Below are 57,671 nucleotides of genomic sequence, written 5' to 3'. Positions count from 1 at the left end.
GAGTCGCTTGGAGTGAAATTTGTGAAGGCACGCCACATTCACATGTTACAGCCCATAACCATCAAAAACTACTACGATGTACAGAATTCGCTAACCATTTTGTACGATGGAGAAGTTTCTTTTGGAACCGAAGAGCCACAAAAGGTTGACATCGGGGATATGCTTTTTATTCCCGGTGGAAAGCACGCTACCGTCACCTACGGAAATACGGGTTTGGCAAAGGTAGTTTCCAATGAAGAGTTCATGACTAACCGCGATAACTACATTCAGGCAGGTCATGACCCGCTCACGATTGGTAAATTACCCAATTCCTTTGGACTGATTTCGTTTGAGGCAAAGGTGTTTGACACCGTTAACTTCTTTACTTCGCTCGACGTACCGCCATTTTTGATCAAGCGTGACGATCAGATTGCGATCACGATCAATCAGATTCTGGCAGAAGATATGACCGACACGCCGGGCAAAGGGCGAATCATCAAGATCAAGACAGAAGAAGTTGTGATTGAGATTATCCGCTATATTCTTAAAAATAAGCTTTTTGTAGAGCAGCTCGTTACCAATAGCACCTATTTCAAAGATCCACGCCTGATCGACATTTTTGCCTACATCAAAGATAATTTGGGCGGAGATTTGTCGAACAAGGTCCTGGCCAACGTCGCCAACGTTTCCGAAGATTATGTAGGTCAATATTTCAAAATGCTAACCGGTATCAATCCTCAGGATTATATAGAATACCAACGTATGGAGAAAGCCGTTGACTTGCTGCGTACTTCCAAGAAAAGCATCCGGGCCATTGGATCAGACGTAGGCTACAAGGATACCGCCTACTTTTGCCGTCGCTTCAAGATGATGTTCGGAATTCCAGCCGGCAAAATGCGCCGCCGCGAGTCGCTGATGAATGTATAATCTGATTGATTTTGTGAAAATATAGTATTATAATACATGCAGAAAGCCGCCCAAATGGGCGGCTTTCTGCATGTATTGGTGTTTTCAAGCCCTCTTCTCCGATCCCTTACTTCACCACCATAATCTTCGTAGATTCGACGTCTCCGCCCTGGGACCCGGTTTCCTTTTGGAGGATCAGCAGGTACATTCCCGCCACATCCTCAGGCAACCGCACCGCTTCGCGCTGAATGCCCGTGCCGATCAACGGTTTGCGCCAAACCTCACGACCTGCCAGGTCCGTTACTGTCAACGTAGCAGGACGGCCCGGCGGAGCGTAAAACTGTACGTCAAATTGCCCTCCGCTGGGATTGGGAAACGCTGTCAGCCGCTGAGACGATTCCGCATCTTCGGCAGCCGGAGCAACTTCGGCCATTTCTTCTGCGCTCATTCGGGCTGTGGGGCAGGCCGTACTGATAAACTGCCATTTGTTAGAACCAAACGAGTAGCCCGGATCGTCCACTAGTTGGATATCCGTGACGGCATCGTTGGGGTCACCGTTGCCCCAGTTGTTTGGGCTTCCTATGAGGTAGGTGGAGTTTTTACGGACGATCGCTTCCAGACCGCCCGTCAGCGGAACACGCGTCCACAGCTTGTGGTCTTCGGTGCCGCTGGGCTGAAGCGTGATCAGGTTACCCACCGCATTACCCCCGTTTTGCACGGCAAGCACCGCGTTACCCACTGCCGAGGCAATGCGTACCTGGCCACCTACGCTTTGTACAATCCATTTCTGGTTGGTTGCACCACTGCCGGGCTTTACCTTCACCACTCCATTGACGTTGGTTAACTTGCGGTCGTAGGCCGGAGACGGTAGCTGAATTACAAAGCAGGCCGGAGGGGGTGATGCCACCACCCACCACTCGTGCGGTGCGGTTGCCCATGTTGTCATAGGTGTACGCCTGACCTCGCACAAACGAAATGCAAAGCATGAGCATTAGAAAAGTAGAAAGTGCTCTCATAAGACGGGTGGTTTACTTGACGCAATCTTTTTCGTTACTCGCCAGCTTGACATCCAGTTTGCCAAAGTCTTTATTCTTTGCAGCCATGCTTGGATAGAAACAGGTTTTCCTGGCCTTGAGGTCTTTCGTACCAGGCTCACAGAGAATGCTGCAAGCTTCACCCTCGATGATTTTCAACTCCTTGGTTGGGCCTTTGGAAATCACTCCTACGCTATATTTAAACTTGCCACGGTACACGGTGCCGTCGGGTCGTTGGCCGTTCCAGGCGAGGTTCTTGATTTGGTCGTAAAGAAACTCGTTGCGGTTGTACAGCACCGTATCTCCTTCGGCACTCGTAATGGAAAAACCAATGGTGCCGTGAATGTCAGCGCTTACGAAAGGGTAGAATTCATCGTTTATCCCATCTTCATTGGGTGTAAAGGCGTTGGGAATATAAATCGAGCCTGTTTTGAATTCAAAGGTTACAGGTTTGACCCCGCAACAAGAGGCATATTCCTTAGGTAGGGCGGCATTGGGATCTTCTTTGTCCTGAGTCGGGCAGCCTTGCAGCGTAAAGGCAAGGGCAATGAGGGAAAGGTATTTTTTCATAAGGATCTAAATTGATTTTCTAAACTGATTTGAAGGGTTGATATGATTGAATTGGAACTATCGTTTGAGGTATTTTTTGTGCGTGAATAGCTTGGCAAACTGAGACCTAAGCACATGAGCGTCTGTTGGAGACTGCTCCACGGGAATAGTACGGGAGAAGTACACGACTGCATTCTTTTGGGAATCAAAAATCAGTGCATAGAGTGTGGTGCTTGACTTAATCGGTACGGGCACAAACATGCCCAAGGTCAGGATTCCGATGCCTACTCCCTTGGCAACCTGCCCTCCGTAGTTACCCTTGCGACGGCCAAAACCCGACGTGGCTGTTGCAAGGGCAAAGCGTTGGTTGTTCGTTTGCATTTCTGACCGCACGGTAGGGGTAAGGCCACGCCCTCAATAGTCTTGTTTCGCATCACCTGCGAAAAGGTATTGTTGAGCTCAACGTGGATTTTCTGCTGCACCACAAAATCGGGGCTTTCCATGCGCCTGACTGTCTTGAAGGTCCGGCTGTGACCAATAATAGAATCTAACAGGTACTGCGCCACCCCCGATAGTGAATCATTTGGAAGGGCCCGATTGCCTTTTTGAACCACGCTGATGTAGGCCTGAGGCTCAAAATAACCAATGCCTTTCATATTGGAGGGATTGAACGATTGGCTGATGTAGGCCGTAGGGTTGCAGGAGGATAGTAAAGCCGCAGCTACTATCAGCACCAAATTTTTAATCATGAAGCAACGATTTTTTGGGGGTTTACGGTTTAAAAGAAATCAGTTGACATCCTTACTTTTTTTCAAAAAAAAGTAAGGATACGAAGTTTTGTGAAGTTCTCGACGCTGGAAATTAAAATTGAGTACGGATGGATTGTTGAGTTTCTTATTGAAACTTAGATTCAAGCTTGAATTGTAACTTGGTACTTTATATTCTTGGATTCAAGTTTGAAGTGCAACTTGGTATTTAAGAGCACATTGAATGGGAGATAAATACCCAAGAGTTTTTCTAGGTCTGTTGTTTAATTGATTTTCAATCCATTTTATGTCACTTTTTTTGACGATACTAATTGGGCAGGACTTCGGAATATACTGCCTAATCATGCCATTTGTATTTTCATTAAGCCCTCGCTCCCAACTATGGCAGGGCCTTGCAAAATAGATGTCAGCCTTTAATTCAGCACCAATTTTCTGATGTTTTGAGAACTCTTTCCCATTATCAAAAGTAATTGTTTTTACAGGTAAATCACATTTATTTGCTCTGTAAATCAGCACCTTAGCCAATTCATCAGCATTTTTGGATTCTAACTTTTCGACAATAGTATATTTTGTTACTCGCTCGACTAAGGTCAACAATACACCTTCATGATTAGCCCCAATTATTGTATCCCCTTCCCAGTGACCAATTTCGGTATTTTGCTCAACCACTGCTGGTCGATCCGGGCCGCCGCTGCGGTTCGATTCCAATCCGGTTTGGAATTGATCCTCTTTTCCCTACACTTCCTCTTTTGCTGTATCTTTTCCTATGACGAATCCTTAAAAAAGACATAATGCTCTCATTATCAGTGGATTGATTGGCATATATATAGCGATAAATTGTCTCATGGCTTATTTGCTTTGAACCCGCTCTCCGTGCCAGTACACCGCTTATTTGTTCAGGAGAATAACGTTCTCTTAGGCAACCCAGGACTTGCTCTTTAAGCTCTGACTTCATCTTATAGGGATCTCGCTTACAACGTTCTGAGCATGTTTTATGAGCTTCAAAAGCCACGTAATCTCCTGACAATGAGCGGCTTCCTTTAAGTTCTCTGTTTATTGTACTTTTGTGTACTTTTATTGAATCGGCAATTTCACTTTGTTTCTTTTTTTGTTGAACGAGAATCTGAATGTGGTATGGCACCGGCTACCCGGCTTTGCTCCAGAGTCAACTGAGTGTATAGTTCCATATTGTTTTATGTTTAGACACCACAAAACTATGGGTATTATTCGCAAAAGTTGGCTCTTTTTTAGTCGCAAAAATTAGTAACTATTGGTGAGTTGCACTTGAAATATGAATCTGCGATTTTAAATATCCTGTATGAGAAATTTTTTATACATAGGATGTCTATCTCATGTCGTAGCTAGTAGTGATAATTTTTCGTCCTGACCTGACGGCCACACACTAATAAAGAAATCATAAAAACGCAGAAAGCCGCCCATTCGGGCGGCTTTCTGCATATAAATAGCAAGAGAAATAAGCCTTACATAGCGGCTTCAAACAAACCGGGGGCAAGACCAAACAGGATTGTCAGGAGCGTGGCCGCAATCAGCACAATTTTGTAAAAGGGGGCAATCCGAATGGTAGCCGTATCGCCTTCTTTCATGTAAGCGGCCATAATTACCCGGAAGTAGTAGTAAATCCCGACAGCCGACATCAACACCGCCACGATGATCATCCACACGAGCTCACGCTCTACAGCGCTGCTGAACACGAAGAATTTCCCCCAAAAACCAGCCGTCAAAGGAATTCCTGCCAACGAAAGCATCGATACCGTCAGTACAAACGCCAGTAGCGGGTTGTTTTTCGCCAGGCCGTTAAAGGCCTCATAAGATTCATTGGGCCGGCCTTCGAGCGATTTTTCACGCGCCACCGGAATCAATACTCCAAAAGCGCAAATGGTCGCAAAGGAATAGGCCATGGAATAAAACAGAATGGCATTTTCCGTTTGTTTGGTCATCGACGTAAGGGCAATCAGCAGATAACCGGCATGCGAAATACTCGAATACGCAAGCATCCGTTTGAAGCTATCCTGATAAACAGCGATGATATTTCCGACCAACAGCGTCAGCACTGTAAGTATAGAAAGGGTTGGCCACCAAAAATCGTAGATGCCGCTAAATGAATGCGACAAAAGCCGAAACAGAGCTGCAAAACCCGCTGTTTTTACGATAGTTGCCATGAATGCTGTAAAAATAGACGGAGCACCGTCATACACATCCGGTGTCCAGAAATGGAAGGGCGCCGCCGACACTTTGAAAAGCATACCAATCAGCACGAGCAGCAAGCCCGCATACAATAGGTACGAGGGGCTGCGCTGATTCAGGGTTACGAATGATTCGATACCATTCAGGCTAAATGAGCCTGAGGCGCCGTACAAAAGCGCAATGCCAAAGAGCATGATACCCGTAGCAAAAGCGCCCATCAGGAAGTATTTTAGCGCAGCTTCATTGGAACGCAGATTCCGTTTGTCACTACCGGTAAGTACATACATGGCAACAGACAGAATCTCGACCCCCAGGAATAGCATAATCAGGTTTTCAAACCCAATCATCATAAATGCACCAACGAGCGAAAATAGCATGAGGGCAAAATACTCGGCAGGCTGCGCTTCTTCATTGTCCTGAAAACCCTGCGTCATGGCAACAATCATGAACGCCGAAAACAGCACGATTGCATTAAACGTCAGCGTCAATTTATTGACCGCAAACATCCCCTTGAAATAGAGCAGCTCGCCATCGTTCCACTCAAAAAAATTACCGATCATTGCCACCACCAGAAAAAGCAGGGTGGCCGGCAACAGTATACTTTTGGACTTGAGAAAACCCAGGTAGAGAACTACAATTCCAAGTACAGACAATAATACAATAGGGTACATATAAATATTGGTAAAATCAATTTAGCTATTAATGAACCTCAAAATCTGATGAACAGCAGGCTCGGTCATTTTCAGGAACGTAGACGGATAAATTCCGATCCAGAAAACCATAATGGCCAACGGAATCAGGACAGCTCTTTCGGATACTGTAAGATCTTTGAAGGACTCAGAAGCCGCCGAGGGAGCCCCAAACATGGCCTTCTGAAACATGCGCAGCAGATATACTGCACCCAAAATGATGGTAAGACCAGCTACGGCACCCAGCCAGTTGTTATATTCAAAGACTCCGGCCAAAAGCAAAAACTCGCCTACAAAGCCATTGGTCAACGGCAGGGCAACACTGCCCAACAGCAAAATCATGAAGTAAACCGTGAGGTGAGGCGTCTTCTGCGTGATTCCGCCCAGGTGATCCAGGTACCGGCTTTTGGTTCGGCTATAAATAATTTCTACGATAAAGAACATCCCGACCACGTTTATGCCGTGAGCCAGCATCTGAATCAGCGCTCCCTGCAAGCCGTTCAGCGTGGTTGAGAATACGCCGGCAGCCATTAGGCCCACGTGCGCAAAAGATGAATAGGCAATGAGCCGCTTCATGTCTCGCTGCTGAATGGCAATAATTGACCCATACACGATTCCAATGACCGAAAGTACAATAGCCACTTCGCCCCATTGCGCCAGTCCCAGCGGCACGATAGGCAACAGTAGGCGAATGAGTCCGTACACACCCATTTTCAACATAATCCCCGAAAGCAGCATCGTAGCCGGTGTGGGCGATTCGGTATAGGTATCGGGCTGCCAGGTATGAAAGGGGAATAGCGGCATTTTGATAGCGAAGGCAATGAACAAACCCCAGAAAACCCAGCTTTGGGTTTTGGCGTCAAGAATCAAATCGTACAGTGCCGTAATTTCTGATGTATGCTCGCCGGGCGTCTGAAAGTAGAGATATACCAACGCTACCAGCATGAAAAGGCTGCCAAAAATAGTATAGACAAAAAACTTGAACGTTACTTTCAAACGATTTTCACCACCCCACACTGCCGCCAGAAAGTAAACGGGAATTAGCGCAGCTTCAAAGAACAGGTAAAAGAGAAACACATCGGTAGCGGTAAAAACTCCAACCAAAGCTGCCTCCATAAACAGGATAAGGGCATAAAAAGCGGAGGAGTTTTTATAGTCGTACCCAAAAGTAGAAAGTATAATGAGCGGTGTAAGAAAAGTCGTTAGCAAGACCAGCAACAGACTGATTCCGTCGATTCCGGCACTAAAAGAAATACCGGCGGAGGCAATCCAGGTATACTTAAATCCGAACTGTGTCCCGGCAGCGGGGTCAAACTGCGTCCAGGCGACCACGGCTGTAACCAACTCAGCCAGTGCTCCCAGCAGCGCCAGTTGCCTCACGGTACGTCCGCCCACACTCAGGGCCAGCAGGCCAGTCACGATTGGGATCAGAACAAGAAGAATAGTAAGCATGAATATAATTTTGAATGGGTAAATGAGCAATTATTAGCTTGATTTACAGGAGTTATTTATAAAATTCAATCCTGCAAATCGCTTCTAAAAAGATATTATTTAATCAGCAGGTTCCAGAATAAAATCACCATAATTCCTACCACCATGGCAAAAATATAGTAACCCGTAGATCCCGTCTGCGTTTGTCGACCCAGGTTGGCAAGTGCCTTGACGAGCCTTCCGGTACCGTCTACAAAGAGGTCTATGAAAAATTCGCCAAAACTTGCCAGCAGGTTTGAAAGCGTACGCATGGGTTTCACAAATACGGCATCGTATAGTTCGTCTACATAGTATTTATGATAAACTGCCCGCTGCACTCCCTGACGGGTTTCAGATTCGGGAGCCGGTACAGACGCCTTGCTGATGTACATCACATACGCAGCAATGCCCGAAAGCAACGCTACAAGTACCGAAACACCCATGAGCATGTACTCTTCTGAATGTGAAAGCGAGATAGGCATAAACGCTTCCGGATTAGCCTGCCGTGAATTATCAAAGAGCGGGCTCATAAATTCGGCCAGCTGATGACTTCCCCCCAATGCTTCGGGGATGCCGATGACACCTCCCAGTGCGGAGAAAACGGCCAAAACCATCAACGGAATCGTCATAGAAGCAGGCGACTCGTGCAAATGATGCTCCTGCTCGTGGGTACCCCGAAAGGTGCCAAAGAAAGTCAGGAACAAAAGCCGGAACATGTAAAAAGAGGTCATAGCCGAACCCACCAATCCCACGGCCCATAGCAGCTTGTTATGCTCAAAAGCATGCGCCAGGATTTCGTCTTTGGAGAAAAATCCTGAAAAAGGCGGCAGCCCGGAAATGGCCCAGGTAGCAATAAAAAAGGTAATGAACGTAATCGGAAGTTTTTTGCGCAAACCTCCCATTTTACGAATATCCTGCTCGTCCGACATGGCGTGAATCACGCTACCTGCACCAAGAAACAAAAGTGCTTTGAAAAAGGCGTGGGTAATGACGTGAAACATCGAAGCCGAGTAGGCCATAACGCCCAAACCAAGAAACATATAGCCTAGCTGACTCACGGTAGAGTAGGCCAATACTTTTTTGATATCATTTTGAAGAAGACCAATGGAAGCGGCAAAAATCGCCGTGGCTGCGCCCACAATTGCAACTACTTCGAGCGTTTCGGGTGCGAGCGTGTAGAGCACATTGGATCGTATGACCATATAAATACCCGCTGTAACCATCGTTGCGGCGTGTATAAGTGCAGAAACGGGCGTCGGCCCGGCCATTGCATCGGGCAGCCACGTGTAGAGCGGAATTTGCGCCGACTTACCCATTGCACCCACAAACAGCAGCAACGTGATGGTAATAAGCACCGGATCACCAATCGGAAGGCCGGTTGCCTGCCGAAATACTTCGGTATATTCGACCGAACCGAAGGTAGCGATGATCGTGAAAATACCGAGCAGAAAGCCCAAATCACCGATCCGGTTCATGATGAAAGCTTTTCGGGCGGCATTATTGTAGGAAGTATTTTTATTCCAGAACCCGATGAGTAAATACGAACATAGTCCGACGCCTTCCCAGCCAATGAACATAATGACGTAGTTGGAACCCATCACGAGCAGCAGCATGAAAAACAGAAAAAGGTTCAGAAAGGCAAAAAACTTTCCGAACCCTTCGTCATGCTTCATGTATCCTATGGAATAAATATGGATAAGTGAGCCAACACCCGTAATGATCATCAGCATGAGCAGCGACAGCTGATCATGCTGAAATGAAAATGGAATACTGAGCTCTCCCACGGTAATCCAGTCAAAAAGCGAGACAATTTGCGGCTGACTGCCTGCTTCTTTAAAAGCCAAAAGCACCGCCACCGAGGCAGCAAAACTTCCCAGAGCTGCCAGGGAGCCAATGACTCCAACCGCTCCTTTGGGAATATGACGAAACCCAATTCCGTTGATCACAAAGCCGATCAGCGGAAGTAAAGGAATCAAAACTAGCAAGAAAAGTGACATACTCTATTTGGTGATGTTAGTAGTTAATTGTCAATCATTTACCGAAAATAAACTCAGTTTCTACTGAGCCGTATTCGGCACGTTTACCCTTTGAGTTTTTTCAGGAAATTTATGTCAATCGTTCGGGTATTTCGGTAAATCATCACAATAATTGCCAATCCAACAGCTACTTCAGCAGCGGCTACGGCCATGATAAAAAACACAAATACCTGCCCGGTCGGATCGGACCGATAAGAAGAAAACGCAATCAGGAGCAGATTGACTGAATTGAGCATAAGCTCGACCGACATAAAAATAACAATGGCATTTCGACGGGTAAGAACGCCAATAATGCCAATGACGAATAAAGCCGTACTGAGAATCAGGTAACTTTTTAGCGGAATAAGTTGAATTATTTCCGGTATAGCGGGGGGCTGGATCATAGCGTACGGGTAAATTTGGATAAATCAGGATTCATGATTTTTAAAAATTTGGGCAAATTTAGTGATAAATACCGCTTACTCAAATCTGAAAAATAGGATTATTCTAACGCTGTGTAAGAGTTCTCAACCGGATTTCTGTTAATTTTCGTTTTGTATCCAATGGAAATTCCCCTTTCATGATCCAATCATAAAAAGATGGTTCGTTTTTCAGGACATCCTCGACGCGTTTTCCATTGTTCTTGCCAAAATTAAAAACTTCTTCTCCGGCCTCATTATAGACCATCCGTCCGGCCAAATCTACATGATTAGAGGCGGTGAGCTTGTGCAGAGCATCCATATCATTTACAATAGGAATGGTAGCATTTCCTTTGGCATCTTTAACTTCAACATTCTGATAATGAGAAACCTGCGCATTCAAAACCTCATAGGTGGCCAATGCGTCAGCTTCGGCGCCGTGTGCTCCTACAAGTTCTTTTCCACAATAGAACTTATAAGCTGCCGAAAGGTTGCGGGGCTCCATCATATGAAAAATCCGCTGCGCATCAATCAGGCGGCGATTTTTCAGATCAAAATCTACGCCAACGCGCAGAAATTCCTCCACGAGCAGCGGCACGTCAAATCGGTTGCTGTTGAACCCGGCGAGGTCGCATCCTTCCAGAAAAACGGCGAGATTTTTAGCGATTTGCTTAAATGTGGGACAATCTTTTACATCTTCATCATAAATTCCGTGGATCATTGACGACTCTCCCGGAATCGGCATTTCGGGATTTACCCGTCGGGTTCGGACTTCCTCACCACCGGTGGGTAGCGCTTTTACGATAGATATTTCAATGATTCGGTCACGGGTGATATTGATTCCCGTGGTTTCAAGGTCAAAAAAAGCAAGTGGCTTTTTCAGGACCAGTTGATGTGCCATGATGTATTCATTCAGGGTGGTAGGGTGCTAAGTTACAGGTTTAGCAGCATAAGGACCAAAAAAGCCGTCGGTTTCTCTATTTCCGACGGCCTGATTCCTATTCATTCTCCTACAAGTCCTATTCTTCCCAACCAAAAGATTTGGTAATTGCTTTTTGCCATCCTTTATAGAGGGCGTCCCGCTGCGGGCTTTCCATCACAGGCTCCCAGGTTTGAGCAACCGCCCAATTTTTGCGCAAATCCGCCAGATCAGCCCAATATCCAACGGCCAGACCTGCTGCATAGGCTGCGCCAAGGGCGGTGGTTTCGGCGACAGCCGGCGCTACGACGGTAGTATCGAGCATATCGGCCTGAAACTGCATGAGCATCTGATTGGCCACCATGCCGCCATCAACCCGCAGCGAGGCAAGTTTTATTCCTGAATCCTGCTCCATGGCATTGACTACGTCGACGGTCTGATAGGCCGTGGCTTCCAGTACTGCCCGGGCAATATGACCTTTGGTTACGTAGCGCGTCAGGCCGGCAATTACTCCACGGGCATCGTTGCGCCAGTAAGGGGCATAGAGCCCAGAAAATGCCGGGACAAAATAAGCGCCACCGTTATCCTCTACGGTTTGGGCGAGGGGTTCTATATCGCTGCTTTTCTCAATGATTCCCAGATTGTCCCGCACCCATTGTACCAGCGCACCCGCAATCGCAATACTGCCTTCGAGCGCATACTGAACGGGTTGATCGCCAAATTTATAAGCAATCGTTGTGAGCAGTCCTTTTTCCGAAATCCGCAATTCGCTGCCCGTATTCATGACCAGAAAGCAACCCGTTCCGTAGGTATTTTTGGCCATACCCGGTTCAAAACACGCCTGCCCTACGAGAGCTGCATGCTGATCGCCCAACGCACCGGCAATTGGCACACCGGGCAAAACTTCGGACGTTACGGTTCCATATACTTCGCTGCTACTCTTGATGGCAGGCAGCATGGCTCGTGGGATTTCAAAGGTACGAAGCATGTCCTCGTCCCATTCGAGCGTATGCAGGTTCATGAGCTGCGTGCGGCTGGCGTTGGTTACATCTGTAACATGAATTCCGCCTTTGACCCCGCCCGTCAGGTTCCAGATCAAAAATGTATCCATATTGCCAAACAGAGCCTCACCTTTTTCGGCATCTTTGCGCAGGCCGGGCACGTTTTGCAGGAGCCATCTTAATTTTAAACCGCTGAAATAGGTTGCCAACGGCAAGCCGGTCACGGGGCGAAAACGGTCGATGCCCCCGTCTTTCTCAAACTGAGCCACCATGTCGCCCGTTCGGGTATCCTGCCACACCAATGCATTATGGTAGGCTTTGCCCGTGCGGCGGTTCCAGGCAACGGTTGTTTCGCGTTGATTGGTGATGCCCACGGCTGCAATGTCAGCCGACGTAACCGACACCTTGATTCGTGCCAGTGCTATTACTTCCAGCGTATTTTTCCAGATTTCGTCTGGGTTGTGTTCTACCCAACCGGGCTTCGGATAAATCTGTTCATGCTCTTTCTGACCTACCGAAACGATGTTTCCCTGACGGTCAAAAAGTATACAACGGGTGCTCGTAGTTCCCTGATCAATTGCGGCAATGTACTTGGACATTAGGAATAGTAGTTTGATTGGTTTTTGTGTAAATAAAGTAAGAAAATAAGAAAACTACGTGCAGATTGATTTTTTATTCTCGTTGGCTATTGCCGAATTTTACATTCTTTATTTTTACATAAAAATATTGACTCTTGAAGCGCTCCCTGCCGTCGTACTTTTTTTCTTTTCTAAAATTCCGATGGGTTCAGGCGACTCTTCTGTTGATCGTATTGATTGGAATACTGGACTTTGTCTTTCCTTTTCGTCCACAAATTTCTTATTCTACCCAAATTCTGGCCAAAGACAGCTCCGTGCTGCACGCCTTTCTGAGTCAGGACGACAAGTGGAGGCTGTATACCGAAACTACCGAAATCACTCCTCTGCTTCGTAAAACGCTGCTGCATAAAGAAGATCGTTTTTTTGCCTGGCATCCGGGCGTCAATCCATTGGCCGTAGGAAGGGCGGCACTGCGCAATCTCCTCACCGGGCGTCGTACCTCGGGCGCGTCTACCATCACGATGCAGGTAGTTCGACTGCTCGAACCGCGCAGACGAACCTACGGCAGCAAACTTCTGGAAATCATCAGGGCCATTCAGCTGGAAATGCACTATTCCAAGCAGGAAATTTTTCAGTTTTATCTCAATCTTGTGCCCTATGGAGGAAATATTGAAGGCATAAAAGCGGCATCATTGCTCTATTTTGGAAAACCGCCGCAGCTGCTGAGCCTTTCCGAAATCACGGCTTTGGCCATTGTGCCCAACCGCCCGTCGAGTCTGCGGCCCGACACCCGGCAGTCGGCGCTGCTTGCTGCTCGAAATGTTTGGTTGCGCAGGTTTGAAGTAGACCAACTTTTTGAGCCTTCCGTTATCGACGATGCCCTCCACGAGCCGTTGCGGGTCACACGCCGGGCAGCACCGGCACAAATTCCTCACCTTGCTCAGCGACTTAAAGCACAATATCCCAACGAGCCTACGGTACGTACGGGCATTGTACCACAGAAGCAGGTACAGGCCGAAGCTCTGGTAAAAAACTATGTCAATCGCCTGAAAAGCCAGAACATTCACAATGCCGCCGTGCTGATTGTCAACAACGAAACCGGAGCCGTAGAAGCCTATGTAGGTTCGGCTGATTTTTCAAATCCTTACGACGGCGGCCAAGTGGACGGCATCCGGGCGGTCCGTTCGCCGGGAAGCGCACTGAAACCACTGCTGTATGCGACTGCTTTTGATAAAGGATTGCTGACTCCCAAAATGATCCTGAATGATGTTCCGACAAATTTCAGCGGCTACGAGCCTGAGAATTTTGATCAGCGATTCAACGGACCCGTTACGGTTGAATTTGCCCTGGCCAACTCGCTCAATATTCCGGCAGTAAAAGTTCTGAAAGACGTACAAACACCGGTATTGGTAGATCAACTCAAAAAAGCGGGTTTTCAAACCGTACGCAAGCAGGCCAAAGACCTGGGGCTTTCTATGATTTTGGGAGGATGCGGCGTGACGCTGGAAGAGCTCACGCGTTTGTTTGCAGCGTTTGCCAATGAAGGCCGCCTGCAACCGCTTAGCTATGGAGCAGTGCCAATGAGCCAAACAAAAAAGAAGGCCGATTCAGGCTTTGAGATTATATCACCCGGCGCGGCCTTTCTCATTACGCAGGTACTCACGCAGGTAACCCGTCCGGATTTACCCACCAATTTTGACAACTCATACCACCTTCCCCGCATTGCCTGGAAAACCGGAACGTCCTACGGCCGGCGCGACGCATGGAGCATAGGCTACAACAAGCAGTATACGATTGGTGTGTGGGTGGGCAATTTTTCGGGAGAAGGCGTAGCCGACCTCAGCGGTGCCGAAACAGCCACGCCACTCCTTTTTTCGCTCTTTAATAGCCTTGATTACAATTCGCCAAAGGGGTGGTACCACATGCCGGAGTCGGTGGCTCTGCGCAAAGTATGTGCAGCAAGCGGGGACATTCCTTCCGATTTTTGTACCAATCCAATTGTGGATTATCACCTCATGGGCGTGTCACCCTATCGGCGGTGTCAGCATCGGCAGTGGGTGTTTGTCAATGCCGCCAAAAGTCTGTCGTACTGCCCAACCTGCCTGCCCGCTTCGGGCTATGTACGTGAGGCGTACCCAAACTACACGCCGGAGCTGATTGCCTACTATGAATTGAAGAAATTGCCCTATGAAAAAATCCCGCCGCATAATCCGGCCTGCGAGCGGGTCTTTGGCGATGGCGCCCCGATCATTATCAGCCCAAACAACGGGAGCGAATACTATGTACGCACCGACGAGCCTCAACAGATTTTGCTGAGCTGTCAGGCAGCCAATGATGTGCAGCAAGTATTTTGGTACATAAATGATAAGCTTTTCAAAAAAAGTTCTCCCACCGAAGCTGTATTTATGAGCCCGCCTCCGGGGCGGGTCAAAGTTTCGTGCAGCGACGATAAAGGACGAAATACGGATGTCTATATTGAGGTGAAGCGATTGTAAAATTTTGCTAGCACACAGAGCCCTACTTACCACGAATAGTGCAACCCAAGCTGCGGTAGCGAAATGACCGCATTTTCAGAAACGGGGTAGGTTGGGCGTAGCATATAGACTCCTATGTCTGCTTTTAGATGGCGGTTTAGCCGGAAACTAACCCCGGGCATCAGCGCCACAAACTGCCAGCCCCGGCGGTAGGTTTGGCCGGTTTCCTCGCCCATCAGATAGGCTGCTTCTACAAATGGCGAAAAGGCCGTGGTACTGATATGATACCGGACCATCGGCCCCAGTGCCCAGCCGCGCAGGGGAGCTTCTACGGGTACAATCGTGGAATAAGCTCCAAAGCCAACGGCTCCAAGCAGTATGCGATCAGCCACGAAATAGCCACCCCGTAAAGCAACATTGGCAAATTCTCCACCCGTTTGGTACGGAATAGCCACACCCGACGCCCCAACCATAGCTGAGCCCGCCTTAAAATCAGGGCGGTTGGCAGGGCGCTTCCCAACGAGCGCTGCGTTGTAGGGACTCATGTAGTTTCCGGGCTTTTTCCACTGCAATCCCTGCTTATAGCCTACCTGCATGGTGAGATAGCTTCCTTTGCTGACGACGTTAGCCTGATACTTCACGCCGTTGAGTTCCAGCTCTTTTGTAGAAATAGTAAACAAATCCCGAAATCCCTGATTGTAGAGCCATTGAACGCTCAGGCTACGGTATTGCCCGATTTTGTAGTCGAGCCCGGCACGCAGGGATAGCGACAAACCCTGATTGCGGGTGTGTGAGCTTTCGAGCGTATACTGGTACACGTCACCTGGCCAGTGACCGTCGATTTTCCGGTCGTTTTTTTCGCGTACGTAGCCATCGTAGCGATTAATGATGTAATTTATATCAGCGCCGCCATTCACAATCAGCCGCCGCCATAGCAGCCGTGAGTTGTAGGTAAACCCTGCGTTAAGATTTGCGGGAGAAAATTGGGTATAACCATTGTTGCGCCCCCAACCACTCACAGCGCCGGTCGAATCGCGTGAAATAAAACTTGTGCGTGTACCAACCTTTAAAGTCGAGGTTCGGACGCCCATCCGAAGCGACAGGTGGGAGGTAAGGCTGCGCTCGGCGCTGAGATCAAATGAAACCCCGAAACGATCGGGAGCTTCAAATTTGCCCGACGGCAGGGGTCTGTCTGACGATAAGGTGTTGTACGAAAGCGACGGCCCCAATCCTACGCCAAGCCGCCACGGGCTTTGGGCGTGGCTGTTGGCAGCAGCAAAAATTCCAAGAAAAAAATAAAGTAAAGTCTTTTTCATACGCACGTTTCCTGACAGTCAAATTTGTTTCTAAAGTACTGATTAGTACTTGAAATCCTCACATACTTACGCAAAAAGTTAATAGAGGATATTTTGAAATTCCAGCATTAAAATGCACTTTTCGGCTAAATACTTGTATTCAATACTTTTTTACCAAAAACTAATTTCAAAACTCCCATGAAAAAATTATGCCTGGCATGTCTTTGTTTACTTGCGTCGCTTGCGGTTCAGGCGCAGCAGACGATTGCCCCCGCTACTCCAAATGAGACTACGGAAGTGTTTTTTAAAGCCATGCTCAATGAAGACGCCTCCTCGCTGCGTTCAGTGTTAACAACTGATTTTTCGCTCCTGAGTTTTGACGGACAAATGATTGACGGTACCACGTTGGCTGATGCCGTGGACGGTGGGTATGTGGTCATCGAAACGGGCGTTGTGTCGGGCCTGAACACCCGCACCTATGGCGAAGCAGCGGTGGTCAATGGTTTCTGGCAAACCAAGGGTGCCGTACAGGGCAACAACTTTCAGACGCAGGTAGGTTTTATGAGCGTGTGCGTGCGGCAGGGCGGTGCCTGGAAAGTAGCAGCGATGCAGTTTACGCCCATGCCCTGAGGGGAAACCTACGTTTTTACAAGAATGAAGTAACCTGAGTTATTGTAAAAAATAGCTCAGGTTATTTTTATGCATCATTTAAATAACTTAGTAAGTCTTATGAAATCGATCAATCATTCGTTTCCATACTTTTTTATTTATCACGGCTAATTTGCTACCTTCAAACGTTGAAGAAAGCAGTTATTTTTCCTTCTGAAACGTTACCTTTTTTTCCTTACTCTCCCCATGAAAAACCATCGGTTTTTACTCAGCATTTCAATCCTTTCGGCTACATTTTTCTGGCTGTTAAATGGCTGTTCATCGCTCAATACCGTGCGTGTGGCCGGTACCAATTTTACCGACGAAATTCAGCTTTCGCAAAACCTTGTCTTTACATTCAGTAAAGACCTGGTGCAGGAAAGTCGCCTCGGCATCTGGGATTCTACGCAGTACGTGCGCCTGCAACCCGCCGTGCGCGGAAAGTTCAAATGGACGGCGCCCAATGAGCTGGTTTTCTCGCCGATTGGCGCCTTTGACCCTGCCACTACCTACAAAGCTGAGCTTACGGACGAACTGCTGAATCATCTGCCGGAAGACAAAAAGTACACGATTTCGGACGAAGATCTGGCCTTTCATACGCCTTATCTGCAACTGACGGATCTTCAAAGCTGGTGGACACGCTCGGCAGAAAACAGCCGCCCCGAGGCCAGGCTGCGGCTCACTTTTAATTACCCCGTTGATCCTCAGGCCGTAACCGAACTTCTTCAGGTACGCTTGCGCGATACCCAAACGTCGTTTCGGGTGCTTCCTTCGTCCGAAGGCCGCTACGTAACGGTGGCGCTCACGCAAACCGGAACTGCCGACGAGAACGCAGCGCCTCTTGCCGTGCGGATTGAAAAAGGGCTCAAAATGAAAAATAAGGAGTACGCTACTCCGCAGCCGCTCGAAACTGTGGCAAGCTTGCCTTCGCCCCTGCACCTGGAAATTGCCGATGTGCAAACGGGTTTTGAAAATAATCAGGGGTATGTACGTGTGTATACCACACAGGAGCTAACGCCCGAAGCGGTAGAAAATGGTTTCTCGCTGGAACCTGTTCCGGGGAAACTCGTGACCGAAACTACCGAAAATGGATTCATTGTTCGGGGCGATTTTAACGAAACGGATACCTATGTATTGAAAGTTACCACAGCACTCAAAGGTGTACTTGGCCCACAACTGGATGAGGAAGTTTCGCGGGATTTGTTTTTTGGAAAAATGCCTCCGGGCATCACGTTTACCCACAAAAAAGCACTGTACCTGACTTCCAAAGGTTCACGAAATATGGGAGTACAAATTGTGAACGTTCCGAAGGTGCAGGTAAAAATTGCCAAAATTTATGAAAATAATATCCTGAATTACGTACGCAACAGCCGCTACGAAAATTACGACTATGTAGGTGACGAATGGCAGGCTACGGGTTCATATAATTATAGCGACGACGATCAGAGTTTTTATAGCGATGTGGTGGTTAATAAAACCGTTGACACCGAAAATCTTCCCCGCACGCGCGGCATTTCGGCGCTGAATGTGGCCCTGCCTGATGATAATGGCCGCAAGGGCGTATACCTGGTGTCGGTGATTTCCAAAGAAGAAGCCTATTTGGGTTCTACACGGCTCGTGTCTGTTTCGGATATTGGCCTGATTGCCAAAGAAGGCAAAGACGAAGTATGGGTTTTTGCCAATTCGATCAAAACTACCGAGCCGCTGAGTAAGGTGAGCGTGACGCTCGTGAGCAGCAACAATCAGTCGGTGTATACGCTCGAAACAGACAATAACGGTATGGCTCATTTTGAAAAACTCAGCGAAAAAGCGCCGGGCTTTCGTATGGCGATGGTTACTGCCCGCACCGACGACGACTTCAACTACCTGCTGCTAAACGACACACAGGTCGAAACTTCGCGCTACGAAGTGGAAGGCCTGCGCGATAATCCTACGGGATTGCAGGCGTTTATTTATGGGGAACGCGATATGTATCGCCCCGGCGAAACACTGCATTTTAATACCGTGGTACGGTCGCAGGGCTGGCAAACGGCTTCCGAAATTCCCCTGAAAATCAAAATGCTTACACCTAACGGCCGCGAGTATCGGACCTGGCGCAAGACAACCAACGCACAGGGCGCCGTTGAAACGGAGGTTACCGTGGATGCCGCCGGACTCACCGGAACCTATACGCTGGAAGTGTACAACGGCAACGATGTGCTGTTGGCTTCGCAGGGTGTTAGCGTAGAAGAATTCATGCCCGATCGTATAAAAGTAGATTTGAGCGGAGCGAAGAAAGAATACAAAACCGGTGAAACCGTGGCACTAACCGCCACCGCACTGAACCTGTTTGGACCGCCCGCCGCCAACCGAACCTATGAAATGGATATTCAGTGGAAAAGAAAAGCGTTTTCGGCACCTGATTTCCCGGACTTTTCCTTTGATATTCCAGCTGAAACTACCTTTGAACGTGAACAGCGGCAGGGACTTACCAACGAGCAGGGCGTAGCCACGGAGCGTATTCAGATTCCGTCAGGATATAAAGATATTGGTGTGCTGGAAGGGAAAATTTACGTAACTATTTTTGACGAAAACGGCCGTCCCGTCAATCGCCTGCATCGCTTTGATGTACTCACGCAGGCAACGCTGTACGGCATACGCCTGCCCGACCGCTACGTGGGCGTCAATGCGCCTGTTCCCGTAGAGATTATTGGTGTAAATGGTCAGGGGATTTTGCAAAAAAACAGCAAAGCGCAGGTAGAGGTCGTTCGGGTGGAGTACCAAACAGTAGTCGAAAAGCAGAACGAACAGCTACGCTATACCTCGCGCCGCCGCGAAAAAAGTGTATATTCCAACACGCTCAGCCTGGGGGGCGGTCGTGGCAGTTTCAGGTATGTGCCCACCGTTTCGGGTGAGTATGAAGTACGGGTTCGGCGGCCCGGTGCCAGTCATTTTACGGCAACTACGTTCTTTGCTTACGGAGCTGGATTTACAGAATATTCGTCCTTTGAAGTAAGTAACGAAGGCCGGGTGCTGATGGAGCCCGATCAGGAGCGCTATCAGGTGGGTGATAAAGCCCGCATTTTGTTCAAAACACCTTTCGACGGCCGTCTGCTCGTAACGGTTGAGCGTAATCAGGTGCTTGAACATCACGTTCTGACTACCGAAAAAAAGGCTGCCGAGTTTACGTTCAGCATTCAGCAGGAGCATTTGCCCAATGTGTACATCACGGCCACGCTTATACGCCCTTTGGATGCCTCCGACCTGCCGCTGACCGTAGCGCACGGCTTTGCACCGCTACGCATCGAAGCGCTTGACCGGGCTCTTCCTGTGGCGATAAAGGCCGTTGAGCAGTCGCGCTCCAAACAGAAACAGCGGATTTCCATTCAAACCAAACCGAATGCTCAGCTTACGCTTTCGGTGGTTGATGAAGGGATTTTACAAATCAAGAATTTCCGTACCCCGGATATTCACGGCTATTTTTATCAAAAACGCGCCCTCGAAGTGGGGAGCTACGATCTGTATGCGTTTCTCTTTCCTGAATTGACATTTTCCTCAACATCCAGCAGCGGGGGCGATGGCTACGATCTCGAACGGCGCATCAATCCGCTTAGCAATGGCCGGACCGAACTTGTGACGTTCTGGAGCGGCATTCTCACCGCCAACAGTAGCGGCGTAGCTACGTTTGACGTAGCGATTCCCCAATTTAGCGGCGATTTGCGTATTATGGCAGTAGCCTACAAAGACAACGCCTTTGGCTCCGCTTCGCACAACATGAAAGTGGCCGACCCGGTAGTTATCAGCACGGGCGCTCCCCGATTTTTGAGCCCTAACGATGAGCTGACGCTGCCCGTTACGATCAGCAATATGGAGAAAAAAGCCACTACGGTGAATGTTTCGCTCAGCACCACGGGCCCGCTTTCGGCTACGGGACCAACGCAAAAATTAACCATTCCGGCTGGAAAAGAGGCACGAACCGTATTTTCGGTAAAAGCAGGAGCTCGTTTGGGAGCGGGGACAATTACCGTGAAAGTTGGTGCTTTTGGAGAAACCTTTGTGCAGCAAACCAACCTATCTGTGCGCCCGGCTTCGCCGCTACTCAAAACCAGCAACGCCGGTGTAATTGCGGGCGGACAGGCCGGGACCATCAACCTGGCCCATAATTTTATATCCGGCACAGCCCGGAGTCAGGTGGTGGTGAGCCGCTCGCCGATGGTACAAAGTGGTGGTAAAGCACTTGCCACACTCCTTGGCTATCCGTTTGGTTGCCTGGAACAGAGTATTTCGCGGGCATTTCCCCAAATCTACTTTGCCGATCTCACCAAAGCGATGGCAACTCCGGTGTATCTGGTAAAAAGCGGCGCAAGCGATTTTAACCCCGCTACCAACGTGCAGCAGGCGATCCGCAAAGCGGAGTCGCAGCAATTGTACAACGGCGGCCTGGCGCTGTGGCCGGGAGCGTCCCGCGAAGACTGGTGGACAACCGCCTACACCGTTCATTTTCTGGAAGAGGCCCGCCGGGCTGGCTTTGAAGTAAATGCCGCAACGATGAGCCGCGCCATGGATTATCTGATAAACAAAACCGGTACAACCGCTACGGAAGAGGTGCCACAAATGACCGAAGACGGCTCAACCGTACGAACCATTCAGGCGCAGCGCGAAAGTCTGTACTCCCTCTACGTACTGGCGCTAACGGGCCGCCCCAACCGCTCGGCTATGAACTACTACAAACAGCACCCTGAACTGCTGGCCAACGACACCCGCTATTTATTGGCCGGGGCGTTTCAGCTCATGGGCGACTCGCGTAGTTTTGAAGCGCTATTACCTAAAAAATACGAGCAGGAGTCGGTCGAGAATTCATTTGGTGGCAGCTATTCGTCGCCTTTACGTAATCTGGCCTTAGTGCTCAATACCTTATTGGAAACTTCCCCGGACCACATACAGATTCCGTCGCTTGCCCGGCAGTTATCGCAGGCCCTGGCGTCGTCGTCGTACCTGAACACGCAGGAAGCAGGTTTTGCGGTGCTCGCTTTGGGTAAGTTGGCTCAGCGCACGAGTGGTTCTACCGTCACGGCCACATTGAACGCCAAAGGCAAAAAGTTGGCCTCGTTTGACGGAACAGAATTAAACCTAAGCGAGGGAATTTCCAATCAGAAACTAAGCGTACAAACGCAGGGAAAAGGCGACCTTTACTGGTTTGCCCAAACCGAAGGGATGTCGGCCACGGGAGCCTATACCGAGGAAGATCAGGGCTTGCGGGTGCGGCGGCAGTACCTGACCCGAACCGGCGGCAATGCGGGAACAATCAAACAGAATGATTTATTAGTAGTGAAAATCAGCGTATCGAGTACCAACGGTTTACCTGTCGAAAATGTAGTTGTTACGGATTTGCTGCCCGCCGGATTTGAAATAGAAAATCCCCGCCTGACCGAACCGCGCGACATGCCCTGGATCAAAAATGCCGCTACGCCGGAGTACTTTGATATTCGCGACGACCGCATTCATTTTTTCACGACTGCCACCGGTAAAGAACAAACGTTTTACTATCAGGTGCGGGTCATTTCCAAAGGAACCTTCACTGTTGGTCCGGTAGCGGCAGACGCCATGTATCAGGGTGAATACCGCAGCTACGCAGGTGGTGGAAAGGTGACGGTGCAGTAAAAGTTACGTACTGGTTCTAGTTAAAAATCAGCACAAGAATTTTCCCTTCTTGTGCTGATTTTTTTTAGAATTTACTATTTTCGGAAAAAATTATACTTACACAAATTACCCTTCTGTATGAAAAAGACCCTCCCCGCTCTTCTTGGCCTTAGCACAGGCCTTTTGTTTATGGCCCTTCATTTTGAAGAAGACTTTCTGGAACGCATCGTCAAGAAAATGGATGCTTACCAACAATTATTTATTCATGAAAAAGTGTATTTACACATCGATAGACCACATTACCTACCCGGTGAAACGATCTGGTTTAGTGCCTACGCTACCTTTGCCGCTTCTGGCACAGCAGATACCCTGAGCCGGTTGGTGTATGTGGATTTGCTTAATACCGAAACTCAGGAGGTACTATTCACGAGGCGCATTCGGATGACTGACGGTTTGGGGCAGGGCGACATATTCCTACCCGACGACCTACTGGCAGGTCCATACAGGCTTCGGGGGTATACGCATTGGATGCGAAATTTTTCGGAAGAACACTTTTTTTACCGCGACTTCCATATACTGGCAAATGAGCCTGCGGCCGCTCCAAACCCTGCTTTAACGTCAGAAATCGACGTACAGTTTATGCCCGAAGGCGGTTATCTGATACAAGATATTGACAGTAAAGTTGCCTTTAAAGCCATCGACAGTCAAGGGAAAGGCATCCCTGTTACAGGCTTTGTGCTCAATCAGTCCAACGACACCCTGGCCGGATTCCGTACGGAACATCTGGGCATGGGTCAATTTATGTTCAAACCACAGGCCGACCAAACGTATCGTATTCAGGTCCGAAAGCCGGATGGAGGCATGGCCTCATTTCCTTTTCCGGTAGTCAAACAAGAAGGTGCGGTGCTGATTGTAGACAACCTTTCCAATAAGCAAAATGTCCGGGTTTTTGTGCGCAGCAACTCGGCTGACCCAGTTGAAATGGCCCTGATTGCACATAATCAGGGAGATATAACGTACGCCAACAAAGCTGCTATTTCGTCAAAACTATCGCTGTTTACCATTCCAAGATCAGGGCTTGGCGACGGCATCACGCACCTGACACTTTTTGACGCCAACAGCCGCCCCATAGCCGAACGCCTGCTTTACAATCGTTTGGTCGAGCCATTGACTATTAAAATCCAGTCTTCAAAAAATACCTATAAAATTCGTGAAAAAGTAGACCTTACGCTCGAAGTAAGCGATGCCGATGGCAAGCCGATAGCGGGTAATTTTTCGGTAGCCGTTACCGATGGCAATCAGGCAAGTATAGACGCTAACGCCCAGCATATTGTTTCTTATTTTCGGTTGGAAGCCGATCTGCGGGGAGGAATCGAACAGCCGGCAAGTTATTTTGACACCTCAAATCCTAACGCTGCCCGTTACCTGGATCTGCTGCTGATGACGCAGGGATGGCGACGGTTTCGGTGGGAGGACGTCCTGAAAGATCAGGCTCCGGAGCCCTCCTACTTTGTAGAACAGGGAATTACGCTCACCGGAAAATTGGTTCGCAAAAACAAACGGGCTGCGGGCATAATGCCGTTGACTTTTACGCTGCTTCAAAAAGATAGTTCGCAGATGTTTGTTACAGGCGAGAGCATCGCCACGGGAGAATTTGCCCTCTATGGTATGGACGTAACGGACTCGACGGATATTATGATTCAGATTGCCGATAGTAAAAAAGCGGTAGATGTCAAGATTCAGACAGATAGATGGATGGCCCCGCCTTATGGCAAAGTCCCGTTTCGGGCAATGAATGCACAGCCCCTGGCAACAGACATGCTTAAACGCGCCCAGGAGTACCTGAAAATAGAACGTACCATTCGTGAAAACAGAGAGAAACTTTTGCAGGAGGTTGTAATCAAAGGTAAAAAAGTAGACCCAATTACCAGCGATAGCCGCCGCGCCCTTTACAAGCGTCCTTCCAGTACACTTGCGTTCACTGATCGCAACACCGTAGGTGCACTTACGATTTTTGACGTGATTAAGAACCGTATTCCCAGCGTGCAGGTTCTTGGTTCAGGCCCCGACCGGATCATTCAGATTCGGGGAAATTCCAACCTAAGAGGAACCATTGAGCCGATGTATATGATGGATGGAAGCCCCGTGAGTAAAGATGTGGCCATGAATATCCTGCCTTCGAGTGTAGAGTCGGTGGATGTGATTGTTGGCCCTGCCGCTACCGTCTACGGCGATCAGGGAAGGGGAGGGGTAATTAATATTCTTACCAAAAATGGAAATCCTAATCAATCGTTTAGTTACCAGGAAACCGAAGGGAGTTTGTCAACCCGCCTGATGGGATATGACCCACAGCGTGAGTTTTATGCGCCCCGCTACGATCAGCAGCTACCCGAGCACGTCCGGCCCGACTATCGCCCCACCTTGCTATGGGCCCCCCGCCTCCGAACCGGTTCTGATGGCAAAGCTACTGTGTCATTTTTTGCCTCTGATGCTACGTCTACCTTGCAGATCCGGGCAGAAGGAATGGCTCGCAACGGTATGCCGGGCGTTGGTCAGGCGAAGGTTGTGGTGGTGGAGTAATTGGTGCTTTTTTTGTTGAAATGTCGTTTGTCTTGATCAGAAGTCTTCAAAAGTCATTTTTTAGAACATTCTTCTGAGTATAAAAAAAGATTTATACTCAGAAGAATGTTTTGTTTACAGAGGCACGTAAGTAAGAAATTGGCATTTATGAAAAATCCCCCGGAAATAAGTAAGTTTGATACCCGTCTGCCATTTACGAGGGATATTTTTATTTTATACCAATTAACCTTTCTTTTTCATGTCAATTTCCCGCAAAGAATTTATAAAAACCAGTGCGCTCGCCCTCACGCTGCCTTTTTTATCCAACACCTTTACCTCCGCAAAACCACCGCGTAAAGTAGGATTGCAGCTGTATACGCTGCGCGAACTCATGGCCAAAGATCCAAAAGGTACGCTGAAACAAGTAGCCGATATTGGGTTCAAAGAAGTAGAGACATTTGGCTACGCCAACGGAACGTTTTTTGGCATGGCTCCCGCTGAGTTCAAGTCTTTCCTGAAAGATTTAGGCATGTCTACACCTAGTGGACACTACATGCCTGACCAATTAAAATCGGGCTGGAACAAAATTGTGGACGATGCCTCCGCCGCCGGACAAAAATATATGATGTGTGCTTACATTATGCCCAATGAGCGGACGCTGGAAGACTATAAAAAGTTTATTACTTTATTTAATGAAGCAGGCGAGGTGTGTAAAAAAGCAGGTATTCAGTTTGGCTATCACAACCACGATTTTGAATTTGAAACAGTAGACGGGCAGATTCCGTACGACATGATTCTGAAAGGAACAGACCCGGCGCTCGTAAAAATGGAACTTGACTTATACTGGGCGGCCTATGCCAATCAGGATCCGGTAGCGCTTTTCACACAGAATCCCGGTCGATTTCCGTTGGTACACATGAAAGACATGGCCAAAACTCCCAAACGCGAATTTGCCGAAGTTGGTAACGGCTCAATTGACTTTCAGCGGATTCTGAATGCGGCCAAAGTTGCAGGACTTAAACACTTATTCGTCGAGCAGGATGTGACCGTTCAGCCGCCGCTCGAAGCAATTGCTGTGAGTTATTCCAACATCAAAAAAATGAATATGTAAGATCAGTCATCGGCTCCATCATTTTTTGTTTTTTTAATAAAAAGCATACCATACCCATTTGCGGCATGGTATGCTTTTTTTGTGACCAGCTAGCATCTTACCTCTTTAAACTCCCTGTTTTTAAGGAGCTTGACAAAAGTACATAATGCACGAACAGCGGAAAAACTAGCTGAATTCATCACAAACTAAACGGAGAAACATATGCTGGCAATGAATTACCGGGGGCCCCAACGGGTACGGATTGATCAAAAGCCTTTACCCCAAATTTTACACCCCGAAGACGCAATCATCCGGGTGACGCGCTCCTGTATCTGCGGATCAGACTTGCATTTGTACAACGGCAACGTACCTGACACCCGCGTGGGAGAAACCTTCGGGCATGAGTTCATCGGTGTGGTTGAGGAAGTTGGCTATGCGATACAAAAACTAAAAGTGGGCGATAATGTCATTGTACCCTTCAACATTGCCTGTGGCCGCTGCGCTTTTTGCAAGCAGGGACTGTATGGAAATTGCCACGAGTCAAATCCTCAGGCCACCGCGGCAGGAGGGATTTTCGGCTATTCACACACCACGGGCGGCTATTGCGGCGGACAGGCTGAGTATGTGCGGGTGCCGTATGCCGACGTTGGCCCAACGGTTATTCCGGAAGGAATGGATTTGGACGATGCGGTGCTGCTCACCGACGTAGTACCTACGGGCTATCAGGCGGCAGAGATGGGCGGCATCCAAAAAGGCGATACGGTCGTTGTGTTTGGCGCAGGGCCTATCGGCATTATGGCCGCCAAATGTGCGTGGCTTTTCGGCGCCGGGCGTGTTATAATTATTGATCAAATTGAGTACAGGCTGGAATTTGCACGCAATTATGCGCAGTGCGAAGCCTATAATTTTCGCTCACTTGAAGACCCGGTGGTGTTTATTAAAAAGACGACCGATTCACTCGGAGCTGATGTGTGTATCGACGCGGTAGGTGCAGAAGCAGCCGGAAACGCCATGCAGACGATCACAGGACGAAAACTGCTGTTGCAGGCAGGCTCGGCTACGGCGCTGCATTGGGCAATTAACTCAGTCAAAAAAGGCGGTATTGTATCTATTGTTGGTGTATATGGTCCTACGGACAACTTGGTTCCTATCGGAAATGTAGTCAATAAGGGCATTACGATCCGGGCCAATCAGGCATCGGTCAAGCGCCTGTTGCCCAAAATGATTGAGCACGTGCAGGAAGGCCGGATCAATCCCAAGGCACTAATTACCCATCGCATTCCGCTGGAAGAAGTAGCCGACGCCTACCGGATTTTTTCTGACAAGCTTGATAATTGTATCAAAACGGTGCTGATACCACCCTCAGCCCGCATTTAAACCAAATGATCTTATGGAAAATACACAAGGTTTTGAAAACAAACGCGGAGGCGATCATTCGCATATAAAGGGTTGGGGAATAGATGCTGATCCAAAGAATGATCCGACCTATCCGATGAAACAACGGACCAATGACGAACATAACGGGTATACCTGGGAACGCCCACCCCAACAGACTGTTAATGTGGAAGTTCTACACTCTATCGAGCGCCCGAACATCACAGCTGTTTTTGGATCAACCGTGCCAACAAAGGGGTTAAGTGGAAAAATCAGGCGCTACGCATTTAAACATAGCGAGTCGAGCTACGCACATTGGCTGCCGCTGCTGCTCGCCGACCGGGTGGATATGGTGGAAGGTCTGATTGAGGATATAAATAAAGGGAGTTTCCCCAATATTCTTGCCGAAAAAGGCATTAAAGCTGAGTGGAAACATAACAAAACAGGCTTGCTCAAAAGATGGGCCATCGGGGCAGTTGTGGCCTATGCGGCCTTTGTCTACGTAACCCGCAGGCGCTCCTGAACGGCTAGGTTTGTTTGTAAGGTTTTACGCAGGAAACCAGCATGTATCTATGCTTTCGAACTCATTCTTTTTGATAAATTCGTACGTAATCTACCTCAAAGCGGGCGGGAAAGTCGATGGCGCCGATATCGCCGCCGTTCATACCACCCATCGCCAGGTTCAGAATAAGGTAGTGAGGCTGTCGGAAGGGGTTCTTTTTCTCCGAATCGCGGTTATAGGTCTCTTCCAGATTAATTTCGTTGAGTAGCTCATCGTCTACATACAGGGCAATTTTGGAGGCATCCCAATCCATGCGCCACACGTGAAATTTCTGCGCCCACGCCGAGTCGGCAAACTCAGTCAGTGGCTTTTTCAGATCATCCCAAATGGCTTTGTAGCGCTGTCCCGAACCCCAGGCGGCATTTGCCAGCAGCATTCCCCGGTAATATTCCATGATGTCAATCTCGCCATTGGAAGGCCATTCGCCCGCTACGCCCAAGGTCCAGAACGCAGGCCACAGTCCCGCCCGGGTGTCAATGCGTCCACGCATTTTGAAGCGGCCATACTGCCAGCTGTGCAGGTTTCGGGTCAGCAGGCTTGTAGATGTATAGTCGATCGTTTGGCGGCTTTTTTTCCAGTCTGTGGTTCCGGCTTCATAGCCCGGATTTGGCTTTTGCTCTTTACGGGCTTCAATAATCAGCAAACCGCCGCGGCAATAGGCGTTGTCAGGCTGATACCATTGCAGTTCCTGATTTCGTACAAATCCCCGCTCATACGACCAGTTTTTGGGATTTGGTGCGCCTTCTTCATTAAATTCATCGGACCAAACGAGCTTCCATTGCGCCTGTGCAGCACCCGAAATCCCAAGCAACAGAAAGAACCAATAGTACTTCATAAATCAGGCAAAATAGCTTTTAGCATTATACACAATCCCTTTGCCATCTTTTTCTGTAACGGTATAGTTAAATCCTTTCTGAATTGAAAAGGCGCCTACTTCTCCCTGCTTATTGATGGCAATAAAACCTACCTGAAATGTTTTGGCACGTTCGGGATTGGGCTTCACGATGCGTTCAATGGCTTTTTTACAAGCTTCCTGCGGCGAAAGCCCGGAGCGCATAAATTCTACGACGAGGTGCGTGCCACATACCCGGATCACTTCTTCGCCCTGCCCGGAGGAGGTTGCCGCGCCCACTTCATTATCCACAAAAAGACCCGCTCCAATTATAGGCGAATCGCCCACGCGGCCCCGCATTTTGAAGCCCATTCCGCTCGTTGTGCACATGCCCGATACATCACCGTTGGCATCGAGAGCAAGAGTTCCCATGGTATCATGATTGAACGAGCCGTCTTCCAGCCGAGCCGGCGCAAAGGGACCGTGGCCTTTATCGGCTTTGCCTTTTGCTTTATTTTGTTGCAATTCAATATTAATTACGGGCTTATACTCTGCTTTTTTAAGCCAGCCTTCGTACGATTTTTTGGCATCTTCTGATAGCTCACCGGATTCCAGAGCAAAGCCATTTTCAACTGCAAATTGCTGTGCACCAGCCCCGGCCAAAAATACGTGCGGCGTGGTTTCCATTAATTTTCTGGCCACAGACACCGGGTGCTTTATTCGTTCCAGAAAAGCCACTGAGCCACAGTTTGCCTTTTCGTCCATAATACACGCATCCAGCGTGACGCGCCCGTCGCGGTCGGGATTTCCGCCCAGGCCAACGCAGCAATTAATGTCGTTTTCGATGGCAATTGCGGCCTGTTCAACGGCGTCCAGCGCTTTGCCACCTTTTTCTAACACGGGCCAGGCAGCACCATTTGCAATTTGGCCACTATCCCAGGTAGAAATCACCACGGGTTTAGAAACTGTATTTTTTGCAAAAAGCTTATTTACCTGAGCAAAAGGAAGCGCTAAGGCCGTAAAACGTAAAAAGGATCGACGCGTAGGTGTCATGACGTTTTAAATGAAAAGTTGGGGTTATACAGATTTTATGAATTGGATTGACTAAAAAATTACGCAAAAAAGTTCTTTTTAATTGAGGCTTGGATCAGTTGGATAATGCGCAATCGAGCGATATTTACCACCCATTTCTTTGAGGACTTCCCGCCAAAAACCATCAGTTGGCGTTTGAAACACAAAATCAGAGCGTCCCTGCGTTACATACCACGACTTCTGTTGCAGCTCATCCTGCAACTGCCCGCCGCTCCATCCTGAATAACCAATAAAAAAACGGAGGTCTTCCTGATTAAGTCGGTTGATGTTCAGAAGAGTTTTAACGCTTTCAAAATCACCGCCCCAATAGATTCCGTCCAATATTTCGCCTCCGCCCTCAATCAGGTCAGGACGGCGGTGAATGAAATGCAGCGTGTTTTTTTCGACCGGCCCTCCCAAGTACAGCGGGACGTCCTGATAGATCGTTTCTTCCAATACATCGCCTAACATGAGGTCCGTGGTTTGATTTAGTACAAAGCCAAAGGAACCCAGCCGGTTATGATCACAAAGCAACACAACACTCCGGTTAAAATTAGGATCGCCCAAAAATGGCTCTGCAATCAGAAGGCTTCCTTTCGAAACTTGCTCAACAGATGACATAGCAACTTTATTTTGAATTGATGTATGATAAGGTAATATATCAAAATTTTCAGGAATTGAATTCGCTTTTTCCTTTTTTCGCCAAAAAATCCTTCCTAAACTTGGCTATCCAGCCCATGATTTTCATGTGATTTTTACATACCTACGAATAATTAAATTTAATGCGGGAAAAATTAATTCTTAGTTATACACCTGAGGTAGTAGATTGCGTTTGATATTGATTTTTTGTGTGATAATAGGGGCGGGGCTCTTTTCGTGCCGGAAGTATCCAATCAACTGGTTTATTTGCGTGTGACAGGATGAATTATCTGAGTTGGGGAATTAATTCAGGATAAAACAATAGCCAATTAGTACCCCATTTTACGTATGATAAAATCCCTGTTTCTTCTTGTTGTATGCTTGACTGTTTTTCAGCAATCGATTCTTGCACAGGCCATTATTTACGATATTCTATTGGCTGGGCGAGAGGTAGGAGAGTTAAAAATTACTCCGGCTCAGCTTGGGGCAAGCCACGAAAGCCTGCGGGTAGAAGGTGCCATCAACACTATTTTTTATGATGTGGTCTATATTGGTGAAAACCGCTTTGAAAACGGCATACTTAAAACTTCTATGTCAAGCCAGGAAGTAAACGGTCGGCTTAAAGAAAAAACGCATACAAATAAGATGGAGAATGCCTATCAGGTACGCTTTACGGATGCAAAAGTAGCCAATAAAGACAGACCAGCCATTTTACATCCGATTCATCATACAGTCACGAGTCTATACTACCGCGAACCTGTTCACCTAAAACTCATCTACTCCGAGCGGTTTGGTAAAATGTGTGCTGTAAAAAAACTAACGGCCCATGCCTACGAGGTCGTGATGCCTGATGGCAAAAAGACAGTTTTTACGTATGCTGAGGGGAAATGCCGGGAGGTTCGATCTCAAATTGTAGGTATTGACCTGGTCTTCCGCATTCGTTCGGCCTATTTACCTCATTAATTTTTTTGCATTCTTCCAGAATTGGAATGTCTACTTGCAAAAAACAAATAGATCCGAATTACTTTTGAGGCTAATTCTTTGCTTTCAAATTCCTACAAAATCTTTCCTGACTCATGGCTTTAATAAAATCGGTACGAGGCATTCACCCCATTTTTGGCGAACACAATTGGCAGGCCGACAATGCTACCGTGGTGGGCGATGTAATTATGGGCACGCACTGCACGGTATGGTTCAACGCCGTGGTGCGCGGCGATGTAAACAGCATCCGCATTGGTGATTATTCCAACATTCAGGATGGTGCTGTTATTCACTGTACCTATCAACGTTTTGCAACGCACATCGGCAGCTATGTATCGATTGCGCATAATGCCATTGTACACGGCTGCACCATCGAGGACCACGTGCTCATTGGCATGGGGGCAATTGTTATGGACGGGGCGGTCATTGGCAGCGGCTCTATTATTGCCGCCGGGGCCATCGTAACTCAGAATACCGTTGTGCCTCCGGGCAGTATTTATGCCGGAAATCCTGCTAAATTTCTTAAGCCGGTGAGCCCTGAACTAGGTGCAATCATTGACCGTACCGCCACCAACTACGTTACTTATGCCGGGTGGTTTGAAGAAGAGAATACGTAAAATAACCTGGTAATCAACTTACTGCATTTCTTTCCGGGCATTCAGGTAGCCTTTTATAACGGTAAAAGTTGTTATTGCGAGGAAAAACAGGATGACGTATTCTACGTAATCCATGATCCAGGGGAAGCGTTCGCCAAACAAAAATCCGCCACCCGTAAGTGTTAGAATCCAGATTGCTCCACCGAGTACGTTAAAGGTCAGAAAATTGGCAAAAGGCATGCGCACCAGGCCCGCCAAAATAGGAGCAAAGGTGCGTACAATGGGTAAAAATCGGCTGATAATTAATGTTCGGTTACCATATTTATCAAAATAGGCGCGGGTTGTTTCCAGATTTTTCTTTTTGAAAAAAAACGAATCGGGACGGTTTTCGAGCTTATACCCAAAATATTTTCCAAAAAAGTACCCAACCAAAGAACCCAAAACCGCTGCGGTAAACAGGCAAAAAAGCAGCAAACTAATAGGCACGTCAAGCAGGTGAGTGCCACAAAATACTCCGGCCAGAAACACGAGATAGTCGCCGGGAAGAAAGAAGGCGAAGAATAAACCATTTTCGGCAAATACGATCAGGGTAATGACCACCAAACCGCCCGTGCGGATGATTTCTTCCGAATCGAGAATATATTGAAAAAATTCAAAGATAGCGTTCATGAGGATTTTTGTAAATCAAAGGTTAAGCCCATTCTGAAAGTTCAAGCCACCGCATTTCTTTATCAGCCAGTTGCGTAGAAATTTGTTCGATTTCGGTAGCCCAGGAAGTTAATTCTTCGTGAGTACCTCCGGCATTTAACAACTGAATCAGAGCGCTTTTGCGTTCTTCCAAAGTAGCCATACCCGTTTCCAGTTCTTCCATTTCCCGTTGCTCTTTATAGGAAAGTTTCCTACGGTTTGTTTCGGTACTTTTTGGAATTGCCGCTACCGGAGTCGTCTCGATTTTTTGAGCCTGTTTGCTTTCGGCTACGGCCTGCCGGGCAGCACTTTCCTGTTCTTCGAGCCACACACGATAATCGCTGTAATTACCGGGAAAATCCCGAATTTTCCCATCACCTTCAAATACAAACAAGTGATCTACCAGCTGATCCAGGAAATACCGGTCGTGCGAAACGATCATGAGACAGCCGGGAAAATTGGACAGGAACTCTTCCAAAACATTCAGGCTACTGATGTCAAGATCGTTGGTAGGCTCATCCAGAATCAGAAAATTAGGTTCTTTCATGAGCATCAAAAGTAGCTGAAGCCGGCGCTTTTCACCGCCGCTGAGCTTTTCTACCAAATCGTGCTGCTTGGAAGGAGTAAATAAAAATGTTTCCAGAAATTTGGACACGGTCACGGTTTGGCCCGTTCCAAGTCGCACGACCTCGGCCACTTCTTTCACGAGCTCAATAACCCGCTGCCCGTCCTGATAGTCCAGATCCGACTGCGTGTAATAGCCAAACTGCACGGTATCGCCCCGTACAACCTGCCCATTGTCGGGGCGAATTTCGCCCGTAATAAGTTTGAGGAGCGTAGTCTTGCCCATACCGTTTGGGCCCACAATTCCGATACGGTCGCCTTTACGGAAGGTATACACAAAGTTATGGATCAACTCTCGGCCATCATATCCCTTCCCAACGCTTTGAAGTTCAATAATTTTACTCCCCAATCGAGTTGCACGAACGTTTAGTTCGAGTTGGTTATCGTATTTTTTCTGGCTTGCTTTATCTTTTAGATCTTCAAAGGCATCCACGCGATACTTTGCCTTCGTGCCCCGGGCTTTGGGCTGACGCCGGATCCAGTCCAGTTCCTTACGCATCAAGTTCCGGGCTTTGTCGATTTCTGCGGCTTCCATTTCCTCTCGATCGGCCTTTTTTTCAAGAAAATAGGCGTAATTCCCCTTGTAGGTATAAGCCGATCCGTGGTCTAGTTCGAGCACATTATTACATACTTTATCCAGAAAATAGCGGTCGTGAGTAACTACCAGCAAAGTAGTATTTTGGGTGTTAAGGTAGCTTTCCAGCCACTCGACCGTAGTCAGATCCAGGTGGTTGGTAGGCTCATCCAAAATGAGCAGGTCAGGATCTTCGAGCAGTACTTTGGCCAATGCCACACGCTTGCGCTGTCCGCCCGACAAAGTTCCGAAGCGGGCATCAACATCATGAATCCCGAGCCGCCCCAGAATTTCCTTTACTTTTGACTCAAAATCCCAGGCTTTCAGGCTATCCATTTCTTCCAGAATATCCGTCAGGGCATCGTCGTCGCCCGAGACCAGCGCCTGTTCATATCGTTTGACAGCCGAGGCAACCGGATTGGAAGAAGCAAAAATGACTTCAATAATGGGCAACTGTTCATCAAACGTCGGACTTTGGTCGAGATAGCCCAGCCGAATTTCCTTTCGCAGGCTCACTTCTCCTTCATCCGGAGGGATGAGCCCGGCCAGTATGTTCAGAAAAGTAGTTTTTCCGGTACCATTCGTACCGATGAGCGCCACTTTATCTCCTCTATTTAAACCAAAGGTTATATTTTTGAACAGCCATTTGTCACCAAAAGACTTTGCTATATTTTCTGCCGAGAGATAATTCATAAGTAGGGGTAAGTTCCGGGTGCAAAGGTAGGATTCATCCTGGTCAAAATGAGATAATTGATGAGTCTAGTGAACATTATTTACTAATTTATGGGTACTTTCAACAAATCTTTCTCTTTATATATAGTGTGCTGTTTCTTAAAGGAGAGTCAAATTTGTAAGGTTTTTTCAATTTAAAACTAGCTGTTTTCTTAGTATTTATGAATTTTAAATGGATGATTCCGGGAGTTGCCGTACTGTTTAGCTCCACCGTTTATTCGCAATCCAAACCTGAATCCTATTCACAGGCAGTGCCGGGAAGCAATTTAACGTACGATATGGTAGCTATTCCGGCCGGGGAGTTTAAGATGGGAAGTCCGGCTACGGAAGCTGGGCGCAACGACGATGAAGGACCTCAGCATCAGGTAAAACTTGATGCTTTCTGGATGGGAAAATATGAAGTAACCTGGGATTTTTATGACCTGTATGCTTTCAAAAATATGGAAACCGAGATGGCCAATCGCTTTCCTGACCCCGGAAAAAGCGTAGCCAAGACCGACGCAAGCACTCGCCCAAGTCCGCCCTACGTAGATATGTCGTTTGGAATGGGTCGCTCAGGCTATCCGGCCATAAATATGACGCAGTATGCGGCCATCAAATTTTGTAAATGGTTGTATGACAAAACGGGTGTTTTTTACCGGCTCCCTACCGAAGCTGAATGGGAATATGCCTGCCGGGCGGGCACTACCACCGCCTATTCATTTGGAAACGATGTGGCCCAATTGGGCGAATATGCCTGGTATAGAGACAATAGCGATGCCAGCTATAAGAAAATTGGCACTAAAAAACCAAATCCCTGGGGCTTACACGATATGCACGGCAATGTAATGGAATGGACGTTGGATCAATATGCATCTGACTATTACACCAAAAAAAGCAAAGGGGAAGTGAAAGAGGCTTTCGCTCCCGTTACTGAGCTGTATCCAACCGCTGTACGGGGTGGTTCCTGGGACGATGAAGCGCCCGTAGCCCGGAGTGCTGCACGTATAGCTTCTTCGGCAGACTGGAAGGTACTGGACCCTCAGCTCCCGAAAAGTGAATGGTGGATGACAAGTGCTTCGTTTGTTGGTTTCAGGCTGGTAAGACCCCTGAAAACTCCTACTCCCGAAGAGATTGAGGTGTACTACAATCCTCCGCTCATTGAAGATTATTGATTAATATTTTTTCTTGTACATATTCTTAAACGCTTATAACCTTACAATACAATGGATCAAAAACGACGTGATTTTTTAAAAGCAACCGGACTCATCGCCGGGGGCATTGCCCTGAACCCGATTTCTTCTTTTGGCTATAACAGTCAGGTAGACGACACCATCAAAATTGCCCTGATTGGCTGCGGAGGACGAGGCACCGGAGCGGCAGCACAAGCACTCAGTACCAAACAAAACGTAAAACTTGTAGCGATGGCCGATGCTTTCCGTGATCGCCTGGAAGATTCTTACAAGAGCCTTTCTTCCAAAAAATATAAGGACGGATCCGGTAAAGCAGTAGAAGCATCAGCAAAGATTGACGTACCCGACGACCGTAAATTTGTTGGTTTTGAAGGATATAAAGAAGCTATTGCTCTGGCTGACGTAGTGATTCTGGCAACTCCTCCCGGTTTTCGGCCTCAGCACTTTGAAGAAGCAATTCGCCAAAACAAACATGTATTTATGGAAAAACCCGTAGCTACAGATACGCCCGGTATCCGTAAAGTACTGGAAGTTGCCGAAATAGCTAAAAAGAAAAAACTAAACGTAGTAACAGGCCTACAGCGGCATTATCAGCCCAACTACCGAGAGGCTATCAAACGCATTCAGGATGGCGCCATTGGTGATATCATTGGCGGACAGGTCTATTGGGTGAGTGGGGGAGTTTGGGTAAAAGAGCGTCAGCCCAGCATGACCGAAATGGAATACCAAATGCGTAACTGGTATTACTTCAACTGGCTATGCGGTGATCATATCGTGGAGCAGCACGTACATAATATTGACGTAGCCAACTGGGTAAAGGATGCTTATCCTGTACAAATTCAGGGAACAGGCGGTCGGCAGGTGCGGACCGACAAGAAATATGGTGAAATTTTTGACCACCACATGCTCGATTTAGTCTATGCCGACGGAACGTGTATTTCCAGCCAATGCCGCCATTATGAAGGTACGTACAGCCGGGTAGACGAAGCTTTCGTAGGGACCAAAGGCCGCATCGACAGCTTTGCCAATAATAACACCGTTTTGAAAGATCATAAAGGTGGGGTTATTTACAAGCATGAAGGCAAAGGCGACGGTAATCCCTACCAAATTGAGCACGACGAATTGTTTGAGGCAATTGCCAAAGGCGAGTACAAATTTGCCGATGCTGAGCGTACCGCCAAAAGTACGATGACTGCTATTATGGGACGTATGGCTACTTATTCGGGCAAGCTTGTGAAGTGGGACGAAGCTATGAATTCAGACATCAGCTTATTCCCGGATAAAATTGCCTGGGATGCCATGCCAAAAGTACTGCCCGATGAAAACGGAGTGTATCCTGTGGCAGTACCAGGAAAAACCCGTGTAATTTAAATTTCAAAATTTGCAGGAATACAATCCGGCGATTGGGAAAACTCCTGGTCGCCGGATTTTTTATGGAATAGACTTCCACTCTTCCTGCTTTCCATCACGAATTTCCAGAAGCCATACCTTTGCTTCCGGGAATCGCCGGAGCATTTTTTTGCTTTTTTGGATACCTGCTACGCTACAAGCCGTAGCCAACGCATCTGCCAAAGTACCGTTTGGCGCCACGACTGTAGTTCGCACATGAAAACGAAGTCCTACACCGGTCTTTGGATTCACAATGTGTGAATAGCGTTTTCCTTCGTGTTCCAGATACCGATAGGTTGCTCCCGAGGTTGCAACACCCACGTTAGCCAATAAAAGAATGGCGGTAGAATCGCGCCCGTTTCCTGACGTAATTTCCACGGTCCAGCCTGTTTTTCCAGGCGGGGGATCGGCTAGTGTGAGATCGCCCCCGGCATCGATTAAGGCAGAGGATATGCCTTCCTGCTTTATTATTTTCAAGGCTTCGTCAGCCGCAAATCCTTTGCCGATCCCGCCAACGTCCAGCCGCATGCTGGGTTTGGTAAGCATTACCTGCCGATTGCGTTTACGAAGACGGATGTACTTATAGTTGACCGCCTTCCGGACGTTTTCCAGTTCTTGCGGCTCAGGAAAGTGGTTGCGCCGCAGGGCGCGGCGCCAAAGCTGAACCACAGGCCCTACCGTTACGTCAAAGGCACCCTGAGTTTGTCGGCTTATTTTTCTGGAAATTTCCAGAATTCGAAATAAGTCATCACTTACTGCCATCCACTCTTTTTTACCTGCCGTGGCCGAGAGCCGGTTTATTTCACTACCATCCCGGTAATCGCTCAATCGTTCATTCAGCTGTTCAATTCGCACAAAGGCTTTGCGGGCTGCCTCCTGCGCTACTGAGTCCGATGAGGAATACAAGACAAGCTGAAACGGCGAGCCCATCAACATCTTTTGAAACTTATACCGTTTTGCCTGCCCATAGCCAACTGACGGCAAGTAGATTAGAATCCAGGGAAGACTTATACAATAAAAAAAGATGGCTTTGTGTTGATGCCGTCTGATTTTCAACTTAGCAAACAAACGGGTGAAGCTGACTTTTTTCAATGCATTTCTCATCCTGACTTTCGGCATGCTGATTGTTTTGACAGGAGTAGTTTTAAAAGTTGAGGCAAATCCCTACTCACAAAGTGTCATTTTTATTGGCCTTGCGGTAGAGTTTTTAGGCACTCTGTGGTTCGTTTTGAGTCTTTACAGGCGTCGTAAAAATATGTAGTTAAAGCTGATTGGCTTTTTGACGCAGATAAAAGTCGGCCATTACCAGCGCAGCCATTGCTTCTACAATAGGTACCGCCCGGGGTACTACACACGGGTCATGCCTTCCTTTTCCCTGTACAATCACTTTTTCACCCTTCTCATTCAGACTCTCCTGATCCTGCATGATGGTCGCTACGGGCTTGAAAGCTACTTTGAAGTAAATATCCTCTCCATTTGAAATTCCGCCCTGCACACCTCCTGAATGATTGGTTTTTGTACGTACCCGCCCATTCTCGTCCGTATAGAATTCATCATTATGCTCAGACCCTAATTTCTCTACGCCATCAAATCCGCTGCCATACTCAAATCCTTTTACGGCATTGATACTTAGCATAGCTTTACCCAATTCGGCATGTAGCTTATCAAACACGGGCTCACCGAGTCCGGCAGGACTTCCCTGAATGACACACGAAACTACCCCGCCAACCGAGTCTCCCTGTTTGCGGATAGTATCAATGTAGTCAAACATTTGCTGCGCAATTACCGGATCCGGGCATCGTACGGCATTTTCCTCCGCTTGTTCCAGAGAAAGGGTGGAATAGTCATTTTCCAACTTTATTTTACCAACCTGCGACACATAGGCCTGAACGGTAACTCCCAGCTTTTTGAGCAGCAATTTAGCCACTGCCCCTGCGGCCACCCGGGCGGCGGTTTCACGGGCGGAGCTACGACCGCCCCCCCGATAGTCACGGGCTCCGTACTTTATCTGATAAGTATAATCGGCATGCGAGGGACGAAATTGCGTCGAAATGTGCGAGTAATCCTTGCTGCGCTGATCCTGATTGCGGATAACGAGCGCAATAGGAGTTCCCGTAGTTTTTCCTTCAAATACCCCCGACAGCACTTCAAATTCATCAGCTTCGCGTCGTTGTGTAGTGATACGTGATTGACCCGGCTTTCTGCGAGTTAGTTCGTGTTGAATAAAATCAGTATCAAATTCAATCCCGGCCGGGCAGCCTTCCAGCACAACGCCAATGCCAATGCCGTGTGATTCGCCAAAGGTGGCGACCTTAAATATTTTTCCGTAGGTACTACTCATTTTAATCTATTTTCTAAAAATCCAAATCATAATTCCCAGCAAGCCAATAACTACCATATTGGTTAGTGTTCTGACCACTGACTGAAAGTCCACATAGGGTCGGGTAGTATCCAATTGCTCAATGTTTTCATAAATTGAGTCAGAGCCTTCGCTCGACAAACTTACAGTTTTCAGGTTTTCTCCAACCACGTCAATTACTCCGACTGAGCGTAGCGTATCATACCGTGCTTTTGCCGGATCAAAGTATATCCATTGAAAAAAACGACCCAAAGGAAATTGTCCTTTTTCCTTGGCAACAATCAAGTAGTCAAACGTTTTTTCTCCCCGTACCGTAACATAATTTCTTTGGATAGTCTGACTTAAATCCGGCGGATAAAAATCGAACGATTTACTTGTCGGAACTTCCGGGGCTGTAATTGCTGCAAGATTTCCCTCTCCGCTGATTGTAAACTGATACCGAAGGCTCTCCCCGGATGATACCTTTTTTTGAGTTAGTTTTTCTCGAAGCTGATAAGTCCCGACGGCTATTTGGTCACGCTGAGGATGCGGGGGAAGTGGTTTTACAAGCACCCGAAACGCCCGGGAGGTAAATGTTTGCAGCCGCTTTTTATTACTATCGTTTCCTTTTTGAGCATCTGGAATCAGCATATCCAGTGAAAGGCTGGGAAACTGTACAGATTGAAGGGTAAAAGGAAAAAGCATGGCCTGATAAAGTAAGTATTCGGAATACTTTCGACCATTAATCGTTACTTCCCGTTGAATGACTTCTTCGATTCCGACGTTTTCTTCCCAGCAGGTAGCCGAACGTATTTTCTTCAACAGACTTTGCATCTGTCTGTCGAGCTGGTAAAACTCCATATTGATAGGCGCATTTTTAGCCACATATAGTGATAGCCGAACAGCGAAGCCTTCCCGAATATAGACGGTTGATTTAGAAGTTTTTAGGGATAAAAAAACATCCTGAGCACTTGCCTCATCTGTCTCAGAAATTATTTCAGATTGTTCCTGAATACTTTCAGTAGAATTCAGATCTTTCTCTCCTTTTTTAACTAGTAAAGTTAGTTCTTCTGCTTTAATTTTCAGGCCATCTACTGTTACGGTAAACGATGGAATCACGAGTTCTCCTTCCTCTTTGGCGATGTATTGCTGGCTGATCGTTTGAATCAAAACCGTAGTTCCACCGACCGTATTGGTTATGCTTGTGGCAGAAGCACTCCTTTTTTCCAGCCCTTCCAGTTCAGGAAATGTAACGAGTGGCCGATTTTTATTGTTCTTAACTACAACTGATAATACAAAAGGCTCATGGAGAGCAAGAATTTTTTTTCCTGTTTCTATTGAAATATCCCGTCCGCCCGGTTGCTGAGCGAGCGCTGAGAAATAACACAAAAAAATATATATAAAAACATATAATTTCATTTCTGAAAATCGTTCTATACGTTGGTAAAGTAACTCTTTACTTTAATAAAAATAACTAGAAGTAACTTCATCCTAAACCGCAAAACTACGTAATACTATGGCCTCAATGCTGGAATACATAAAAATTATTCTGCAAAAAGTAAGTTTTGATCGCAGATTATTTGAAAAAGAACTTCGTAAAGCAATCCGAATGCTCATGCCAAACGAAGTAAAGCGGTTAAAAGTCTGGTGCTACGAGCACTATGGCAGCGTTCATTTACCTGTTTTGAACAATTGTTTTACTGTATCTGACTTAACTCTATAAAGTACCTGTTGATAGTCTTGATTCTTTTTACGAAGAAGGCCCCGGGAAAATCCCGGGGCCTTCTTCGTATATAAGCTTTGTTATTAAGGCTAGCTTACTTCTGTTTGTTGGTCGAATCTGCCGGTACGGCCTGAGCCACACCAAGGGCTTGCTTAGCCGCCTGATTGTTTGGGTCTATTTGAAGGAGCTTACCCCAAAGTTCTTTTGCTTTGGCTTCATCCTTCATCGTCGTTTGGTAGTAGAAAGCCAGATAGCTATAGGCTAACCGAAGATAGCTTTTGTACTTACTTGCATCATCTTTCTCGGCGAGTTCAATAAATTTCTCATAGTGAGGAGCAGAGATTCCCTTATCAATATTTTCCTGCCGATCATAAGCATTATAGAGTGCGCTTGCACGCCAGTAATACCCATAGGGCCATTCCGGTTGTAATACGCTTACTTTCGTAAATGCCGAATCTGCTTTCAAATACGTTTCTCTTTTTTGTTGAGCAAGAGCTGCGCTATCTGCGGTGGCAGAGTCAGGTACGGAAATTGCCTGTGCTCCCTGAAAATAAGCAAGTCCCATTTGGAAATAATCGTTGGTAGTTGCTTTGGCAGTATCCATACCAACTCCCTTTACATAAGCAGTTGCCGCTTTTTCGTAGTCTTTATCTTTATAATAGATCCCGGCAATTTCTTTAAAGGTTGTAGCAGCTTCTGTGATGTTGGTATCCAATTCCGCACCTTTCATCAGATATTCCATCCCTTGCGGAGTATATTCTTTTTCGGTTGCCATTTTATTGTACGCCCGTCCAAGGTATTTATAGTCATCCGAAATCACCTTTTCTGGTGCTTCTTTCAGAAATCCTTCCAGATTTTCAATGGCTTTCTCCATATCGTTGGTCTTGTAGTAAGCCCAGCCGTACATACGCTTCGTGATCGGATCATTGATTTTTCCTTTGATACCTTCCAGCAATTCCAGAGAGCGGCTGTATTCGTCAGCAGTAAAGGCAAATTGAGCAGCCCGCAAGACGGTCTTAGGATCGTCGTTTCCGCTTTTTTGAATGTATAAATCAAAGTTCTCAGCTGCACGCTTGTACTGACGGGCAAGGAAGTACAATTCGGCAAGATCCTTATAGGCTGGCGCAAAATCAGGGGAAGCTTCAATTGCTTTTTTATAAAAATCCAGTGCCTGATTATAGTTTTTTCCACGGAGGTATACCTGCCCAATTTTATTGTTTGCTACGGCATAGTTTGGCTTGGCGGTCAAAGCATACTCATACGATGTTACCGCAGGACCTCCTTCATTGCGGGAAAGCAAGGCATCACCTTTTGCCAAATAAGCATCTGCCAGCGTATTATCACGTTTGATGGCAGCATCCAATAGACGAATGGCTTCGGCAGGATCATTATTTTTTTCAAATAATGTATAGGCCTCACCCGCCCGGAAAAGAATTTGAGCATCTTTCCCACGCGTTTTCTTTTCGGCGTTGGCGATAATTTCCTGTGCTTTGGCTTTATCTCCTTTACCGATTGCCACTGTTGCCAGCCCTATTTGATTCAGGTATTCTTTCTCATCCAGAGCAGCACCTTTTTCAAACGCCTTTTGAGCTTCATCCAGCTGATTTGTGCGGACATAGAAGTAACCTAAATTGTATAGGTTTTCAATGGTTGGAGCACTTTCTGCCAGTTTGGTAAAGACTTCTTTCGCTTCTTTTGTGCGTTCAGCATTCAGATGGTCAAAGCCCTCCTGAGCAGTTTGGGCAAACGCCGATACAAGCGAAAGCAAACTCAAAGAAAGTGTTCCAATTAAGTTTTTTAATTTAGTGTTCATCTCTTAACCGGTTTGAAAAAGGAATAAAAATTTGGTTTGTACTAGTAAACAGTTTCAAAGATAATAAATTGTAGGCCAACCCTAAAAATTTTGTTTGGTTTGGACCTCAACATCTCTGGGGTATGGAATGGTGGGAACAAGCCCCATTTTTTCAATAACAAGCCCTCCGACGTCTCGGGCAATATAGGTCATTAGCCCACCGCCAAGGCCCGAAAACCCTTCTCTACTAACAATATAAATAAAACGTGCCAATGGATATTTGCCTGCTCGCAGCTGCCGCTGAAAGGGCTGGGCGTAATCGGCAATTGAGGTCGGTTGACTTTTTTCTGAAATGCCCATAACCCGCAAGCCTTTCGAGAGTTCATGAGTCAGCAAGGCATCTCCATCGCTGAGCCAGTTTACTCCGATAAAGCCAATCGCAGAACGATTCTCGCGTACGTGAGCAATTGCTTCTTCGTTAGAGTTAGATGTATACAAAGGGAGTTTGGTCACATCTTCTACACCAAACCGTTTCAGCATAAAATTCAGATTGCTGGAATTTGAGTTATCAAATACCAAAGTAATGGCCCCTGAGTGGCTACTCCCTTTCAGTTGCGACCAATCTTTGATTTGGCCTTTGAAAATCGCTTCCAATTCTGCAAGAGTAATCAGGCTATCCTGATTAGCGGTTGAGGTAATTAAGGCAATTCCATCAATCGCAATTTTTTGTTCCTTGACGCTCCCTTCCTGCTTGCTGATAATTTCTTTTTCCTGTACTGTTAGCACTCGACTTGTGAAAGCGATCCGGGCACTATCTTTTAGCAATGCCAAAATAGCTTCCTGTTCAGGTTTGTAGCTGACTATAAAATGCGCATCGGGATAAATGCCCTCATAGGCAAGCGTAAGCGCATCAACCAAGGGCTGAAAAGATTCATCGGAAGATACCTGAATAGTACCTTGACGGGGATTATCCAAATTCCCTGAAGTACAACTCCAAAGAAGCAAAAACCCACCAACCAGGCAAACATTCGTACGTATTTTTCTGAATCGTGCTTTCATACCTTTTTTAGTTATTCTTGCCTAAATTCTCGTGCCCGATATCCCCGGTAAATTCCATATGCGATTAAAGCAACGGCAAAAATATAGCGTGCTGTACTACCCGCAGGCAGGAATCTAAAAGACAAGGAGGAGGTGATCAAGTAGATCCCTCCTCCTATGTAAACCAGAGCCATGAACATCGAGGTAATAAATCCTATTTCCTGATGAAATGGTCTTTTTTTCATAATTTACTTTACTCGAGTTGGAAGTTGATCGGCAGGTTGTACTTAACCCGAACCGGACGGCCCGACTGCTTTCCGGGTTTCCATTTGGGCATTGTTTTTACAACCCGCATAGCTTCCTCGTCACAACCGAAACCTAGTCCTTTCAAAACAGAGACATCCTGAATACTGCCGTCAGTATTTACCACAAAGGTGAGAAATACTTTACCCGAAACATTGGCCCGGGAAGCCGCACTTGGATACTTAATGTTTTTACCAAGAAACTTATACATTTCCTGAATCCCGCCTGGAAATTCTGGATTTTGCTCCACAACGGTAAAGATTTGTTCTTCAACCTTTGCTTCAACTACGGCTCCCTTGCTGGGTGCTGCAACTGCTTCCGGAGCAATGATAATTTCCTCTGCGTTAGGATCTCCTTCCTGAGTTTTATCCGCAGCAATGGCTACTTCGAGTTTCTCAACGGTCGGAGGAGGTGTTTCGATGGGTACCTCTTCATCTTTTTTAACTTCCGGGGGCAAAAACTTAACGGTTTCTACCTTTGGTTGCTCAACTGGTGGCGGCGGCGGTGGTGGTGGTTCAGCAGGATCAATGGGTGGTGGTGGAATTTTCATCAAATCCACATTGACCATTACTTCCTGTGAATTATCCTCTGTAAGGAACTTATCAATTAATGTAGGGGCAAACATTGCCAATACAAAGATGGAAGCTCCCATCAAAGTAGCGCGGTTTACTACACCCCGATATTCCTGACGAAGAGGATATGCACCATACGCCTTATTACGATTGGCAAACACTATATCATCCAGTGTTGCATTCGGGCTATTTTCTGCCATGGCGTTTGATTTAAAAAATGTTAAATAATAAGATTAATTTTCGTCCTCAGGACGTGGAGTTACTTTATCTCCCAATAGTGCCTTCTCTGTATCGGTCAGGAAGTCTACCATTGCGTACCTTTTGGTTTTGGTAATCGCCATTTCATCCAATATATCTACTACATTCTTATAGGTAGATACTTCGGTTGGCTTAATTACCACCACAAAGGGCAGGTTTCCTTCCTCATCTTTTTCGAATTGAGAGTTAACACGTGTCTGTGCCTTAAATACCTCACTACGAAGCTCAGATCCAAAGCGAACTTTTTTCAGCTGATCTTTGGCTTTATCGTCATCAGCAGCGATACCATCCAACAGATATACATCATCGTTACGACCGAGGAATACAGTCAATACCTTGGATGCTTTCAAAGGTTCTGTTTCCTGCTCTTTCTTATCTTCCTGTTTATCAGGAACATTCAGAGTCATAGAGGTTGGCTTGCTGAGGGTTGTGGCAAGCATAAAGAATGTTATCAGCAGGAAGCCCAAGTCTACCATCGGGGTCATATCTACCCGGGTCGACAATTTTTTGGCCCTTACCTTACCATCACCTTTGCCTTTACCACCACCGGATTCTACTATTTCTGCCATCTTATACTGTACAATTTACAGGTGAATCTCTATTTCTGTTAATCAACTTTCCAACCTGCGGGCGGTTCTTCCGCATCGGTGATCAGGTTAAATCGGTTGATATTCTGCGATTGTAAGTTTGCCAATACGTTTTTGAACGTAGGAAACTTCGCTGAATTATCCCCTTTGATCGCAATTCGAAGCTTAGGATTTGCCTGACGGGCAGCATATACCCAATCAGCCAATTCGCTTACTCCGGTTGAATCCGTCGGGATACCCGGTTGTTTCACGGTTCCCATTTCCGGTCCGGCCAAGTCAAGCCATCCTTTCAACTGAGCCAATGGAAATCCAAAGCTTGCCTGATTGGAGAACTTTTTCTTCTGCGCATCCGTAAATGTCAGCCCCTTGGAGGTTGCAATGTTTTCAAGCATTGCTACACGATCCGGTTGGGCATCTACTCCAAAAAACACCTCACCTTTATTTCCGATACTGATCATCATAATATCACTATCGGGCACCTTAATAGATGAGATAGACGATGGAGTGTCAATCTCTGCAGCCTCCTGTGATTTAAACGTGGCGGTCATGATAAAGAACGTAAGCAATAGGAATGCAACGTCGGTCATCGCCGTCATGTCAATCGTAGGTGGATGCTTCTTAGGTCTTACTTTTGCCATGGCAATATATAAGTTTTTTTTATATTAACGAAACAATACTATTAATTATTAATAGTGAGTAGCAAAATTTTGCTGAATACTCATTCCTATTTCGTCAATGCTGTATGTCAGGTCGTCAACTTTACTGTTCAGATACGCATAAGAGATGGTTGCAATCGCAGCCGTTCCGATACCTAAACCTGTGTTAATCAAGGCCTCAGAGATACCCGTTGCTAGAGCGGCAGAGTCAGGAGATCCAGAAGCACCAAGCGCTGCAAAAGCCTTGATCATACCGATTACAGTTCCTAGAAGTGCAATCAGGGTAGAGGCAGAAGCAAGCGTTGCGATAATCGTCAGGTTTTTCTGAAGCATTGGCATTTCAAGCGTAGTAGCTTCTTCGATTTCTTTTGACAAAGCGGCCAATTTTTGCTCTTTGTCCAGATCGGTATCCGTTGTCAGCATCTTGTATTTTTCAAGACCTGTCTTGATTACATTTCCGATAGAACCTTTTTGCTTGTCGCACTCCTTGATAGCTTCATCGATTTGGTTCTTGTCCAACAGGCTTCTAACCTTGCGAACAAAACCATCGATGCTTGCAGTACCACTTGCTTTGCTCAGGGTGATCAAACGCTCGATCGTAAAAACAAGAACAATCAGAAAACAGGTCATCAGAATCGGTACAATGGGTCCTCCTTTGTAAACAATCCCATAATAATCACCTGGCTTAGGTCCTTTTTCATGATCCCCATCAATGAAGTGTTCGGGGGCGCCCAGAACAAACATGTAGATTACAAGAGCAATCGCAAAAAGCAAAGGAATTACCCACGCTGGATTCAACAATCCTCCTTTACTTTTCTTCGGTGCAGCGGCAGCCTTAGGCGCCGGCGTCGTAGCTTTCTTTTCCATCAGACTTACTTTTAAAGGGTTAATTAGATTTTGGTTGTTAAATAAAGAAAAATTTTGAGCAAATGCTTTTTGGTAAAATAAAATTTTGGTTATGGCGCAAAACGCACCGTACAAAAGTATGAGTTTTCCTTTTAAAATAAAGCAAGTGAATATTCAGTTTTTTTATTCTTTTTTAAAAACTCAAATATTAAATTGTACTTTTCTACGGTTTATCTACTTTTTGCTCCCCCCCAAATTTTCATTTATTTTGTTAGTAAACAGAGACTTACAAAATAAATTCACAAAAAATAAAATTGTACTATTAATTATTGTCACACATACATTCTCCTTCCTTTTGTAGAATTCGAGCGGAAAAATAGAGCCTTACTTACACAAAAGCAAATTTTATTTGGAGTAGCAGTCACATTCTATAATTCCTCAGCGGAAAGCATGCCCCAGGTATCTTTATACTCACTAGTATTCGTCACCAATTTTGTCAGAACTTAAAGTTCATTCTTTGCACATTTATCTAATTCTTTGGTACGTACTTTCTTACGTTCAAATACTTCAATAAATATTTATTTCAACATTTTCTAAAAATCTTTCTGTTTAGTAACTCTTTTTGAACTAAACTACTAATTACCTAATTTGCAAATATTCTAAATCGAGACATTCAGACACTTATGGGTGGTTGCGAGTCTTCTGTTCTTTTTTGATATACATTTATGATAATCCGGCAGTGTTTACTTTCCATTTGCCAAAGGAATCAGTTTATTAAATTTTTTAAGATCTCATCAAAACAGCACAAATTTCTTCCTCTGTCTAGATTGGCTATTTTCCACAAAAAAAATTTATATTTTGCAGGATTTACATATAAAATCAACTCAATATTGATCTTTTTAGTATTTTTCAGGAATACATATTCCTAAAATTAGTATTTTTGTGTCATATAATATGATTTACTTTTGTTATAATTCAATATATATAGTATATATAAAACATACAAATGAAAGAAATTGACACCTCCATTCAGAATCGTCTCAAACAAGTCTTTGAGGCACTTGGGATTACCATCTATCAGATTGCCAAAGATCTTGACGAAAATTCTTCAAAATTTTACAACATTTTAAACGGTCGCGCAAAGCCCTCCTACGATACAATTATCGGAATTTTGAATCATTACCCACAAGTTAGGGCTGATTTTTTGCTTCGGGGAGAGGGGCCCATTCTTAACGAAGGCGTCCAAACCAACGCGATCCTGTCGACCGAAGAAACCTCTTACGTAGAAGTTCCATATGTACCAATCAAATTTCACGCAAGTTTTGTAGAGAGTTATACCGACAGTTATCGGTTTCAGGACCTGGAAACTTTCCGAATTAGCAAAGATCTTGTAAAGAACCTGCGTGAACCGGTAATTCTTGAAATTTCAGGCAACAGCATGAGCCCGCAGCTTGTGCACGGTGCGCGCGTATTGGCGGTTCCGCTTGATCCCGGCGACTGGATTTATCAGTCCGGCGGCGTATTTGCTGTGATTTACCGTGATTTTTTTGTGGTCAAGCGGATTCGGGAAAACGATATTTTAACCAAACATTACCTCACTCTTCACTCCGACAATCCGATGGGAGGGAGCGTAACGGTACCTTCTGACGAAATCCGGGGAATATGGCGAGTGGCAAATATTGTAAGTGCGCCCGTTGAGTGAGTACCCACGGTCGGTCCGGGTTTCGTAGCTTTTCCTTAACTTTGAGTTTTGCACAGTTCCCACGGCATGCGTTGTGGGCCTTTGGTTGCTGATATTGGATAAACTATGACTGACTATTTAACGGGCCTTAACGAGCCTCAGCGACAAGCTGTTATGCACGGAGAAGGTCCTCTTATGATTATTGCCGGAGCGGGCTCCGGCAAAACCCGGGTTCTTACCTTACGCATTGCCTATCTGATTGAAAATGGTGTTGATCCATTTCGGATTCTTTCTCTGACTTTTACTAACAAGGCAGCCGCCGAAATGCGCCACCGCATTGAAAATTCTGTTGGCTACGAAGCGCGTAATATCTGGATGGGAACGTTTCACTCCGTTTTTGCCAAAATTCTGCGCATCGAAGCTCGCTACCTGGGATATACCAGCGATTTTTCGATTTATGATACCGACGATTCAAAGTCGCTGCTTAGAAGCCTGGTGAAAGAGTTTAATCTGGATGACAAAATCTACAAACCCAATGTAGTTTTTAACCGGATTTCAGGAGCTAAAAATCGGCTGGTTTCGGCAGATGATTACCTCAATAACAGCATTATAAAGGCAGACGACGACGCAGCCCGCATGCCGGAGATTGGGCGATTGTATAAAGCTTACACCGTGCGCTGCTTTCAGGCCAATGCCATGGATTTTGATGACTTACTTTATAATACAAACGTTCTCTTTCGCGATTTTCCGGAAGTGCTTCACAAGTATCAGCACAAGTTTCAATACGTCATGGTTGATGAGTTTCAGGATACAAACGTTTCTCAGTATCTGATTACCCGTAAACTCTCGGCCGTGCACCGGAACATTTGCATCGTAGGCGACGATGCCCAAAGTATCTATGCGTTTCGGGGAGCTAATATTGAGAATATCCTGAACTTTGAAAAGGATTTTCCCGATGTTAAAACCATCAAGCTGGAACAGAACTACCGCTCCACCCAAACGATTGTCAATACGGCCAATTCGGTCATTGCCCGGAATAAAACCCAACTCAAAAAAGAGGTTTTTACCGTAAATGAAGAAGGTTCACTCATTGAGGTAGTCAAAGCAAACTCTGACAATGAGGAAGGAAGGCTTGTGTCTACGTCTATTTTTGAGGAGAAAATGCAGCACAACCTGCAAAACAATGATTTTGCGATTTTGTATCGAACAAACGCTCAATCACGGGCTTTTGAAGAAGCGCTTCGCCGCCTGAACCTCAAATACAGAATTGTGGGCGGCCTTTCGTTTTATCAACGGAAAGAGATCAAAGACCTGCTTTCGTATTTGCGCTACATCGTAAATCAACAGGACGAAGAGGCTTTTAAACGTATCATCAATCTGCCCAAGCGAGGCATTGGCGATACTACTGTGGCCAAAATAACGGTTTTAGCTGCCGAAAAACAGGTGCCAATCTGGGAAATCGTAAGTAACATAAATCAGCATGTCAGCGGCCGTTCCACTGTACCAATCGAACAGTTTGCAACCCTCATCAAGAGTTTTAAACTTTTGCTTGAACAGCAAAAAGATGCTTTCGAGGTAGCTACACACGTAGCCAAAACGTCGGGAATTTTGCGCGAACTGTACGAGGACAAAACCGTAGAGGGACTTTCCCGCTACGAAAACGTGCAGGAACTCCTTAACGCAATTAAGGAGTTTGTGGATAATCCTGACAATGAAGAAAAATCATTAAGCGCCTTTTTGCAGTCGGTTTCGCTACTTACCAACGCCGATGAACCTGACGATGATGGAGACAATGACCGCATCACGCTCATGACTATTCACTCTGCCAAAGGTCTGGAATTCAGAAATGTATATATTGTCGGCATGGAAGAAGATCTTTTTCCAAGTCAGATGATGCTCGAAAGCCGTCAGGATCTGGAAGAAGAACGTCGCCTGTTTTACGTAGCCATTACCCGCGCCCGTCATAAGCTTACATTTTCGTATGCCGAAAGCCGCTATCAGTGGGGCCGCTTGAAAATGTGTGAACCAAGCCGATTTTTACTGGAAGTTGATCAACGGTTTTTAAACACCTCAAAAACAACCCGCAACCTTGCCCAACGTGATACACCCGCTACTCCTATGGGCTTTTTGAAAAACATTGGTCCCAAGTCTGCGCCTACGCGCACCCCGCCTGTAACGCATCAGCCTTCGGATAATTTTACTCCCAGCGATACCTCAGGACTTACCGAGGGGCAGCAGGTGGAACATCCCAAGTTTGGGTTTGGTGTAGTAAGCAAGCTCGATGTAAATGGCACCGACCGAAAAGCCATTGTGAAGTTCGACGGAATCGGAGAAAAAACGTTACTACTTAGCTTTGCCAAGTTACGAATCGTTGAATAGTTAGGTAGGTTTTACGTAAATTTCTTGCCAAATTACCTTTACTCAATAAGTTTAACGTATTCGAACCTAATTACCCCTTGTGTATTATGCTACATGAAAACGACCTGATACAAATAAAAGAACGCGGCAGTGAAACCGCTCTGGTACATGAACAAATTCAGTTTTTTAAAGATGGTTTCCCCTTTCTTCCTTTAACCAAAGCCGCTACCGTAGGCGATGGCATTATTCGGCTTGCCGAGCAGGATTTGACCGATAAGGTGGCAGTATTTGAGACACGTGCTGCCGAAGGCGAAATCACACTGCTCAAATTTGTACCCGCTTCTGGTGCTGCTACCCGGATGTTCAAATCGCTCTTTACTTTTCTGGATGAAGGAAAGAAAGATAAATCTGTTGATGAGTTTTTTGAAAAACTCACTTCCTTTGCCTTTTATGACGATCTGAAAGACGTAATGGCTACGGATCATCATGATATTTCGACGGTTGCGCCCGAAGTTATTGCTGATTATTTTTTGACCGAAAAAGGGCTCGGCTATGGTAATTTGCCCAAAGGTCTGCTAAAATTTCACAGCTATCCCACCAAGGCCCGCACTCCGCTGGAAGAGCATCTGGTAGAAGGCGCTTTGTATGCCAATGCGGGTCAACGGGCTCACCTGCATTTCACCGTTTCGCCGGAACACCGGGATAAATTTGAAAAGCTGGTAGTAGAGGTGCTCCCTGCCTACGAAAGTATGTTTGGCGTAAAGTACTTTGTTTCGTTTTCGGAGCAAAAGGCTTCTACGGATACGATTGCCGTCAATATGGACAATACTCCTTTCCGGGAAAAAGACGATACCTTGCTATTTCGACCCGCCGGACATGGTGCTTTGCTCGAAAATCTGGCAGTGCTTGAAGCAGATCTGATTTTTATTAAAAATGTAGATAACGTGGTTCCTGATCATTTGAAGGAAACCACCGTAACGTATAAAAAAGCATTAGCAGGTGTGCTGTTGGAAGTGCAGGCACGTATTTTCGACTTTCAGTCAAAATTAGAGACGCAGCCTGACGAATCTTTACTCGCCGAACTGCATACGTTTTTCCTGCATGAGCTTTCTGTGAGCCCGCCCGAAACCTTTGAAACCTGGTCGGAAACAGAAAAAATAGCCTATTTCCGTACAAAACTTGAACGCCCTCTGCGGGTTTGCGGCATGGTTGAAAACGTGGGCGAACCCGGTGGCGGGCCTTTTTGGGCAGATAATGCCGACGGCTCAGCTTCTCTGCAAATCGTTGAATCTGCGCAGGTAGATATGCAGAACGACGAGCAGAAGGGAATCTTTCAAAACGCCACACACTTTAATCCCGTTGATTTGGTATGTGCCATGAAAAATCGTCATGGACAATCTTATCAGTTAAAAGAATTCCGTGACCCCCAAACCGGCTTTATTTCAAGTAAATCCAAAGACGGCAAAGAACTCAAAGCACAGGAACTCCCCGGACTTTGGAATGGTGCTATGGCCAATTGGAACACGCTTTTTGTGGAAGTACCACTGATTACTTTTAATCCGGTCAAAACGGTAAATGATCTGCTACGCGAGCAACATCAGTAATCAGGAGTTTTTTCTCTTGTAATATACTTTTATAAAAAACAGAAGGCCGCCTGAACTAATTGGGCGGCCTTCTGTTTTTATGCTTTCTATTGAATCAGATTTATGGTTTTTTGCGCTTCTGAGCCAGGTCATGAGCGGTATCATAATAGGAACGGAGGTTTGTCCAATCAAAAACATCGGAGATATTCTCTACCCGATTTCGCTGCATGATACGGTCACGGCGCTGCATTTTTACAAATTTGAACAGAATGTCCGCCATTTGATCAGCGGCTTGTGAGAAATTCTGAGTTTTGCGATTAATGACATAAATGCCCCGGTTTTCATAATCCCGCATAATCTGCATGATATAATCACCAAAACCTGACAAATCGCTCGTTACCGTAGGAACGCCGCGAACCACGCATTCCAGCGGCGTGTAGCCCCAGGGCTCATAATAACTTGGAAAAACTCCCAAATGGCACCCACGCACAAATTGCCCGTAATCCAGACCAAACAACGGATTGGTAGACGAAATGAAGTCGGGATGATACACAATTTTTACCCGGTCGCGCTCATTATTGACAAGATTGGCTTTGCGGCAGAAGTCCGTAATTCCGTCTTCCTGCTTCAAATCATGCGTTACTACGGCCGGGAGTTCATTTGTTTTCCAGGATTGAATGGTACGACGCAACCGCAGCCGCCAATACTCATCTACAAAGTTGTTGAGGTCAGGCATTTTATGATCCGATCCCGATGCTGTGGCCAGAAAAAGCTTTTCGCCTACCTGTTTTTCAATGGCAGTACAGGTTTCCTGCAACTCATCCAAAACAGCTCTTGATTGAAGCACATCGGCATTGATAGAAAAATACGGCTGCTTGGTTACGATAAACATCACCACCGTCATATCCATCCCCATCTGAATCATTTTCCAGTTCAGTCGGGCGAGGGCTTCTAGCGTCAGATCATATCCTTTATTGCTATATTCATAACGCCCTGAGGTGAAGAAATACAGAGTTTTATCCAGGTCAAATGAGTAGCTGGGAAAAAAATGGCCCAACACAAACTCATGAATTTTTTCTTTGTAGCGAATATGCAGATTCTGGAATTCGTGAACAGCCTGAAACCGAACAACGTTCAGCCCATTGGGTGTCACAAGGTCGGGAATTCTGCCCAGAAAGACTTCGCATTCGCGGGCCGTAACGTCGCTAACGGTCGTTAATACGTGGGCGTTCAGCGCGGCGAGTCTTTCAAAGGTAGCCTGCGTCACAATTCCGTAATGCCGGGCTTCATGCTCCCAATCAAAGAAGGGCAATTTGTTATAAAATCCATCTACATTCTGCGCCAGGTACCGTCCCAGCATAGTGGCATGTGTAGTGAAAGTTATGGCAATTTTGACATTATCGCGACGAAGACCAGGCAAGCCGCTACTTGCCATCCACTCGTGAAACTGAGCACTAACATCGGCTTTTTTGGCATTTTGTTCCGCAAATTCGGCCAGATAGATGCGTACCATTTCTCCAAAAACAATCACCTGATTGACGAGGTCTTCGGTATTGACGGTGGGTACACGATGCTGTTCCCAAAGATTATACTTGATCTGATCAAGGTGCCCCATTGAACCCGCCACGTCAAACAGAATAACCCGTGGCTTACCAGTTACGAGCCAGTATCCGTAATGGACTTTGTAGCCCATTTCAAGCATTTTTGCCACAACCCGTCCGGCAGCAGAATCATCCAAATCTGTAATTGGCTCAAATTCGGAAGAGGCTTTTTGGTGAAAATAAGGTCCAAGTAGATAATACTCTTCCCCCCACTTCTCTACCATGGCAGGGACTTTGGTCCGAATCACGGTATAGATTCCTCCAACCTGATTACACACCTCCCAGGCTATTTCGAACAGGATATTCTTCTTTTGTGTTTTAGCTATTGTTTCCAAAATCTGGTCTAGTTAGTCGTTTCTTAGGTTTGGATTGAAAGGTACTATTTTTCATTAAAATCACAAAAACCTCCAATTATATACCTAACAAATGAAAAAAAAATCAGATTTACCCTCCAAACTTTGTAAAACCTGCGGAAGGCCGTTTAGTTGGCGCAAAAAATGGGAGAGGTGCTGGCAAGAAGTAATGTATTGTAGTGAACGCTGTCGTCGTTCTCGTCCTCCAGGCCAACTTGACTCCTCGAAATAAGCCGATGATGGGAGATCAAATTCTAAATTTCACGAGTCAGTTGATTAGATTTGGGACAAAATCCGTTATCCAAAAAAATAATAACAATTGACCTGCTCTATTTTCGTGAAAAAAAGCTGTCTTGATTTTGTGTCTTTTTTCATACTTTTTCACTTTTTAGGGGCTTGTCAGGCACAGCCTTTTACGCCCGAACCCACAAAACCACCCAAACGTGAATTCAGAGCTGTTTGGGTTGCTACGGTTGATAATATTGATTGGCCCAGTCAAAAAAACTTAACTCCTGATCAGCAGCGCCAGGAATTTACAGACCTTTTGGATTTCTATAAATCCCTGGGAATGAATGCCCTGTTTGTGCAGGTACGTGCCGCCGGCGATGCCTTTTATGCGCGAAGCAATGAGCCCTGGTCCGAATGGCTCACCGGCGAACAGGGCCGGGCGCCCCGGCCTTTTTACGATCCGCTGGATTATATGGTCAAGGAGGCTCATCAGCGGGGACTTGAATTTCATGCCTGGCTCAACCTCAACCGCCTGGTCCATCGATCTTCTACGAGTGTCTCGTCGCGAAACCTCAGCAAAACCCATCCGGAATGGATTTTGAGCTATGACGGAGCCAAGTTATTTAATTTTGGCATTCCTGAGGTTCGGCAGTATATCACGGACATGACCGTCAATGTGGCCAAAAACTACGATATAGACGGCATTCATTTTGACGATTATTTTTATCCATACAGCGTAGCCGGACAGGTGCTTCAGGATGATGCTACATTTAAAAAATACGGTCAGGGCTTTAAAAACAAAGCCGATTGGCGGCGTCACAACGTGGATGTACTGATCCGGCAGATTCATGATGCGCTGGCCGAAACCAAACCCAGGCTAAAATTCGGGATTAGTCCGTTTGGTGTGTGGCGCAATCAGCGCGATGATCCTCGCGGATCTCTCACTACGGGTGGCCTGAGCTCTTATGACCACCTCTTTGCCGATACCCGCAAATGGGTGGAAGAAGGCTGGATCGATTACGTTGCCCCGCAGGTCTATTTTTCGTCAGGATTTAAGAAGGTTCCTTTTCAAAATTTGGTGGATTGGTGGGCCGAAAACCGTTTTGACCGACATCTGTACATTGGGCAGGCGGCCTATCGGGCCGGATATAAGGACAAGGACGTAACCTGGCAAAACAAATCCGAAATACCGAATCAGGTACGGTATCTGAGAAAAGTGGAAGCAGAGGGAAGCATTTTTTTTAGTTCTCGCTCCTTGCGGGCCAATGCCCTGGGTTTTGTAGACTCTCTCAAAAATGACATGTACAAGTACCCCGCGCTCGTGCCGGCTATGCCCTGGAAAGATAGCATTCCGCCACTGAATCCTCAAAATTTGAAAGGGACGCTGCAAAATGGAGGTGTAGAACTTTTCTGGGAAGCGCCTGCACAGGCGATGGACGGAGATTCCGCCTGGTATTATGTAATTTACCGCTTTGAAGAAGGAGAAAAGCCAAGTGCGCAGGATCCGCGCCGCATTGTGGGGATATCGCACCAAAAACGGCACTTTACAGATCGCACGGCGGTAGCCGAAAAGAAGTATTTGTACTATGTCACGGCAGTAGATCGCCTGCATAACGAAGGCCGCCCGGCCGGGCCTTTGCGAATACTTATCGTTGAAAACCGGCTTCATCCATTTTGAAAATGCTAGTAGGCATGAAAATTAACCTAACTCTTTCTTGTTTATCATGGAAATTTCGAACTTAAAAACTGCTTTCATCTCCGTCATGGAATCCTATATACAAGCATTGGATCGCTATACAGATGAACAATTCCTTGCTAAACCCGCTGAAAACGAATGGTCGCTCGGACAAATGTATGAACACATCCTGGGGGCGAATGCCTACTTTTTCATGGCCAATGTGAAGCGCTGTCTGGAACAACGAAAAGGGCAAGTAGGTGGTGAAAGAAGTGACGCCGGAGAAAATATGTTCAAATATAATAGCCTGCCTCCCGTCAAGATAAAAGTCCCGGAGTCTTTGCGTGGCCCTGAACTTGTTGCACATAGCCGGGAAGACTATCGAAAGCTATTTGCACAAAGTTTACAGCAGGGCGTATTGCTAGCCGAACAAGTTTTGCAGGATGAAGGTATGTACAAAACCCTGCACCCTATCATGGGTTGGCTGAATGCCACGGAATGGTATGCGGCCACAGAAATTCACGCACGTCATCATTTTCGCCAGCAAAAAGAGCGTGAGCAGTGGCTCGGCATTGCCTGAGCCGGGATTGTATTTTTTTATTGAAACAAGGGTTCAAAAGGCGTCATGAC

Annotated in this window: 47 protein-coding genes (2 of these 47 cut by a window edge); 19 read left to right on the top strand and 28 right to left on the bottom strand. The window is 46.5% G+C overall.

From position 1 onward, the window contains the following. A protein-coding gene (locus EZE20_RS20725; protein WP_132121332.1) for a helix-turn-helix domain-containing protein crosses the window boundary here: on the top strand, positions 1-906 show its 3' portion. It extends 24 nt beyond the left edge of the window; only the last 906 of its 930 coding nucleotides appear in the window; its start codon lies off the left edge, out of view; the stop codon is at positions 904-906. A gap of 106 nt (positions 907-1,012) precedes the next feature. Here EZE20_RS20725 and EZE20_RS20720 read toward each other — a convergent pair whose 3' ends face one another. The 11 genes from EZE20_RS20720 to glpK form a co-directional block, all read right to left on the bottom strand. Next, positions 1,013-1,831 carry a T9SS type A sorting domain-containing protein gene (locus tag EZE20_RS20720; RefSeq protein WP_132121330.1) on the bottom strand — a complete coding sequence of 273 codons (819 nt, stop codon included), beginning with the start codon at positions 1,829-1,831 and terminating at the stop codon, positions 1,013-1,015. Positions 1,832-1,913: 82 nt separating this feature from the next. Then, positions 1,914-2,489: a hypothetical protein gene (locus EZE20_RS20715; protein WP_132121328.1), complete on the bottom strand. Its 576-nt coding sequence runs from the start codon at positions 2,487-2,489 to the stop codon at positions 1,914-1,916. A 57-nt stretch (positions 2,490-2,546) separates the two neighbouring features. After that, positions 2,547-2,729 (bottom strand): hypothetical protein, encoded by a 183-nt coding sequence (locus tag EZE20_RS20710; RefSeq protein WP_132121326.1) that lies wholly within the window; start codon positions 2,727-2,729, stop codon positions 2,547-2,549. Between the two features lie 23 nt (positions 2,730-2,752). Continuing rightward, positions 2,753-3,217, bottom strand: coding sequence for a hypothetical protein (locus EZE20_RS20705; RefSeq protein WP_132121324.1), 465 nt, complete (start codon positions 3,215-3,217; stop codon positions 2,753-2,755). Positions 3,218-3,418: 201 nt separating this feature from the next. Beyond that, positions 3,419-3,943 (bottom strand): IS30 family transposase, encoded by a 525-nt coding sequence (locus EZE20_RS20700; protein WP_132121322.1) that lies wholly within the window; start codon positions 3,941-3,943, stop codon positions 3,419-3,421. A gap of 773 nt (positions 3,944-4,716) precedes the next feature. Next, complete coding sequence (locus EZE20_RS20690) at positions 4,717-6,111, bottom strand: NADH-quinone oxidoreductase subunit N (RefSeq protein WP_132121318.1); 1,395 nt, start codon at positions 6,109-6,111, stop codon at positions 4,717-4,719. A 21-nt stretch (positions 6,112-6,132) separates the two neighbouring features. Continuing rightward, on the bottom strand, positions 6,133-7,581 hold the full coding sequence (locus EZE20_RS20685) for a complex I subunit 4 family protein (protein WP_132121316.1): 1,449 nt from the start codon (positions 7,579-7,581) through the stop codon (positions 6,133-6,135). 95 nt (positions 7,582-7,676) lie between these two features. Continuing rightward, entirely contained in the window at positions 7,677-9,596 is a 1,920-nt protein-coding gene (nuoL, locus tag EZE20_RS20680) for an NADH-quinone oxidoreductase subunit L (protein WP_132121314.1), read from the bottom strand. Positions 9,597-9,679: 83 nt separating this feature from the next. Then, positions 9,680-10,018: an NADH-quinone oxidoreductase subunit NuoK gene (nuoK, locus tag EZE20_RS20675; protein WP_132121312.1), complete on the bottom strand. Its 339-nt coding sequence runs from the start codon at positions 10,016-10,018 to the stop codon at positions 9,680-9,682. Positions 10,019-10,121: 103 nt separating this feature from the next. Further along, positions 10,122-10,934: a 3'-5' exonuclease gene (locus tag EZE20_RS20670; protein WP_132121310.1), complete on the bottom strand. Its 813-nt coding sequence runs from the start codon at positions 10,932-10,934 to the stop codon at positions 10,122-10,124. Positions 10,935-11,052: 118 nt separating this feature from the next. Beyond that, positions 11,053-12,552, bottom strand: a complete 1,500-nt coding sequence (glpK, locus tag EZE20_RS20665) for a glycerol kinase GlpK (protein WP_132121308.1) — start codon at positions 12,550-12,552, stop codon at positions 11,053-11,055. Between the two features lie 134 nt (positions 12,553-12,686). On the opposite strand from glpK, the gene pbpC reads away from it, so the two are divergent. After that, complete coding sequence (gene pbpC / locus EZE20_RS20660; RefSeq protein ID WP_394345662.1) at positions 12,687-15,026, top strand: penicillin-binding protein 1C; 2,340 nt, start codon at positions 12,687-12,689, stop codon at positions 15,024-15,026. A 26-nt stretch (positions 15,027-15,052) separates the two neighbouring features. Here pbpC and EZE20_RS20655 read toward each other — a convergent pair whose 3' ends face one another. Next, positions 15,053-16,321 (bottom strand): hypothetical protein, encoded by a 1,269-nt coding sequence (locus tag EZE20_RS20655; protein WP_132121306.1) that lies wholly within the window; start codon positions 16,319-16,321, stop codon positions 15,053-15,055. Between the two features lie 177 nt (positions 16,322-16,498). Here EZE20_RS20655 and EZE20_RS20650 point away from each other — a divergent pair, with 177 nt between their 5' ends. From EZE20_RS20650 to EZE20_RS20625, 6 genes are all read left to right on the top strand, one after another. Next, the gene (locus EZE20_RS20650) at positions 16,499-16,930 is read left to right on the top strand and encodes a nuclear transport factor 2 family protein (protein ID WP_132121304.1); all 432 of its coding nucleotides are present in this window, start codon (positions 16,499-16,501) and stop codon (positions 16,928-16,930) included. 225 nt (positions 16,931-17,155) lie between these two features. Further along, complete coding sequence (locus EZE20_RS20645; protein WP_132121302.1) at positions 17,156-22,588, top strand: alpha-2-macroglobulin family protein; 5,433 nt, start codon at positions 17,156-17,158, stop codon at positions 22,586-22,588. Positions 22,589-22,705: 117 nt separating this feature from the next. Next, positions 22,706-25,147, top strand: coding sequence for a TonB-dependent receptor (locus EZE20_RS20640; RefSeq protein WP_132121300.1), 2,442 nt, complete (start codon positions 22,706-22,708; stop codon positions 25,145-25,147). 238 nt (positions 25,148-25,385) lie between these two features. After that, entirely contained in the window at positions 25,386-26,237 is an 852-nt protein-coding gene (locus EZE20_RS20635; protein ID WP_132121298.1) for a sugar phosphate isomerase/epimerase family protein, read from the top strand. Between the two features lie 201 nt (positions 26,238-26,438). Beyond that, the gene (locus EZE20_RS20630) at positions 26,439-27,593 is read left to right on the top strand and encodes a zinc-dependent alcohol dehydrogenase (protein WP_132121296.1); all 1,155 of its coding nucleotides are present in this window, start codon (positions 26,439-26,441) and stop codon (positions 27,591-27,593) included. Between the two features lie 13 nt (positions 27,594-27,606). Continuing rightward, positions 27,607-28,113, top strand: coding sequence for a hypothetical protein (locus EZE20_RS20625; protein ID WP_132121294.1), 507 nt, complete (start codon positions 27,607-27,609; stop codon positions 28,111-28,113). 61 nt (positions 28,114-28,174) lie between these two features. On the opposite strand, the gene EZE20_RS20620 is transcribed toward EZE20_RS20625, so the two are convergent. From EZE20_RS20620 to EZE20_RS20610, 3 genes are all read right to left on the bottom strand, one after another. Next, positions 28,175-28,987 (bottom strand): glycoside hydrolase family 16 protein, encoded by an 813-nt coding sequence (locus EZE20_RS20620; protein WP_132121292.1) that lies wholly within the window; start codon positions 28,985-28,987, stop codon positions 28,175-28,177. Positions 28,988-28,990: 3 nt separating this feature from the next. Continuing rightward, positions 28,991-30,037 carry an isoaspartyl peptidase/L-asparaginase family protein gene (locus EZE20_RS20615; RefSeq protein ID WP_132121290.1) on the bottom strand — a complete coding sequence of 349 codons (1,047 nt, stop codon included), beginning with the start codon at positions 30,035-30,037 and terminating at the stop codon, positions 28,991-28,993. A gap of 78 nt (positions 30,038-30,115) precedes the next feature. Next, entirely contained in the window at positions 30,116-30,676 is a 561-nt protein-coding gene (locus EZE20_RS20610; protein ID WP_132121288.1) for a YqgE/AlgH family protein, read from the bottom strand. Between the two features lie 366 nt (positions 30,677-31,042). Here EZE20_RS20610 and EZE20_RS20605 point away from each other — a divergent pair, with 366 nt between their 5' ends. Then, positions 31,043-31,657, top strand: coding sequence for a DUF6134 family protein (locus EZE20_RS20605; RefSeq protein ID WP_132121286.1), 615 nt, complete (start codon positions 31,043-31,045; stop codon positions 31,655-31,657). A gap of 113 nt (positions 31,658-31,770) precedes the next feature. Next, positions 31,771-32,292 (top strand): gamma carbonic anhydrase family protein, encoded by a 522-nt coding sequence (locus tag EZE20_RS20600; protein ID WP_132121284.1) that lies wholly within the window; start codon positions 31,771-31,773, stop codon positions 32,290-32,292. An 18-nt stretch (positions 32,293-32,310) separates the two neighbouring features. On the opposite strand, the gene EZE20_RS20595 is transcribed toward EZE20_RS20600, so the two are convergent. After that, positions 32,311-32,940, bottom strand: coding sequence for a DedA family protein (locus EZE20_RS20595; protein ID WP_132121282.1), 630 nt, complete (start codon positions 32,938-32,940; stop codon positions 32,311-32,313). A gap of 22 nt (positions 32,941-32,962) precedes the next feature. Continuing rightward, on the bottom strand, positions 32,963-34,849 hold the full coding sequence (locus tag EZE20_RS20590) for an ABC transporter ATP-binding protein (RefSeq protein WP_132121280.1): 1,887 nt from the start codon (positions 34,847-34,849) through the stop codon (positions 32,963-32,965). 215 nt (positions 34,850-35,064) lie between these two features. Here EZE20_RS20590 and EZE20_RS20585 point away from each other — a divergent pair, with 215 nt between their 5' ends. Continuing rightward, complete coding sequence (locus tag EZE20_RS20585; protein WP_228713926.1) at positions 35,065-36,042, top strand: formylglycine-generating enzyme family protein; 978 nt, start codon at positions 35,065-35,067, stop codon at positions 36,040-36,042. A gap of 51 nt (positions 36,043-36,093) precedes the next feature. Continuing rightward, positions 36,094-37,431, top strand: a complete 1,338-nt coding sequence (locus tag EZE20_RS20580) for a Gfo/Idh/MocA family protein (protein WP_132121276.1) — start codon at positions 36,094-36,096, stop codon at positions 37,429-37,431. 60 nt (positions 37,432-37,491) lie between these two features. Here the strand turns inward: EZE20_RS20580 and EZE20_RS20575 are convergent, their stop codons facing one another. The 3 genes from EZE20_RS20575 to EZE20_RS20565 form a co-directional block, all read right to left on the bottom strand. Continuing rightward, positions 37,492-38,433, bottom strand: a complete 942-nt coding sequence (locus EZE20_RS20575; RefSeq protein WP_165933541.1) for an FAD:protein FMN transferase — start codon at positions 38,431-38,433, stop codon at positions 37,492-37,494. Positions 38,434-38,710: 277 nt separating this feature from the next. After that, positions 38,711-39,790 carry a chorismate synthase gene (gene aroC / locus EZE20_RS20570; RefSeq protein WP_132121272.1) on the bottom strand — a complete coding sequence of 360 codons (1,080 nt, stop codon included), beginning with the start codon at positions 39,788-39,790 and terminating at the stop codon, positions 38,711-38,713. A gap of 6 nt (positions 39,791-39,796) precedes the next feature. Further along, on the bottom strand, positions 39,797-41,206 hold the full coding sequence (locus EZE20_RS20565; RefSeq protein ID WP_132121270.1) for a BatD family protein: 1,410 nt from the start codon (positions 41,204-41,206) through the stop codon (positions 39,797-39,799). 97 nt (positions 41,207-41,303) lie between these two features. Here EZE20_RS20565 and EZE20_RS20560 point away from each other — a divergent pair, with 97 nt between their 5' ends. Next, on the top strand, positions 41,304-41,510 hold the full coding sequence (locus EZE20_RS20560; RefSeq protein WP_132121268.1) for a hypothetical protein: 207 nt from the start codon (positions 41,304-41,306) through the stop codon (positions 41,508-41,510). A 94-nt stretch (positions 41,511-41,604) separates the two neighbouring features. On the opposite strand, the gene EZE20_RS20555 is transcribed toward EZE20_RS20560, so the two are convergent. From EZE20_RS20555 to EZE20_RS20525, 6 genes are all read right to left on the bottom strand, one after another. Next, positions 41,605-43,323 carry a tetratricopeptide repeat protein gene (locus EZE20_RS20555; protein WP_132121266.1) on the bottom strand — a complete coding sequence of 573 codons (1,719 nt, stop codon included), beginning with the start codon at positions 43,321-43,323 and terminating at the stop codon, positions 41,605-41,607. Positions 43,324-43,404: 81 nt separating this feature from the next. Further along, entirely contained in the window at positions 43,405-44,361 is a 957-nt protein-coding gene (locus tag EZE20_RS20550) for a PstS family phosphate ABC transporter substrate-binding protein (protein WP_132121264.1), read from the bottom strand. A gap of 232 nt (positions 44,362-44,593) precedes the next feature. Further along, positions 44,594-45,415, bottom strand: a complete 822-nt coding sequence (locus tag EZE20_RS20540) for an energy transducer TonB (RefSeq protein WP_132121260.1) — start codon at positions 45,413-45,415, stop codon at positions 44,594-44,596. Positions 45,416-45,448: 33 nt separating this feature from the next. Then, the gene (locus tag EZE20_RS20535) at positions 45,449-46,042 is read right to left on the bottom strand and encodes an ExbD/TolR family protein (RefSeq protein ID WP_132121258.1); all 594 of its coding nucleotides are present in this window, start codon (positions 46,040-46,042) and stop codon (positions 45,449-45,451) included. Between the two features lie 38 nt (positions 46,043-46,080). Beyond that, a complete protein-coding gene (locus EZE20_RS20530) occupies positions 46,081-46,698 on the bottom strand; it encodes an ExbD/TolR family protein (protein ID WP_132121256.1) in 618 nt (205 codons plus the stop codon). Positions 46,699-46,746: 48 nt separating this feature from the next. Next, entirely contained in the window at positions 46,747-47,583 is an 837-nt protein-coding gene (locus EZE20_RS20525) for a MotA/TolQ/ExbB proton channel family protein (RefSeq protein ID WP_132121354.1), read from the bottom strand. A gap of 985 nt (positions 47,584-48,568) precedes the next feature. Here EZE20_RS20525 and EZE20_RS20520 point away from each other — a divergent pair. The 3 genes from EZE20_RS20520 (at position 48,569) to EZE20_RS20510 (ending at position 53,205) form a co-directional block, all read left to right on the top strand. Further along, on the top strand, positions 48,569-49,264 hold the full coding sequence (locus tag EZE20_RS20520; RefSeq protein WP_199879929.1) for a helix-turn-helix transcriptional regulator: 696 nt from the start codon (positions 48,569-48,571) through the stop codon (positions 49,262-49,264). 105 nt (positions 49,265-49,369) lie between these two features. Beyond that, entirely contained in the window at positions 49,370-51,622 is a 2,253-nt protein-coding gene (locus EZE20_RS20515) for an ATP-dependent helicase (RefSeq protein WP_132121254.1), read from the top strand. Between the two features lie 86 nt (positions 51,623-51,708). Continuing rightward, positions 51,709-53,205: a DUF4301 family protein gene (locus tag EZE20_RS20510; RefSeq protein WP_132121252.1), complete on the top strand. Its 1,497-nt coding sequence runs from the start codon at positions 51,709-51,711 to the stop codon at positions 53,203-53,205. Positions 53,206-53,305: 100 nt separating this feature from the next. Here the strand turns inward: EZE20_RS20510 and EZE20_RS20505 are convergent, their stop codons facing one another. Beyond that, positions 53,306-55,120, bottom strand: a complete 1,815-nt coding sequence (locus EZE20_RS20505; RefSeq protein WP_132121250.1) for a glycosyltransferase family protein — start codon at positions 55,118-55,120, stop codon at positions 53,306-53,308. Positions 55,121-55,211: 91 nt separating this feature from the next. On the opposite strand from EZE20_RS20505, the gene EZE20_RS20500 reads away from it, so the two are divergent. The 3 genes from EZE20_RS20500 (at position 55,212) to EZE20_RS20490 (ending at position 57,621) form a co-directional block, all read left to right on the top strand. Next, positions 55,212-55,370, top strand: coding sequence for a DUF2256 domain-containing protein (locus EZE20_RS20500; protein ID WP_132121248.1), 159 nt, complete (start codon positions 55,212-55,214; stop codon positions 55,368-55,370). 105 nt (positions 55,371-55,475) lie between these two features. Then, entirely contained in the window at positions 55,476-57,044 is a 1,569-nt protein-coding gene (locus tag EZE20_RS20495) for a glycoside hydrolase family 10 protein (protein ID WP_132121246.1), read from the top strand. An 85-nt stretch (positions 57,045-57,129) separates the two neighbouring features. Beyond that, positions 57,130-57,621, top strand: coding sequence for a DinB family protein (locus tag EZE20_RS20490; protein ID WP_228713922.1), 492 nt, complete (start codon positions 57,130-57,132; stop codon positions 57,619-57,621). 17 nt (positions 57,622-57,638) lie between these two features. Here the strand turns inward: EZE20_RS20490 and EZE20_RS20485 are convergent, their stop codons facing one another. Beyond that, a protein-coding gene (locus EZE20_RS20485; RefSeq protein WP_132121242.1) for a 4-hydroxy-3-methylbut-2-enyl diphosphate reductase crosses the window boundary here: on the bottom strand, positions 57,639-57,671 show its end. 1,206 nt of this gene lie beyond the right edge of the window; 33 of the gene's 1,239 nt are visible here — the last part of the coding sequence; its start codon lies off the right edge, out of view; it ends in the stop codon at positions 57,639-57,641.

It is taken from the genome of Arundinibacter roseus (assembly GCF_004348825.1).
Classification (GTDB): Bacteria; Bacteroidota; Bacteroidia; order Cytophagales; family Spirosomataceae; genus Arundinibacter; species Arundinibacter roseus.
The sequence above is the reverse complement of the archived record's forward strand: the minus strand, read 5'-3'. Positions and strand labels throughout refer to the sequence as shown.

Coding starts and splice junctions, on each gene's coding strand:
- EZE20_RS20685 (WP_132121316.1), bottom strand. CDS start 7,581: ATGCTTACTATTCTTCTTGTTCTGATCCCAATCGTGACTGGCCTGCTG.
- EZE20_RS20620 (WP_132121292.1), bottom strand. CDS start 28,987: ATGAAGTACTATTGGTTCTTTCTGTTGCTTGGGATTTCGGGTGCTGCA.
- EZE20_RS20525 (WP_132121354.1), bottom strand. CDS start 47,583: ATGGAAAAGAAAGCTACGACGCCGGCGCCTAAGGCTGCCGCTGCACCG.
- EZE20_RS20530 (WP_132121256.1), bottom strand. CDS start 46,698: ATGGCAAAAGTAAGACCTAAGAAGCATCCACCTACGATTGACATGACG.
- EZE20_RS20670 (WP_132121310.1), bottom strand. CDS start 10,934: ATGGCACATCAACTGGTCCTGAAAAAGCCACTTGCTTTTTTTGACCTT.
- EZE20_RS20645 (WP_132121302.1), top strand. CDS start 17,156: ATGAAAAACCATCGGTTTTTACTCAGCATTTCAATCCTTTCGGCTACA.
- EZE20_RS20550 (WP_132121264.1), bottom strand. CDS start 44,361: ATGAAAGCACGATTCAGAAAAATACGTACGAATGTTTGCCTGGTTGGT.
- EZE20_RS20650 (WP_132121304.1), top strand. CDS start 16,499: ATGAAAAAATTATGCCTGGCATGTCTTTGTTTACTTGCGTCGCTTGCG.
- EZE20_RS20710 (WP_132121326.1), bottom strand. CDS start 2,729: ATGTTTGTGCCCGTACCGATTAAGTCAAGCACCACACTCTATGCACTG.
- EZE20_RS20590 (WP_132121280.1), bottom strand. CDS start 34,849: ATGAATTATCTCTCGGCAGAAAATATAGCAAAGTCTTTTGGTGACAAA.
- EZE20_RS20640 (WP_132121300.1), top strand. CDS start 22,706: ATGAAAAAGACCCTCCCCGCTCTTCTTGGCCTTAGCACAGGCCTTTTG.
- EZE20_RS20585 (WP_228713926.1), top strand. CDS start 35,065: ATGATTCCGGGAGTTGCCGTACTGTTTAGCTCCACCGTTTATTCGCAA.
- EZE20_RS20500 (WP_132121248.1), top strand. CDS start 55,212: ATGAAAAAAAAATCAGATTTACCCTCCAAACTTTGTAAAACCTGCGGA.
- EZE20_RS20600 (WP_132121284.1), top strand. CDS start 31,771: ATGGCTTTAATAAAATCGGTACGAGGCATTCACCCCATTTTTGGCGAA.
- aroC (WP_132121272.1), bottom strand. CDS start 39,790: ATGAGTAGTACCTACGGAAAAATATTTAAGGTCGCCACCTTTGGCGAA.
- nuoL (WP_132121314.1), bottom strand. CDS start 9,596: ATGTCACTTTTCTTGCTAGTTTTGATTCCTTTACTTCCGCTGATCGGC.
- EZE20_RS20555 (WP_132121266.1), bottom strand. CDS start 43,323: ATGAACACTAAATTAAAAAACTTAATTGGAACACTTTCTTTGAGTTTG.
- EZE20_RS20615 (WP_132121290.1), bottom strand. CDS start 30,037: ATGACACCTACGCGTCGATCCTTTTTACGTTTTACGGCCTTAGCGCTT.
- EZE20_RS20515 (WP_132121254.1), top strand. CDS start 49,370: ATGACTGACTATTTAACGGGCCTTAACGAGCCTCAGCGACAAGCTGTT.
- EZE20_RS20520 (WP_199879929.1), top strand. CDS start 48,569: ATGAAAGAAATTGACACCTCCATTCAGAATCGTCTCAAACAAGTCTTT.
- EZE20_RS20535 (WP_132121258.1), bottom strand. CDS start 46,042: ATGGCAGAAATAGTAGAATCCGGTGGTGGTAAAGGCAAAGGTGATGGT.
- EZE20_RS20720 (WP_132121330.1), bottom strand. CDS start 1,831: ATGACAACATGGGCAACCGCACCGCACGAGTGGTGGGTGGTGGCATCA.
- EZE20_RS20560 (WP_132121268.1), top strand. CDS start 41,304: ATGGCCTCAATGCTGGAATACATAAAAATTATTCTGCAAAAAGTAAGT.
- EZE20_RS20580 (WP_132121276.1), top strand. CDS start 36,094: ATGGATCAAAAACGACGTGATTTTTTAAAAGCAACCGGACTCATCGCC.
- EZE20_RS20655 (WP_132121306.1), bottom strand. CDS start 16,321: ATGAAAAAGACTTTACTTTATTTTTTTCTTGGAATTTTTGCTGCTGCC.
- EZE20_RS20540 (WP_132121260.1), bottom strand. CDS start 45,415: ATGGCAGAAAATAGCCCGAATGCAACACTGGATGATATAGTGTTTGCC.
- nuoK (WP_132121312.1), bottom strand. CDS start 10,018: ATGATCCAGCCCCCCGCTATACCGGAAATAATTCAACTTATTCCGCTA.
- EZE20_RS20690 (WP_132121318.1), bottom strand. CDS start 6,111: ATGTACCCTATTGTATTATTGTCTGTACTTGGAATTGTAGTTCTCTAC.
- EZE20_RS20705 (WP_132121324.1), bottom strand. CDS start 3,217: ATGATTAAAAATTTGGTGCTGATAGTAGCTGCGGCTTTACTATCCTCC.
- EZE20_RS20630 (WP_132121296.1), top strand. CDS start 26,439: ATGCTGGCAATGAATTACCGGGGGCCCCAACGGGTACGGATTGATCAA.
- EZE20_RS20715 (WP_132121328.1), bottom strand. CDS start 2,489: ATGAAAAAATACCTTTCCCTCATTGCCCTTGCCTTTACGCTGCAAGGC.
- EZE20_RS20610 (WP_132121288.1), bottom strand. CDS start 30,676: ATGTCATCTGTTGAGCAAGTTTCGAAAGGAAGCCTTCTGATTGCAGAG.
- EZE20_RS20510 (WP_132121252.1), top strand. CDS start 51,709: ATGCTACATGAAAACGACCTGATACAAATAAAAGAACGCGGCAGTGAA.
- EZE20_RS20635 (WP_132121298.1), top strand. CDS start 25,386: ATGTCAATTTCCCGCAAAGAATTTATAAAAACCAGTGCGCTCGCCCTC.
- glpK (WP_132121308.1), bottom strand. CDS start 12,552: ATGTCCAAGTACATTGCCGCAATTGATCAGGGAACTACGAGCACCCGT.
- EZE20_RS20595 (WP_132121282.1), bottom strand. CDS start 32,940: ATGAACGCTATCTTTGAATTTTTTCAATATATTCTCGATTCGGAAGAA.
- EZE20_RS20605 (WP_132121286.1), top strand. CDS start 31,043: ATGATAAAATCCCTGTTTCTTCTTGTTGTATGCTTGACTGTTTTTCAG.
- EZE20_RS20625 (WP_132121294.1), top strand. CDS start 27,607: ATGGAAAATACACAAGGTTTTGAAAACAAACGCGGAGGCGATCATTCG.
- EZE20_RS20565 (WP_132121270.1), bottom strand. CDS start 41,206: ATGAAATTATATGTTTTTATATATATTTTTTTGTGTTATTTCTCAGCG.
- EZE20_RS20490 (WP_228713922.1), top strand. CDS start 57,130: ATGGAATCCTATATACAAGCATTGGATCGCTATACAGATGAACAATTC.